The 44,757-nt window shown below is 29.3% G+C and carries 44 protein-coding genes and 1 pseudogene; 28 read left to right on the forward strand and 17 right to left on the reverse strand.

What is annotated here, in order from left to right; translation table 11 throughout:
* Positions 1 to 277 precede the first annotated feature (277 nt).
* Positions 278 to 730: a DUF411 domain-containing protein gene (locus L8U00_RS06170; protein ID WP_263708904.1), complete on the forward strand. Its 453-nt coding sequence runs from the start codon at positions 278 to 280 to the stop codon at positions 728 to 730.
* Positions 731 to 740: 10 nt separating this feature from the next.
* Here L8U00_RS06170 and L8U00_RS06175 read toward each other — a convergent pair whose 3' ends face one another.
* The 3 genes from L8U00_RS06175 to exbB are packed head-to-tail and all read right to left on the reverse strand — an operon-like array spanning position 741 to position 2,204.
* A complete protein-coding gene (locus L8U00_RS06175) occupies positions 741 to 1,394 on the reverse strand; it encodes an energy transducer TonB (RefSeq protein ID WP_263664148.1) in 654 nt (217 codons plus the stop codon).
* Positions 1,391 to 1,780, reverse strand: coding sequence for a TonB system transport protein ExbD (exbD, locus tag L8U00_RS06180; protein WP_263677879.1), 390 nt, complete (start codon positions 1,778 to 1,780; stop codon positions 1,391 to 1,393). Before exbD ends, L8U00_RS06175 begins: the two co-directional genes overlap by 4 nt.
* Positions 1,773 to 2,204, reverse strand: a complete 432-nt coding sequence (gene exbB / locus L8U00_RS06185; RefSeq protein WP_263708905.1) for a TonB-system energizer ExbB — start codon at positions 2,202 to 2,204, stop codon at positions 1,773 to 1,775. Before exbB ends, exbD begins: the two co-directional genes overlap by 8 nt.
* A gap of 154 nt (positions 2,205 to 2,358) precedes the next feature.
* Here exbB and L8U00_RS06190 point away from each other — a divergent pair, with 154 nt between their 5' ends.
* Complete coding sequence (locus L8U00_RS06190) at positions 2,359 to 4,449, forward strand: TonB-dependent receptor domain-containing protein (RefSeq protein ID WP_263708906.1); 2,091 nt, start codon at positions 2,359 to 2,361, stop codon at positions 4,447 to 4,449.
* On the opposite strand, the gene L8U00_RS06195 is transcribed toward L8U00_RS06190, so the two are convergent.
* Positions 4,446 to 5,978, reverse strand: a complete 1,533-nt coding sequence (locus L8U00_RS06195) for a DNA polymerase III subunit gamma/tau (protein WP_263708907.1) — start codon at positions 5,976 to 5,978, stop codon at positions 4,446 to 4,448. The two genes, L8U00_RS06190 and L8U00_RS06195, sit on opposite strands and share 4 nt — an antisense overlap.
* 2 nt (positions 5,979 to 5,980) lie before the next feature.
* Positions 5,981 to 7,285, reverse strand: coding sequence for a transcription termination factor Rho (rho, locus tag L8U00_RS06200; RefSeq protein ID WP_263683209.1), 1,305 nt, complete (start codon positions 7,283 to 7,285; stop codon positions 5,981 to 5,983).
* A 176-nt stretch (positions 7,286 to 7,461) separates the two neighbouring features.
* On the opposite strand from rho, the gene L8U00_RS06205 reads away from it, so the two are divergent.
* Together L8U00_RS06205 and ccoS are read left to right on the forward strand one after the other, a co-directional pair.
* On the forward strand, positions 7,462 to 9,807 hold the full coding sequence (locus L8U00_RS06205; RefSeq protein ID WP_263708908.1) for a heavy metal translocating P-type ATPase: 2,346 nt from the start codon (positions 7,462 to 7,464) through the stop codon (positions 9,805 to 9,807).
* Complete coding sequence (gene ccoS, locus L8U00_RS06210; protein WP_039668142.1) at positions 9,804 to 10,013, forward strand: cbb3-type cytochrome oxidase assembly protein CcoS; 210 nt, start codon at positions 9,804 to 9,806, stop codon at positions 10,011 to 10,013. The genes L8U00_RS06205 and ccoS overlap by 4 nt, the downstream gene beginning before the upstream one ends.
* A gap of 11 nt (positions 10,014 to 10,024) precedes the next feature.
* Here ccoS and L8U00_RS06215 read toward each other — a convergent pair whose 3' ends face one another.
* Positions 10,025 to 10,330 (reverse strand): c-type cytochrome, encoded by a 306-nt coding sequence (locus L8U00_RS06215; protein ID WP_263708909.1) that lies wholly within the window; start codon positions 10,328 to 10,330, stop codon positions 10,025 to 10,027.
* Between the two features lie 130 nt (positions 10,331 to 10,460).
* On the opposite strand from L8U00_RS06215, the gene L8U00_RS06220 reads away from it, so the two are divergent.
* From L8U00_RS06220 to gmhA, 4 genes are read left to right on the forward strand one after another with little or no spacing between them, the layout of a single operon-like run.
* Positions 10,461 to 10,976: a D-glycero-alpha-D-manno-heptose-1,7-bisphosphate 7-phosphatase gene (locus L8U00_RS06220; RefSeq protein WP_263679610.1), complete on the forward strand. Its 516-nt coding sequence runs from the start codon at positions 10,461 to 10,463 to the stop codon at positions 10,974 to 10,976.
* Positions 10,973 to 11,926 (forward strand): ADP-glyceromanno-heptose 6-epimerase, encoded by a 954-nt coding sequence (rfaD, locus tag L8U00_RS06225; RefSeq protein WP_263708910.1) that lies wholly within the window; start codon positions 10,973 to 10,975, stop codon positions 11,924 to 11,926. The genes L8U00_RS06220 and rfaD overlap by 4 nt, the downstream gene beginning before the upstream one ends.
* Positions 11,919 to 13,292, forward strand: a complete 1,374-nt coding sequence (gene rfaE1 / locus L8U00_RS06230) for a D-glycero-beta-D-manno-heptose-7-phosphate kinase (RefSeq protein ID WP_263708911.1) — start codon at positions 11,919 to 11,921, stop codon at positions 13,290 to 13,292. Before rfaD ends, rfaE1 begins: the two co-directional genes overlap by 8 nt.
* A complete protein-coding gene (gmhA, locus tag L8U00_RS06235; protein ID WP_263708912.1) occupies positions 13,282 to 13,842 on the forward strand; it encodes a D-sedoheptulose 7-phosphate isomerase in 561 nt (186 codons plus the stop codon). The genes rfaE1 and gmhA overlap by 11 nt, the downstream gene beginning before the upstream one ends.
* A 7-nt stretch (positions 13,843 to 13,849) precedes the next feature.
* Here gmhA and pyk read toward each other — a convergent pair whose 3' ends face one another.
* The 6 genes from pyk to L8U00_RS06265 all read right to left on the reverse strand — a co-directional run bounded on the left by pyk (position 13,850) and on the right by L8U00_RS06265 (position 19,249).
* Entirely contained in the window at positions 13,850 to 15,301 is a 1,452-nt protein-coding gene (gene pyk, locus L8U00_RS06240) for a pyruvate kinase (RefSeq protein WP_263708914.1), read from the reverse strand.
* A gap of 12 nt (positions 15,302 to 15,313) precedes the next feature.
* Positions 15,314 to 16,660: an FAD-dependent oxidoreductase gene (locus L8U00_RS06245; RefSeq protein WP_263708915.1), complete on the reverse strand. Its 1,347-nt coding sequence runs from the start codon at positions 16,658 to 16,660 to the stop codon at positions 15,314 to 15,316.
* 107 nt (positions 16,661 to 16,767) lie between these two features.
* The gene (locus L8U00_RS06250; protein ID WP_263708916.1) at positions 16,768 to 17,391 is read right to left on the reverse strand and encodes a type III pantothenate kinase; all 624 of its coding nucleotides are present in this window, start codon (positions 17,389 to 17,391) and stop codon (positions 16,768 to 16,770) included.
* Positions 17,378 to 17,710 carry a hypothetical protein gene (locus L8U00_RS06255; protein WP_263708917.1) on the reverse strand — a complete coding sequence of 111 codons (333 nt, stop codon included), beginning with the start codon at positions 17,708 to 17,710 and terminating at the stop codon, positions 17,378 to 17,380. Before L8U00_RS06255 ends, L8U00_RS06250 begins: the two co-directional genes overlap by 14 nt.
* Position 17,711: 1 nt before the next feature.
* On the reverse strand, positions 17,712 to 18,707 hold the full coding sequence (locus tag L8U00_RS06260) for a hypothetical protein (RefSeq protein ID WP_263708918.1): 996 nt from the start codon (positions 18,705 to 18,707) through the stop codon (positions 17,712 to 17,714).
* Positions 18,704 to 19,249 (reverse strand): hypothetical protein, encoded by a 546-nt coding sequence (locus tag L8U00_RS06265; protein WP_263708920.1) that lies wholly within the window; start codon positions 19,247 to 19,249, stop codon positions 18,704 to 18,706. The genes L8U00_RS06260 and L8U00_RS06265 overlap by 4 nt, the downstream gene beginning before the upstream one ends.
* A gap of 149 nt (positions 19,250 to 19,398) precedes the next feature.
* On the opposite strand from L8U00_RS06265, the gene gatC reads away from it, so the two are divergent.
* From gatC to L8U00_RS06305, 8 genes are read left to right on the forward strand one after another with little or no spacing between them, the layout of a single operon-like run.
* Positions 19,399 to 19,686: an Asp-tRNA(Asn)/Glu-tRNA(Gln) amidotransferase subunit GatC gene (gene gatC, locus L8U00_RS06270; protein WP_263683200.1), complete on the forward strand. Its 288-nt coding sequence runs from the start codon at positions 19,399 to 19,401 to the stop codon at positions 19,684 to 19,686.
* A 21-nt stretch (positions 19,687 to 19,707) separates the two neighbouring features.
* On the forward strand, positions 19,708 to 20,277 hold the full coding sequence (locus tag L8U00_RS06275) for a CvpA family protein (RefSeq protein ID WP_263708921.1): 570 nt from the start codon (positions 19,708 to 19,710) through the stop codon (positions 20,275 to 20,277).
* Complete coding sequence (locus L8U00_RS06280) at positions 20,267 to 20,722, forward strand: Fur family transcriptional regulator (RefSeq protein ID WP_039617809.1); 456 nt, start codon at positions 20,267 to 20,269, stop codon at positions 20,720 to 20,722. Before L8U00_RS06275 ends, L8U00_RS06280 begins: the two co-directional genes overlap by 11 nt.
* Positions 20,723 to 20,733: 11 nt before the next feature.
* Positions 20,734 to 22,236 (forward strand): lysine--tRNA ligase, encoded by a 1,503-nt coding sequence (gene lysS, locus L8U00_RS06285; RefSeq protein ID WP_263708922.1) that lies wholly within the window; start codon positions 20,734 to 20,736, stop codon positions 22,234 to 22,236.
* The gene (locus L8U00_RS06290) at positions 22,237 to 23,478 is read left to right on the forward strand and encodes a serine hydroxymethyltransferase (RefSeq protein WP_263679599.1); all 1,242 of its coding nucleotides are present in this window, start codon (positions 22,237 to 22,239) and stop codon (positions 23,476 to 23,478) included.
* Positions 23,475 to 24,020, forward strand: coding sequence for a DUF1882 domain-containing protein (locus L8U00_RS06295; protein ID WP_012661221.1), 546 nt, complete (start codon positions 23,475 to 23,477; stop codon positions 24,018 to 24,020). The genes L8U00_RS06290 and L8U00_RS06295 overlap by 4 nt, the downstream gene beginning before the upstream one ends.
* A 17-nt stretch (positions 24,021 to 24,037) precedes the next feature.
* Positions 24,038 to 24,844, forward strand: a complete 807-nt coding sequence (locus L8U00_RS06300; protein WP_263708923.1) for an SPOR domain-containing protein — start codon at positions 24,038 to 24,040, stop codon at positions 24,842 to 24,844.
* The gene (locus L8U00_RS06305; protein WP_263708924.1) at positions 24,841 to 25,623 is read left to right on the forward strand and encodes a shikimate dehydrogenase; all 783 of its coding nucleotides are present in this window, start codon (positions 24,841 to 24,843) and stop codon (positions 25,621 to 25,623) included. Before L8U00_RS06300 ends, L8U00_RS06305 begins: the two co-directional genes overlap by 4 nt.
* On the opposite strand, the gene dnaJ is transcribed toward L8U00_RS06305, so the two are convergent.
* Positions 25,620 to 26,741 (reverse strand): molecular chaperone DnaJ, encoded by a 1,122-nt coding sequence (gene dnaJ / locus L8U00_RS06310; RefSeq protein WP_263708925.1) that lies wholly within the window; start codon positions 26,739 to 26,741, stop codon positions 25,620 to 25,622. The genes L8U00_RS06305 and dnaJ overlap by 4 nt on opposite strands.
* A gap of 113 nt (positions 26,742 to 26,854) precedes the next feature.
* On the opposite strand from dnaJ, the gene L8U00_RS06315 reads away from it, so the two are divergent.
* From L8U00_RS06315 to recR, 4 genes and pseudogenes are all read left to right on the forward strand, one after another.
* Entirely contained in the window at positions 26,855 to 27,526 is a 672-nt protein-coding gene (locus L8U00_RS06315) for a response regulator transcription factor (protein ID WP_012661225.1), read from the forward strand.
* A complete protein-coding gene (locus L8U00_RS06320) occupies positions 27,523 to 27,870 on the forward strand; it encodes a hypothetical protein (RefSeq protein WP_263708926.1) in 348 nt (115 codons plus the stop codon). Before L8U00_RS06315 ends, L8U00_RS06320 begins: the two co-directional genes overlap by 4 nt.
* Before the next feature lie 38 nt (positions 27,871 to 27,908).
* Positions 27,909 to 28,754: pseudogene (locus L8U00_RS06325) on the forward strand (ArsS family sensor histidine kinase); the annotation flags it as partial.
* Between the two features lies 1 nt (position 28,755).
* A complete protein-coding gene (recR, locus tag L8U00_RS06330) occupies positions 28,756 to 29,328 on the forward strand; it encodes a recombination mediator RecR (protein ID WP_263679595.1) in 573 nt (190 codons plus the stop codon).
* On the opposite strand, the gene L8U00_RS06335 is transcribed toward recR, so the two are convergent.
* From L8U00_RS06335 to L8U00_RS06345, 3 genes are read right to left on the reverse strand one after another with little or no spacing between them, the layout of a single operon-like run.
* Complete coding sequence (locus L8U00_RS06335; RefSeq protein WP_263664179.1) at positions 29,315 to 30,343, reverse strand: hypothetical protein; 1,029 nt, start codon at positions 30,341 to 30,343, stop codon at positions 29,315 to 29,317. The genes recR and L8U00_RS06335 overlap by 14 nt on opposite strands.
* Positions 30,340 to 32,133 carry an excinuclease ABC subunit UvrC gene (gene uvrC / locus L8U00_RS06340; RefSeq protein WP_263683190.1) on the reverse strand — a complete coding sequence of 598 codons (1,794 nt, stop codon included), beginning with the start codon at positions 32,131 to 32,133 and terminating at the stop codon, positions 30,340 to 30,342. Before uvrC ends, L8U00_RS06335 begins: the two co-directional genes overlap by 4 nt.
* Positions 32,126 to 32,578 carry a hypothetical protein gene (locus L8U00_RS06345; RefSeq protein ID WP_263664181.1) on the reverse strand — a complete coding sequence of 151 codons (453 nt, stop codon included), beginning with the start codon at positions 32,576 to 32,578 and terminating at the stop codon, positions 32,126 to 32,128. Before L8U00_RS06345 ends, uvrC begins: the two co-directional genes overlap by 8 nt.
* Positions 32,579 to 32,712: 134 nt before the next feature.
* Here L8U00_RS06345 and nhaD point away from each other — a divergent pair, with 134 nt between their 5' ends.
* The gene (gene nhaD, locus L8U00_RS06350; protein ID WP_263708927.1) at positions 32,713 to 34,071 is read left to right on the forward strand and encodes a sodium:proton antiporter NhaD; all 1,359 of its coding nucleotides are present in this window, start codon (positions 32,713 to 32,715) and stop codon (positions 34,069 to 34,071) included.
* Between the two features lie 9 nt (positions 34,072 to 34,080).
* Positions 34,081 to 35,616, forward strand: a complete 1,536-nt coding sequence (guaA, locus tag L8U00_RS06355; RefSeq protein WP_263708928.1) for a glutamine-hydrolyzing GMP synthase — start codon at positions 34,081 to 34,083, stop codon at positions 35,614 to 35,616.
* On the opposite strand, the gene L8U00_RS06360 is transcribed toward guaA, so the two are convergent.
* Positions 35,617 to 36,168: a class I SAM-dependent methyltransferase gene (locus L8U00_RS06360; RefSeq protein ID WP_263664184.1), complete on the reverse strand. Its 552-nt coding sequence runs from the start codon at positions 36,166 to 36,168 to the stop codon at positions 35,617 to 35,619.
* Positions 36,169 to 36,280: 112 nt separating this feature from the next.
* Here L8U00_RS06360 and L8U00_RS06365 point away from each other — a divergent pair, with 112 nt between their 5' ends.
* The 6 genes from L8U00_RS06365 to L8U00_RS06390 all read left to right on the forward strand — a co-directional run bounded on the left by L8U00_RS06365 (position 36,281) and on the right by L8U00_RS06390 (position 44,609).
* Complete coding sequence (locus L8U00_RS06365) at positions 36,281 to 37,720, forward strand: hypothetical protein (protein WP_263708929.1); 1,440 nt, start codon at positions 36,281 to 36,283, stop codon at positions 37,718 to 37,720.
* Between the two features lie 261 nt (positions 37,721 to 37,981).
* Positions 37,982 to 39,232 (forward strand): phosphoribosylamine--glycine ligase, encoded by a 1,251-nt coding sequence (purD, locus tag L8U00_RS06370; RefSeq protein ID WP_263664186.1) that lies wholly within the window; start codon positions 37,982 to 37,984, stop codon positions 39,230 to 39,232.
* Positions 39,229 to 39,687 carry an RDD family protein gene (locus L8U00_RS06375; RefSeq protein ID WP_012661236.1) on the forward strand — a complete coding sequence of 153 codons (459 nt, stop codon included), beginning with the start codon at positions 39,229 to 39,231 and terminating at the stop codon, positions 39,685 to 39,687. The genes purD and L8U00_RS06375 overlap by 4 nt, the downstream gene beginning before the upstream one ends.
* Entirely contained in the window at positions 39,677 to 41,713 is a 2,037-nt protein-coding gene (locus tag L8U00_RS06380) for an LPS-assembly protein LptD (RefSeq protein WP_263708932.1), read from the forward strand. The genes L8U00_RS06375 and L8U00_RS06380 overlap by 11 nt, the downstream gene beginning before the upstream one ends.
* Positions 41,713 to 42,387, forward strand: a complete 675-nt coding sequence (locus L8U00_RS06385) for a phosphoribosyltransferase (RefSeq protein WP_263708930.1) — start codon at positions 41,713 to 41,715, stop codon at positions 42,385 to 42,387. The genes L8U00_RS06380 and L8U00_RS06385 overlap by 1 nt, the downstream gene beginning before the upstream one ends.
* A 113-nt stretch (positions 42,388 to 42,500) precedes the next feature.
* Positions 42,501 to 44,609 (forward strand): polyribonucleotide nucleotidyltransferase, encoded by a 2,109-nt coding sequence (locus tag L8U00_RS06390; protein ID WP_263708931.1) that lies wholly within the window; start codon positions 42,501 to 42,503, stop codon positions 44,607 to 44,609.
* Positions 44,610 to 44,757 lie beyond the last annotated feature (148 nt).

Here is a 44,757-nt window from a genome sequence, read left to right on the forward strand (position 1 = left end):
GGGGTGGTGATTTGGTTGATTTAAATTTGAAGTGTTTATAACAAATTTTGGGTTTTATATATTTTTTTTATATGAGTTTTAGTTCTCATATTTAGTTTTTAATTGTTTTTGTTTGGTATATAGCTTGGGTTTTAGTTGTAGGTAAAGAATAAGTATTTGCGAATGAAATAAGAGTGTATTTTTGTATTTTTATAGATTTTAAAATAAAAATTATTGGTTTTATAAAAAATATTAATTTTTATAATGTATTTTATCTTTTTGTTTTTTTGGAGGATATATGAAAAAATTATTTTTAACTTTATCACTGGGTTTTGCAACTTTATTGGCTAATGAGAAATTATTAAATATTTATGAAAGTCCTACTTGTGGATGCTGTGATTTTTGGGCTAATTATATGAAAGATAAAGGTTATAAAGTGCAAATACACAAAAGCGATGATTTTTTAAAAATAAAAGAAAAAATGAATATTCAGCCTATGTATCAAAGTTGCCATACTGGCGTAATTGATGGTTATGTTATAGAAGGGCATGTGCCTGAAGATGCAGTTGCTTGGCTTTTGAAAAATAAACCTGAAGATGTTATAGGTATTTCTGCTCCTGGTATGCCTCAGGGAAGTCCTGGAATGGAGCAAGGTTATGAAGAAGAATATCCTGTAGTTTTGATGCTTAAAAATGGAGACTATAAAATTTATGGGATCTATAAAGGACATAATTTAGTCAAGGCAAACTAAGCAATTTTGCTTAGTTTATTTTATATATTAATGGTATTCTTATATGAAAAGTTTTTTCATATTGTGGAAAATTCTTAGACGCTATACGTATAGTTTCTAAGGCACTATCGTTCAATAATTTATATTTTGATGGTTTTAATATTTTTAAGTTTAATAGATTTTTATCTTTAGTCCATGTGAATTCTACTAAAATTTCGCCACTCATTCGCATTTTTTTGGCTTGTCTAGGATAGATTAAAGCTTCATCTATAGCTTGTTTGACTTCTTTTAAAAGTTCATTGTTATTAGCTAAAGATATGCTTTCTTGAGAAGTTATTGGAGTTTTTTTTTCTTGTGTTATAGTTTTTTGAGGTTTTATTTTTTCATTTAATTGATTTATTGCCTTGGTATTGGTTAAAGTATTTGTTTTTTTAGGTTTCATAATAGCTTTTTCTTTTGTTTGTTCTAGCTTTTTTATTTTTTCTTGTTTAGGCTGTTTCGTTTTTACTTTAGGGGAATCTTGTAAAAATTGTTTTATGGCTATATTAAATTTTTCTTCTTTTGAAGTGCTATGTTGTATATGTAAAAAATTCTTAGTATAAATAAAAACAAAAAATAAAGGCAAAAAGAGAAATAAAGTAATAAAAAAGGATTGATTTTTATGATTACTTATGAATGCTTTCATCTTTTTTGCTCTGTTAAAATTTGAAAATTTTCATGATTTTTGTTTTTTAAAATATCAATAATTTTTATAAAACTTTCAAATTTTGCTTCTTTATCACTTTTTAACTCTACTAATGTTTTAGAATCTATAGTGTCAAATTTTGCTTTTATTTCTTCTAAGGAAGCTGTTTTTCCATCGATATAAAATTCATTTTCTTTATTGATTAAAATACTCACTTTGTCTTTATTTTCGTTTATGGAATTTGAATTTTCACTTTGAGGTAGATTGATTTTGATTTCACCATGCGCGATAAAAGTGGATATGCTTAAAACAATAGCTAGTAAAACAAGCATTATGTCTATAAAAGGAATGATGTTTAAACCCTCATTTTTTGGTAATTTAAGCATTTTTATCCTTAAAAATACGATATGCATTACTCAAGGTTGATATTTTTCTAAGTAATCCATTATAAGCCATCAAAGAAGGGATAGCAACTAAAATTCCTAATGCTGTAGCTTTTAAAGCTAGCGATAAACCAATAACAATAGATTTAACATTAATATTCCCGCTTGCACCCATGTCGTAAAATGTAATCATAATCCCCACTACAGTTCCCAAAAGTCCTACATAAGGAGCATTAGTGTAAATGATATAAAGCATGGTGAGATTTTCACTAATTGCATCATCAAATTTTTCTTGACATTGATAATCATTTAGCTTAATTTTTCTAAAAAACAATATACGTTCTATAGTGCACCATATAGCAATAAATGCCATTATTCCTAAAACAATAAATATAATTAAGTCAATGTAAGTTTTTAAAAATTCCATCTTATCCTCGTTTTATTTTTTTGTGATTATATTACTAAAAATTAAATTTTTTATTAATAACAATTATCATAATTGATACAATAAATTTATTTTAAATTAATAATTATTATCATAATATTCCAGTTTTGAAAATATATTTATAAGAAAGGAAATAATGAAAAAACATTGTTTATCGTTTTGTGTTGCTAGTTTTTTGGTCTGCAATGCTTTATCGCAAGAAGTTTTATTAGATAGCTCCATAGTAAGCGCTTCTGGTTTTTCTCAAGATATTAAAGAAGCCCCTGCTACTATAAATGTGATTAGCAAAAAAGATTTAGAAAGTAAGCCTTATAGAGATGTTGCTGAAGCTATTGCTGATATTCCTGGTGTGGATTTATTTGCTAGCAAAGGAAAAACTGGATCTTATAACATTACCATGAGAGGTATTACTGGATATACTTTAATTTTAATTGACGGACGGCGACAAGGGATAGGCGGAGAAGTAGGGCCTAATGGTTTTAATGAAATTTCAAATTCATTTCTGCCTCCAATTTCTAGCATAGAAAGAATAGAAGTGATAAAAGGGCCAATGAGTACTTTATATGGCTCTGAAGCTTTAGGTGGTGTTGTGAATATCATCACAAAAAAAGTAAGCGATAAATGGGAAACATCAGTTAGTTTAGATAGTATTTTTAATGCACATAAAGAATGGGGTAATACTTATGGTACAAGTATATATTCAAGTGGTCCATTGATGAATGATCGTTTGGGGCTTACTTTGCGTTTTAGAGAATTTTATAGGGAGCAATCTAATATAAAATATAGAGATGGTGGTGGAAAAGAAATCGAAGCAAAAAAGGAACAAAGTCCTACAAAAGCAAATAATTTTAATTTAGGAACTCGGTTAAATTATTTGGTAGATGAACATAATACCTTGATATTTGACATTGATTTTTCAAGAAATCATTATGATAATAATAGAGGTCAAATAGGTGATTTAACTGTGCCTGGAAATGACGCAGGTTCGTTAGGGGGTGGCTATAAAGACACCATGCAAGTAGATAAGTTGGTAACTTATTTAAGTCATGAGGGGGTATATGAAGACTTTTCGATTACTTCTACCTTGCAGTATAACCGTGTAAGTAATGATGGTCGTGAGGTAGTTGGTCAAAAAACACAACCATTTTTAGGACAAAATAGAGATATAGTTGCTGAAGATATTATTGTAGATACAAGATCAGTTATTCCTTTAGGCCAAAGTCATATTTTAAGTGTGGGTGGTGAATATAGACTTGAAAAAATGCAAGATAAAATAGCTAATCCTACGAATTTTGATCAGTATTTATTAGCTCTTTTTGCAGAAGATGAGTATAGTGTAAGAGATGATTTAAGATTTACTTTTGGTGCAAGGTATAATCATCATGAAATTTTTGGAAATAATATTTCACCAAGAGCTTATTTGGTTTATAATCCTACTAGCGAACTTACTTTAAAAGGTGGTGTTTCAACGGGCTTTAGAACTCCATATGCTAATAGATTGATAGCAGGAACTTATAATTACAGTGGACAAGGAAAAATTCCTGTTTATGGAAATCCAAATTTAAAAGAAGAAACATCGCTTAATTATGAATTAGCTGCTGTTTATAATAATGACTTATTTTATATTTCAGCAACTGGCTTTCTAACCAATTTCAAAGATAAAATTTCTAGTCAAGAATTTAGCAAAAATAGTATGATTTCGGGTGTTGGAAAATGCGAAGCTGAGTCTTGTTATCAAGCGATTAATCATGGCAAGGTTGAATATAAGGGTATAGAGCTTGGAGCAGGGATTACCCCTATAGAGCATTTAAATTTAGATTTAGCTTATACTTATCTTGATAGTGAAGTAAAAGATGCACAAGATAAAACGATGATAGGAAAACCAGAAATTGATAGTCTAAAACACAATATCATGCTAAAAGCAAGTTATAATATCTTTAATAAATTCACTCCATGGGTAAAAGGCGAATGGCAAATAGATCGATATATGGGTGATACAAATATTAATAGAGAATATTACCAAGATGTCTTTTTAGCTTCTATGGGTGTGCGTTATGATATCAATAAAAATTGGAATATTAATGCAGCAATTTATAATCTTTTTGATAAAAGTTTTACAAATGATTGGGAATCTTATAAAAACAAAGGTGAAGATACTTGGGTAAATACTTATAACCGCATAGAAGAGGGAAGAAGAATTTATATTTCAATCAATGGTAGTTTTTAATTGTGTATAGTTGGGGAACCAAAGAGCTTATTAAGAGCTTCTTTGGTTTCGTCTTTAGGATCGTATTTTTTAGCGTCTTTTTTAAAATTTTCAAAATGCTCATTTAGATTTGGAGTGCTTTTTACTTCTTGTTTTATGGGAGTTTTGAATATATCTTGCAGCTTTTGAGTATCTATGGTTTCTATTTTTTGGATTTTAATTTGTGCTTTTTCTCCAAAAAGCTCATGAAGCAATGTTTTGATTAATTTAAAACCATTGTTTAAAACCATTCTATCATCATCTTTAGCATGCGAGCTAATGCTTAAAATGTCATCTTCAAAAGAAACAAACTGTGTGGTTTTTTTAAAAACTTCAGCTAAGTCATAATCTCTTTTATATATTGCTTTTAAGAGATTTTCATAAGGACTAAGTTTTTCTTCTTTAGGGGCTTGTTGAATAGAGGGAATTTCTTGTTGTTTTGGGCTTGGCATGTTATTTTGTTTTGAACCTTTAATAGCCTCATCAATGCTTTTTAAATAAGTTGCTTCTATAAGCATGAAAGCCATAACACAAAGCACAAAACTATCATCATCACTAGAATTTAACATAGTCTTAGCGCGTGAAAGAATTCTAAAAAATCTTTCATAAATTAACATAGAAAAAAGATTATTTTTGGCAAAAAATGCTTCTTTTAGAAAAAATATCATCTCATCAATGACATTACTTGCTTCATAATCTTCAAATTCTTTTAAAAACTCAAGAACTTTATCCTTATCGTTAGCTAAAATGGCTTGATAAAATTCTTCAATTTTAGCTGGATCTAAAAAGCCTAGCATCGCAGTGATTTTTTGTGTTTGTATATCATTTTGACAATATACTATGGCTTGATCTAGTAAGGTTAGGGTGTCTCTTAAAGAACCATTTCCGCTTCTTGCAATGAGTTTTAAAGCTTCTTTTTCATAACTAATATTTTCTTTTTCCAAAATCCATTCAAGATGATTTAAGATATCATGGGTAGAAATTTGCTTAAATCTAAAATGCTGCGTTCTTGAAAGAACTGTGGCAGGAAGTTTTAAAGGATCGGTTGTTGCTAGTATAAATTTTACATAACTTGGTGGCTCTTCTAAGGTTTTAAGCAAGGCATTTGCTGCTTGTGGGGTGAGCATATGTACTTCATCGATAATAAAAATTTTAAACCTAGCTAAAGATGGAGCGTATTTGACTTGCTCGATAAGCTCTTGTATATCTTCTAAGCTTCTATGGCTTGCAGCATCCATTTCTATAATGTCTATATTAGAGCCAGTGAGTGAAGATAAACATTGAGAGCATTCTCCACAAGGATTAGCACTTGGTCCATTTTCGCATACTAGAGCTCTTGAAAAAATTCTTGCACTTGAAGTCTTTCCGCTTCCGCGTAACCCTGAGAATAAGTAAGCGTGCGCTAAACGGTTATTTTCAAGAGCATATTTTAAGCTTGTAGAAACAGTATTTTGCCCTACAAGCTCATTGAAATTTTTTGGTCTGTATTTAACAGCAAGAGCTTGAAGCATTGCTACTCATTCATGATAGATAATAACTCTTCGTTGCTTTTGGTTTTTAGCATTTTAGAGTATAAAAATTTTAATGCTTCTATATCATCCATTTGTGAAATAGCTGATCTAATTGCCCAAATTTTTTGAAGCTTTTCAACACCTTGGAGTAATTCTTCTTTTCTAGTACCTGATTTTATGATGTTAATTGCAGGGTAAATTCTTCTATCTGAAATATTTCTATCAAGAACGATTTCGCTATTTCCCGTTCCTTTAAATTCTTCAAAAATTACTTCATCCATTCTTGAGCCTGTTTCTATCAAAGCAGTTGCTATAATGGTTAATGAGCCACCATGTTCTATATTTCTAGCTGCACCAAAAAAGCGTTTTGGTTTATGTAAGGCATTTGCATCAACTCCACCGCTTAAAACTTTACCACTACTTGGCGTAGCAGTATTATAAGCTCTTGCTAATCTTGTGATAGAATCAAGCAAGATAATGACATCTTTGCCTGTTTCTACCATTCTTTTTGCTTTTTCTATAACAAGCTCAGCTACTCTAACATGATTATAAGCAGGTAAGTCAAAAGTAGAGCTAAAAACTTCACCTTTTACACATCTTTGCATATCTATAACTTCTTCAGGGCGCTCATCTACTAAAAGTACAATCAAATGAGCCTCTGGGTGATTTTTAGCAATAGCAATAGCTAGTTCTTTCATTAACTCGGTTTTACCAGTTCTTGGAGGTGCTACGATTAAGCTTCTTTGACCTTTTCCTATAGGAGCAAATAAATCAAGCATTCTACCTGTTAGTTTTAAGGGATCGTATTCTAATTTGATTTTTTCAGTTGGAAAAATTGGAGTAAGATTGTCAAATAAAGGTCTTTCTCTAGCTTCTTTTAATGGAAGATAATTAATCGCTTCAATTTTTAACAAAGCATAGTATTTTTCTTGATCTTTTGGTTCCCTAACTTGACCAGTAACTATATCTCCAACACGCAGAGCAAATTTGCGAATTTGTGAGTTTGATACATAAGCATCATTTACACTATCGCTTAAATTTGAATCCATTCCACGCAAAAAGCCATAGCCTTCAGGTGAAATTTCTAAAATCCCTGTAAAGAGTATAAAGCCACCTTTTTTGGTTTGTGCTTTTAGAATTTCAAAAATAAGATCTTGTCTTCTAAATTCTCTTGGGTTTTCTATTTCTGCTTCATTGGCAATTTTAACTAAGCTTTCTAGATCAAGCAACTTTAAATCTTCTATCTTATAACCTTCCACTGGAATGTGTGTTCTTTGATGTTGTTTTTTTTCTTTTGTATTTTCCATATATCCTCTAAAATGTAGAAAATGTAGTATTTAATAATGAATAAGAGATTTTATTCAAAAAAATGCTTCTTTGTCAAATTTTTTAAAATTATAATATAGCTTTGTAAATAATTTTTAAAATAGTGATTTTAAAAAAATGATAAAATATTGTAAAAAATTATTGAAGAAAGTATAAGATGAAATGTAAACACTGCCAATTAAGTTTCAGACAAGATCAAATGATAGAAAAAAATGGAAATTATTTTTGTTGTAAAGGCTGTGAGAGTGTTTATGAGATTTTACAAGAAAATAATTTGGAAGAATTTTATGAAAAACTTGGCAATCAAACCCTAACTCCTGCCATAATAGAACATAATGTTAAAGATTATGAAAAATACATACAACAAACCAAAGAAGGTTTTAGTGAGATTTTTTTACTTATAGAAGAAATTCATTGTGCTGCCTGTGTTTGGCTTAATGAAAAAATTCTCATTAAAAGTGAAGGGGTGATAGAAGTTGATATTAATTCTATTACTCATAAAGCAAGAATTGTTTTTGATGAAAAAAGTATAAATTTAGCAAAAATTATCCAAAGCATAGAAAGTATTGGTTATAAAGCTAGTGTGTATTTGCCTACAAAGAATGAACAAAGAGCAACTCAAACTAAAAGAGATTTTTATGCAAAATTAATAGTTGCCATAGCCTGTGTGATGAATATCATGTGGATATCTGTAGCCAAGTATGCTGGGTTTTTTAGTGGCATGGAAGCTGATACTAAGGATATTTTGCATTTTGCTGAATTTTTACTTTGTACTCCCGTGCTTTTTTATACAGGCTCAATCTTTTATAAAAATGCCTATTATGCTTTGAAATTTAAAAGTGTTAATATGGATACTTTGGTAATTAGCGGGGCGAGTTTAGCTTATATATATTCAATATGGGCAATGTTTTCAAGAGCTTCGCAAGTGTATTTTGATTCTGTAGCGATGATTATTTGTTTTGTTTTTATAGGAAAGTACTTAGAGCTTTTAAGTAAGAAAAAAGCTCTTGATACGCTTGATCATTTACGATCGTTTTTAAGCAGTGAAGTAAGGGTTTTAAAAAATGACAAAATAGAAAATATCGATGTAGAAGAAGTACAAATAGGAGATATTATAGAATTAAAAGAAGGCGATAGAGTTTTAATAGATGGAGTGTGTGTTAGTGGTAATATTAGCTTGGATATGTCTAGTTTAAGTGGAGAGAGTTTACCGCTTGATGTGCAAAAAGATGATATGATTTATTCTGCTTCTTTGGTTTTAAGCGGGAATGCTTTATATAGGGCAAATGCACTTTATAAGGATTCTAAATTAGCTAGGATTATTAATTTACTTGAAAACTCCAGTTCAAAAAAAGCCAAAATAGAAAAAATGGTACAGCAAGTAAGTAAGTATTTTTCACCTATTATTTTAACTTGTGCTTTACTTTGCTTTGCTTTTACTTTTTTTGTGTTAAATTTGGGTTTTGAAGAGGCTATGATACGCATGGTTTCTGTGTTAATTATAGCTTGCCCATGTGCTTTAGCTTTGGCTACTCCGGTGAGTTCTTTAGTAGCAATTAGTGCTGGTTTGAAAGAAAAAATTTTATTTAAAGAAGCAGGTGTTGTGGAGGATTTGAGCAAGTGTAATGTGGTTGTGTTTGATAAAACAGGGGTTTTAACAAAGGCTAGCTTAGAAGTTAAAAAAAGCTTTTTGGATGAGAGTTTGGATAAAAATGAGTTATTAAATTTCTTACACCTAACTAACCACCCAGTGGCTAAAAGCATTTTGAAATTTTTAGATGAAAAAATCGATGGCAGAATAGAATTTGAAAAAGTTCAAAATTTTCAAGCAAGAGGTTATAAAGCCTTTTTGGGCAAAGATGAATTTTTGGGAGGAAATGAGAAATTTTTCAAAGAAAATCATATGCAAGTACAAGAATTTCAAACCACGCATTTTATATTTGCTAAAAATAAAATTATATTAGCAGTTTTTGAGTTAGAAGATAGTATGAGAGAAAGCTCTGAAGAGTTGATTAGATTTATGAAAGAATGTAAAATGCAAATTTATATGTTAAGTGGTGATAATTTATCTGCTGTGAGTAAGGTGGCTGAAAAATTAAAAATAAATAATTTCAAAGCCTTGTGTATGCCAGAAGATAAAATGCAAATAATAGCTAATTTAAATCAAACAGGTAAGGTTTTAATGGTAGGAGATGGAGTAAATGATGCTTTAGCACTTTCTTATGCAGGTGTTGGGGTTTCTTTAAAAGAAGGTTCTGAGCTTGCTATGGAAAATAGTGATATTATATTGTTAAAAAATGACCTAAAAAGCTTACAAAAAGCCATACAAATAGCTAAAAAAACTTATCAAATTATTAAACAAAATTTGGCTTTTTCTTTATTTTATAATGCCTTGAGCATGCCTTTAGCTTTTTTTGGTTTGATTAATCCCTTAATCGCGGCTTTATCAATGTCTTTTAGTAGTATAATAGTGATTTTAAATGCTTTAAGGATTAAAAAATGAACGGTGTTTTAATGATGATGATAGGCGTTTCTTTGGTTGCTTTGTTTTTGGCAATTTGCGCTTTGCTTTGGGGTATAAAGAATAAACAATTTGATGATGATTATAAATTTACTACTTTAAATGATAGCGAAGAAGCTTTAAATGATGCGGTGATTTTAGAAAAAAGAAAAAAAGAAGCTTTAGAAAAGAACAAAAAACAGCCATAAAGGCTGTTAAATTATTTTTTTAAGTTTTCGATATATTCTTCAATTGCTTTGAAATCTGCTTCTGTTAAACCTTTAAGGTTGATTTTCATGATAGCACCTTGACCATAAGCATTTCTTTTACCTGCTGCATAGTCTTTCATGTATTGCAATCTTTCAGCTGCAGTTAAAGAATTTAAAGCAGGAACTTTGTTAAGATAAACTTTATCTGCTTTAGCACCATGACATACTGCACATTTTTTGTAAAGTGTAGCACCATCTGCAGCAAAAGCTGAAACACCAAGACATGCTAAAGCTGATAAAACAAGTAGCTTTTTCATTGTATCACTCCTATATAAATTGAAAATAAAATGTTTTGAATTATAAGCTTTTTTTATTTAAAGTCGCTTAAAAAACTTTTTTACTTGATAAATTATAAAAATCTTAATAAAAATACATTATAATTTTTTTATGAAAACAAGGGCGTTATTTTTAGATAGAGATGGGATTATTAATATAGATAAAAAATACGTTCATAAGATCAGTGATTTTGAATTTTGTGATGGTATTTTTGAACTTTGCGAATTTTTTCAAAAGCAAAATTTTTTAATTTTTGTAGCTACTAATCAATCAGGCATTGCAAGAGCTTATTATAGTGAAAAAGATTTTGAAATTTTAAGTTCATATATGCTGGATGAATTTTTAAAAAGAAACATTAGAATAGAAAAAATTTATCACTGCCCGCATTTAGAAAATTGTGAATGTCGTAAGCCAAAACCCGGCATGCTTTTAAAAGCACAACAAGAATTTGATATAGATTTTTCACAATCTTTTTTTATAGGGGATAATTTAAGCGATATGCAAGCTGGAATTAATGCTGGTGTAAAAAATCTATTTTTGATTAATGAAAATTATAATGATGATAAAAACTATAAGGTCTTTAAAAATTTAAAAGAACTTTTGCATTATTTAAAGGATAGAAAATGAAAATAGTGATAACGGGTGGAGCAGGTTTTATAGGCTCTGCACTTGCTTTAGAACTTCAAGATAAACATGAAGTTTTGATTGTAGATAAAATGCGTTCAAGCACTACTTTTGAAAATGGAAATTTAGAAAGCTTTGGTCATTTTAAAAATATTTTAGATTTTGAAGGTGAGCTTTATGTGGGTGATATTAATGATGAAAGAACTTTAAAAGTTATAAAAGATTTTAAACCCGATGCGATCTTTCATAAGGCTGCAATTTCAGATACAACTGTTTATGATCAAAACAAAGTTTTAAAGACTAATTTAAACACTTTTAAAGATTTTATAGAACTTGCTTTGGAGCTTAATGCAAAATTGATCTATGCGAGTTCAGCTTCAGTTTATGGAGATGCACCAAGCCCACAAACTGTAAATTTAAGTGAAGCTCCTAAAAATCCTTACGCATTTTCAAAGCTAATGATGGATAAATTAGCAAAAAAATACTTTGATAAAATGCATATAGTTGGGCTTAGATATTTTAATGTATATGGCAAGGGAGAATTTTTTAAAAATAGCACTGCTTCTATGATTTTGCAATTTGGACATCAAATTTTAGCGGGTAAAAGTCCGCGTTTATTTGAAGGAAGTGATCAAATTTATCGTGATTTTGTATATATTAAAGATGTTGTGAGCGCAAATTTGCAAGCTTTAGAAGCAAAAAGTGGAATTTATAATGTAGCCACAGGCAAGGCAAGAACTTTTCAAGATATAGTTGATATTTTACAAAAAGAATTAAACACTAATTATCCTTGTGAGTATATTCATAATCCTTATAAAAACGCTTATCAATTTCATACTCAAGCAAAATTAGATGAGAGTTTTTCATATAAAGCTAAATTTAGTCTTGAAGAGGGAATAAAAGATTATTTAGATGAGATTAAAAGGCTTTATGAAAAGGAAGTAAATGCTTGATTTTTTAAGTTCTAAAAAGCCAAAAATTTTAGTTGTTGGGGATTTTATGGTGGATCATTATATATGGTGTGATTGTACTAGAATTTCTCCAGAAGCTCCTGTAATGGTGATGAAGTCACAAAAAGAAGATAAAAGACTAGGTGGAGCTGGTAATGTATATGCAAATTTAAAAAGTCTTGGCACTGAGGTTTTTGCTCTAGGACTTGTGGGTGATGATGAGAGTGGAAGATTTTTAAAAGAGAATTTAAATGCAAAATTATTAGTAGAAAAAGATAGAAAAACCCCTCTTAAAAGCAGAGTTTTATCACATTCTCAGCAAGTTTTAAGGCTTGATGATGAGAATGATTTTGATACTAAATTAGAAGATGAAATTATTCAAGAGTATAAAAAAATCGCAAAAGATTATGATGCGATTATTTTGAGTGATTATGCCAAAGGGATTTTAACTTCAAAAGTAACAAAAGCTTTGATAGAGCATGCAAATACTTTAAATTTACCTATTTTGATTGATCCAAAAGGAAGTGATTTTAGCAAATATCAAAATGCAACCTTGCTAACTCCAAATAAAAAAGAAGCTATTCAAGCTTTGGGCGTAGAAAAAATTGATAATTTAGAAAAAGCTTTGAAAAAATTAAAAGATGATTTAAATTTAGCTTATTCTATTATAACTTTATCTGAAGAAGGAATAGCACTTTTTGATGAAAAATTACATATTATTCCTGCAAAAGCCTTGGAGGTTTATGATGTAACAGGAGCTGGGGATAGTGTTATAGCTATGCTTGCTTATGCTTTGGCTTTAAAAGTTGATATTGTAAAAGCGTGCGAGCTAGCAAATGATGCAGCAGCTGTTGTGGTAGCAAAAGTAGGAAGTGTGAGTGTAAGTTTAGAAGAGATAAAAAACCTCAAAAAAGCTTCTTTTGAAGATAAAATTAAAAGCAAAGAAGAGCTTGTAAAATTGTTACAAGATCAAAAAGTAGTTTTTACCAACGGGTGTTTTGATATTATGCATTATGGTCATATAAAATATCTTGAAAAAGCTAAAAAATTAGGAGATATCTTAGTTGTAGGTTTAAATTCAGATGAAAGCGTAAAAAGACTAAAAGGAAATTCAAGACCTATAAATTTAGAGTTTCAACGTGCATGTATGCTTGCGAGCATGTATTTTGTAGATTATGTAGTGATTTTTGATGAGGATACTCCTTATGAATTGATAGAGTTTTTAAAACCTGATGTGCTAGTTAAGGGAGCTGATTATAAAGACAAAGAGGTAGTGGGTTCAAATTTAGTAAAAAAAGTAGAATTGATCGACTTTGAAGATGGATTTAGCACTACCAATATAATTAATAGGATTGCAAATGATAAATAAAATCGAAAAGGAATTTATTCAACATCAAAAAACTTTAGAACAAAGTTTGAGTTTAAAAGAGCAAATTGCTATGGTTGCTCAAGAGTTAAAAGTGTGCTTGAAAAGTGGTGGGAAAATTTTAATTTGTGGAAATGGTGGAAGCGCTGCAGATAGCCAGCATTTTGCAGCTGAACTTAGCGGAAGATATAAAAAAGAAAGAAAGGCTTTAGCTGCTATTGCCCTAAGCACTGATACCTCTGCTTTAAGCGCTATAGGAAATGACTATGGTTTTGAATTTGTTTTTTCAAGACAAGTTGAAGCTTTAGCTAGTGATAATGATGTGTTGATTGGAATTTCTACTAGTGGAAAAAGTCTAAATGTGATCAAAGCTTTTGAAAAGGCCAAAGAAATTGGTGCTAAATGTATAGGACTCAGTGGAAAGGGTGGTGGAGTGATGAATGAACTATGTGAGCATAATATAGTCATTCCAAGCGATGATACAGCTAGAATTCAAGAAATGCATATTTTAATTATACATTGTTTATGTGATTTGATAGAAGAAGAATATTAAGTTTGGGTTATTTTCCCAAACTTAAATAATATTCAATTTGATCTTTTTGTAAAATTCTAATTAAATTTGTACTTCCTGCAACACCTACTGGAAATCCTGCAGTAAGAGTGTAAACTCCACCTTTTTTCATAAGGCCTTTTTCGACTCCAAGTTTTACGGAATTGCTTAAAAGCTCTGTTAAATTTTCGTGTTTTTCTATTAATATAGCAGGTTGAACTCCCCAAACTATACTTAAAAAATTTAAAGCTTTTTTAGAATGAGTGATAGCTATGATATCCATTTTTGGACGATATCTTGCTGTTTTAACTGCAGAGGCACCACTGCTTGTGATGGTAAAAATTGCATTTGCATTTAAATCAGTTGCTAGTTGTGTGCTTGATTTAGCAATGATATCAGTTTCATTGAAACATTTAAAGGTTTCAAATTTTTCATAAGGATAGTTTTTTTCTGTTTCTATAATGGTTTGAGTCATAATATCAACCGCATTTGCCGGATCAATCCCTACCGCGCTTTCTTCGCTAAGCATAACTGCATCAGTGCCATCAAGCACAGCATTAGCAACATCTGAAATTTCAGCTCTTGTGGCAGTTTTGGATTTTGCAAGTGAAAAAAGCATTTGAGTAGCAGTGATGACAGGTTTATTAGCCTCGTTAGCCTTTTTAATGATGAGTTTTTGTATATTCGGTACTCTATAATAAGGTACTTCAATACCCAAATCCCCTCTTGCTACCATTATACCATCACTGCAATTTATGATTTCATCGATATTTTCAACAGCATCAAATTTTTCTATTTTTGCAAAAATAGCAATTTTGGCATTATTTTCATCAAGTATTTTTTTAACTTCATCAATATCATGAGCATTTTGTACAAAAGAGATGGCTAAAAAGTCAACATCATTTTTAATACCCCAAGCAAGATCATCTTTATCTTTTTGGGTGATAACATCGATATTAATTTTTGTATTAGGAAAATTAATTCCCTTGTTTGAACTAAGTACCCCGCTATTTTCTACTTGGGTTTGGATAAAATCTTTTTCAACTTGCACTACTTTAGTTTTGATGGAGCCATCACAAAGATAGATGTATTCTCCTACCTTTAGCATTGAAAGAATTTCAGGATGATTAATACAGACTTTATAATGTTCATTAGAAAGTTTTTCTCCTTCAAAAGTATCCTTGTAAAAGTCCAGTCTATCTCCATTTTTTAATTCAAAAGCTTCTGGAATTTTTAAGGTTCTAATTTTTGGTCCACTAATATCTTGTAAAATTCCAATTCTTGCATTAAGTTCAGTTGCTACTTTTCTAATAGTAGTTAGATTTTGACTATGATACTCATGGGTTCCATGTGAAAAATTTAAACGAAAAACATTCACCCCATTAATAATCATTTGTCTTATTGTAGCTTCGTTTTCACTTGCTGGTCCAATCGTTGCAACTATTTTTGTTTTTTTTAGCATTTTTTATCCTTTTTATAGTAGTTCACTAGTAAATAAATCCTCATTAAAATTAGCACCCAAGTATTGACAAATAAGTTTTGCATCTCTATAACCATTGCCAAGACAGCTTGTAGCACCTGGACTTGGTGTCATATTGAAAATTATACCTGGAATTTCAGTGATACTTGCTTCACCAAGCATTAATTCCCCCGCCTTTTTATCAAGCACTTGAGGGCGCACTCCGCCAAAGTTTTTAGCATAGTAAATATCATCTGTTTTTAAACTAGGAACTATTTTTTTGGCATCTTTTACAAAAAGTCTTTTGTTAATATAAGGAATTTCAAATAAATAATTATAAAGAATATAATTTCTAATAGTAGAATCTTTAAAAAGATTAAAACAAATTTTAACTACATTCATGTCTAAGTTAAGTGTTTTGAAAAATTCAGGTAGTGATTTAAAACCATGGTATCTTTCTAACATAGGGATAACTAAGGCAGTAGGGCCAAAGCGTGTATTCATATTAGCTAATAAATCAGGATCACCATGTAGCGCAGCAAATGGTAGTTTTGGATTTTGCACCATGTAAACTTTACCATTTAAAATTTTTCTTTTAGACATATAAAAACTTCCTGCAACCGGAAAGCAAGATTTATCTAATCCTATACCCATTTTATGTGCCAAAAATAAAGAATGCGCTCCTGCATTTACTATAATAGATTTCGCACTATATTCTTTAAAATCTTTTGTTTTAATATAAAAAATATCATCTTTTTTTTCTATAAACACAACTTCTTGATTATAGGCAACATGGGTATTTTTTCCTTGTTTGCAAGCTTGCTCTATAAGATTTTGACTCATCAAGCCAAAATCTACTGTAGTATAAACCGTTCCTGCTTCTACACCCATAGCTACTACTTCATCGGTTCTATCATTTATGCCATCTTCGTCTAATACAACATTAGGTTCTATTTGCTTAATTTCATCTTTAGTATAAAATTTAATATAAGGATATAATTCTTTAAATTCTTCATATCTATTTTTCATATACTCGCATTCTTTGTCTCCAACTGCAAGTGCGAGTTTTTGGTGTGAGTGCATAAACTTATTTTGTGCATTTTGCAAAAGACCATATTTTACAATCATATCTGCTGTTGTCTTAACTTTTTTTGCTTTTTCTAAAGTGTAATTTGTCTCTATATCACCACAGTGGATAGTTTGTGAATTGCTTGTGCTATGGCTATTTAAAGTTGCAGCGCTATTGTATTTTTCTAACAAAGCAATATTTTGAATATTTGTGTATCTAGCCAGCTCGTAAAATACTGCAGCACCAGAAATCCCACCGCCAATTACCACGGTATCAAAATGCTTTTGATCCATTGTTATCAATTCCTTTTGTGTGTTTGATTTTGCTAATAATATCAAAATATAGTTGTTTTGAGTAAATAAATTTTATAATTTCAAGTGCTTGGGTATAGAAATAAATTTTAAAGTATAAAATTTTCACAAACAGCTTTTTTCATACCTCTAAAAATTAAAAATTTATCATAAATTGCATAGTCGAAAAAATTTGCAAGAAATTGCCCATCTCCGCCTGTAAAATATAATTTTTTATCATATGCACTATCTTTTATGAGTAAATATATGCTTTTAAATACACCATAACTTAAAGCATCAACAGTTCTTTGGGGAAAAGCATCAAAATTTATTTGAGTGTTTAATTCATATTTTAAACGTGATGAAATATTAGAAAAAGATTTTTTGTAACTTTCAATACCAGGAAGAATAAATCCACCAAGATGAATAGAATTAGAGATAATATCTACAGTGATTGCAGAGCCTGCATCAACTACAACACCATCTTCTATAGTATAGCAAGCTGCTATTCTATCGACCCCTAAATTATCATAAATAGTATCAAAGTTAAAATATGGAGCAAGATTGATAAATAAGGGATTTTGTTTCAATCTTTGCTCTAAATTTGGATTAACATTGATATAAAATACTTTCTGTGTTGGCTCATATTGTAAAAACTGTTCTATACTCATAGAATGAAATTTTTGCTCGTTTAAAAAACTTGCGGTTGTATTGCCAATATCACATAAAAGCATAACTTTTAATTCCTTTGGTAGTTAAATATTCTTTTGCCTTTGAGCAAATCAAAGCATGATGAAAAATAAAATAATTTTTGAAATTTAAATTTAGAGTTTGGTTTATATTTTGAAAAATACTTTCAAATTCTAGACATTCTTTTGTTAAAATTTTACTTTTCGCAAAAGAAAATAAAATTAAGCAGTATTGCTTACTTATATTTTCTCCATAAATACAAGTTATTTTTTTCTTTTTGTTAAAAACATGAATATCTAAAGACTTAGCGTTTTTTAAAATAATTCCATGTTTTATAAGAATATCACTAAGCTCTTGATTCATTTTAGTTTAATTGTAAAAATTTGTTTTGAAAGAAAAATTTACCATTTGCCATAAAACTTTTTTTATCAACAGCTTCACTTAGTTTATATACTGTATAATCTTTTAAATTGGTGTTTAATTTGATTAAATAACCTGTTTTTTCAAAAATATATAAAGAGTTGTTGTATAAGGTGCTTTTGGAAAATAGAGCAAATTGAAATTTTATTTCATTGATTTTTCTAAGATTGTAATCATTTTTAAGAATTCTTCCATCTTTTGTAAGTATGAAAATTTCATTATCATTGATATTTACTTCTTTAATATTTTCATTTAGGTATAAAGTTCTATTTGGAGTAACAACGATGATTTTTTGTGCAGTTGCAGCAACCATTGTATCATTTTTTACATGAAGGTAGATGATATTGTTAAAAAATTCTTCACTACTTACCAAAATTTCTTTACTAACTTTTAATGTGCTTTTATTGAGTATGGCTAATTTTCCATTAAGCATAGGATATATGATAATAGTATTTAAAAAATAAGGATTAGCGTAACGACTATCTTGAGCATAAGCTGTACCAAGATTTTGAAGCATTTTAATACCAAGATTTTTATTTGCATATACTAAGGTATTGCTAGCTAAAACCAAGGCTATATCATCTCCATCTATGCTTGCGCTTACTACGCTTTCATTAAATTTATGAGAAAATAATTCATCTCCTTGTAAATTTAAAATCTTAAAATTTCCATTATCATCGCCAATAAGAACTTCTTCTTGTTGCATATTTAAAATATGATAATTTTTATCTAGTTTAAAATTAATAATATTCCCCGTGGAATCTATAAAGGAATTACTATTTAATTGTGCTATATTGTTATTGAAATTGATAATCTTACCATTAATACTATGTGAGTTATAAGGAAGTTGTTCTGTTTGTGTTGGTTGATAATACTCCCTTTTTGTGCCACAAGCGCTAAAAAATATTAAAGTTATAATAAATAAATAAAAGTGTTTCATTTTATTCCTTGATAATGTTTTAAGCTTGTAATAATCTGCCATAAAGGAGAATTTATAGGTATTTTATTAAATTCTATATCTGCATTTTTAAAATCATTTTGTTTTAGAAATTCAAAACCTGCTAGTAGGGTATTATAATCTTTTAAAAATTCTGACTTTTGATTATTTTGAGCAAGTACTATTTGTTTTAACAAAGGATCTATATTAAGACTTAAAGTTTGATTAAGATCTTGATTGTTTTGTCCCATAATGAATATGGTGTATAAATTTGCATTTTTTTGTTTTAATTCTTCAAATAATTTTTGATCTGAAGGATTTTTTAATAAATTATTAAAAATCATATTACTTTCTTGAGTATTACTTTCTTGTTTTAGATTGTAAAAATAACTTCCGCTAAGATATGCGATTAAAAGTACAATGATTACAATGAAATAGTATTTGTATTTTTTTATAAAGCGCTCAGATTTGATAAAATTTTCCATCATTTGCTCTTGAGAGCTTAATTCTGCTTGAACCGCTTTTAGGTTTTCTTTTAAAGCCATATTTTCCCTTTTTTAGCAAGAATAAACATTATTTATTGTTTTAAGTCTATAATTGTAACATATAAAAATGAAAAAATAAATGATTTTATGTTATAATTTTTAACCTAAAAAGAGTTTTCTTGAGTTAAAAATTAAGATTAAGGTAAATTATGCAAATTGATGATAAATTATTAACCAAACTTGAAAAGCTAAGTGCTTTAAAAATTGCCGATGATAAAAGACAAGAATTAGAAGAACAATTAAGTCAGATTGTTAATTTCGTAGAAAAATTAGATGAGCTAAAACTTGATGATGTTGAAGCTATGACCAGCACTACAAATGCTGCAACTCCATTTAGACTAGATGAAAGTAGAAAATCTGATGTGATAGATATGCTTAGCAAGTATGCTCCAAATTCTCAGGATGGATTTTTCATAGTCCCTAAGATAATTGAATAAAATATTTGGAGTTTAATATAGATGGAAAATTTTTCTTGGTTTGATGTATTTGTTTTAGGTTTAACTGCGATTTTAGGTTTAAAAGGTTTGGTAAGTGGCTTATTTAAGGAAATTTTTGGTTTATTAGGTATAGTTGGTGGGGTTTTACTTGCTTCAAGATATGCTAAAGAAGTAGCAGAAATTATTAATAATAATTTTTATGCAATTGAAAACGAAAATCTTGCGATTTTTGCGGGATTTTTGGTTTTGTTAATTGTAATTTGGGTAGCTTGTATGGCTTTAGGAAATATATTATCAAAGATTTTTAGTATGAGCGGTCTTGGTTTTATAGATCGTATAGGTGGATTTTTATTTGGTAGTGCTAAAATATTTTTGATTTTTGCAATTTTAGTGGCTTGTATTAATAATATAGAATTTTTAAATGCAAACTTAGAAAAATATGCTAAAAATAGCTATATATTAGATCTGCTTAGACAAACAGGTGATTTTATAATGAATACTGATTTTACTCAAAATGGTTTAGATAAAATACAAGAACAAATTATAGATTCTAATTTAAGTCTAAATTCGGAGGTAAATAATGCAAATTGAAAATATTGAATATGATGTTTTGCTTGAGCGTTTTAAAAAAACACTTAAAGATAATGGTCTAAAATATACTAAACAAAGAGAAGTGCTTTTAAAAACTTTATATAATAGCGATATGCATTATACTCCAGAAAGTCTATACGTAGAAATAAAGCAAAAAAATCCCGAATTAAATGTAGGCATTGCAACAGTTTATAGAACTTTAAATTTGTTAGAAGAATCTGGTATGGCTACTTCTATATCTTTTGGTGCTTCAGGGAAGAAATTTGAACTTGCAAATAAACCTCATCATGATCATTTGATTTGTAAAAGTTGTGGCGAGATTGTAGAATTTGAAAATCCTATTATCGAACAGCAACAAATGTTAATCGCAAAAGAATATAATTTTAAATTAACAGGACATTTAATGCAACTTTATGGCCTATGTCCACAATGTAGTAAAAAATAAAGGTATATTTAATGTTTGATAATATTTTAGAGCAACAAAAAATTCAAAAAGCACAAGAGTTAAAAGAACTAGGAATCAACCCTTATCCACACTTTTTAAAAAAAGAAATGAGTATAAGTGAATATAAGGCTAAATTCACCTATATTAAAGATATAGAAAATCAGCGTGATGAAAATGCTCATGGAGTATTAGCAGGAAGATTAAAGCTTCTTAGGATAGCTGGTAAATCAGTATTTGCTAATATAGAAGATGAACAAGATAATTTACAAATTTACTTTAATCAAAACATTTTAGGGGAAGAATACTTTGCCATTTTAAAAAAATATCTTGAAGTAGGGGATATTGTTTTGGTTAAAGGTTTTCCTTTTATGACAAAAACAGGAGAATTCAGTCTTCATGTAGAACAAATTCAAATAGCTACAAAAGCTATAGTTCCTTTACCGGAAAAATATCATGGGTTGACAGATATTGAGCAAAGATATAGAAAAAGATATCTTGATATGATTATGAATAGTGAGGTGAGAAAAGATTTTATTTTGCGTTCTAAAATTGTTTCTTATATTAGATCTTTTTTTGATAACAAAGGATTTTTGGAAGTTGAAACACCAATGATGCATCCTATTGCAGGGGGAGCAAATGCAAAGCCTTTTGTAACTTATCACAATGCTTTAGGTGTGGAAAGATTTTTAAGAATTGCTCCAGAATTATATCTAAAACGTTTGATTGTAGGTGGTTTTGAGGCGGTTTATGAGATTAATAGATGTTTTAGAAATGAAGGGATGGATTTAACGCATAATCCTGAATTTACTACAATCGAGTTTTATTGGGCTTATCATAATTATCATGATTTAATGGATTTAACAGAAGAGCTTTTTGCTATGCTTTTAGATAAATTAAAATTAGATAAAAAACTTGAATTTGATGAAAAAATAATTGATTTTTCTAAGCCATTTGAAAGAATTACTTATAAAGACGCATTAAAAAAATATGGCGGTTTGGATGATGAGCTTATTAATAATAAAGAATTAATTTTGGAAAAGCTAAAAAAAGATGGATTTGAAGCCAATGAAAAATTGGAATTAGGTCATTTACAAGCTGAACTTTTTGATAATTATGTTGAAGATAAATTGATTGATCCTACTTTTGTGATAGATTTTCCTATTTCTATAAGTCCTTTATCTAGAAGAAGTGATAAAGATGCAGATATTGCTGAAAGATTTGAGTTGTTTATCGCAGGTAGAGAAATTGCTAATGGATTTAATGAGCTTAATGATCCTCTAGATCAATATGAGAGGTTTTTAAAGCAAATTGAAGCAAAAAATGCAGGTGATGAAGAAGCATGCGAAATGGATGAAGATTTTGTTAATGCATTAGGTTATGCTATGGCACCAACTGCAGGACAAGGTATAGGAATAGATAGATTGGTTATGCTTTTAATTAATAAAAAATCAATTCGTGATGTAGTGCTTTTCCCAGCCATGAGGCCACTTAAAAATGAGATAAAAGGAGAGTAAATGTTGGAAAAATTTGATAAAGAAATTTTTGATTTAACCCAAAAAGAGTTAGCAAGACAATGTGATGGTCTTGAAATGATAGCAAGTGAAAATTTTACCATACCAGAAGTTATGGAGGTAATGGGAAGTATTTTAACAAATAAATATGCAGAAGGCTATCCTGGTAAAAGATATTATGGTGGATGTGAATTTGTTGATGAGATTGAAACGATTGCTATAGAAAGATGTAAAAAACTTTTTAATTGTAATTTTGCCAATGTGCAACCTAATTCAGGCTCACAAGCAAATCAAGGTGTATATATGGCATTGTTAAATCCAGGTGATAGAATTTTGGGTATGGATTTAAGCCATGGAGGACACCTAACTCATGGTTCTAAAGTAAGTTCTTCTGGAAAGGTTTATGAAAGCTTTTTTTATGGAGTTGAGCTTGATGGAAGAATTAATTATGATAAAGTTAGAGAGATAGCAAAAGAGATTAAACCAAAACTTATTGTTTGTGGTGCTAGTGCTTATCCTAGAGTGATTGATTTTGCCAAATTTAGAGAAATAGCAGATGAAGTTGGCGCGTACTTGTTTGCTGATATTGCACATATTGCAGGCTTGGTTGTAGCGGGTGAGCATCCTAGTCCATTTCCTTATGCTCATGTTGTAAGTTCTACTACACATAAAACTTTAAGGGGTCCAAGGGGTGGGATTATCATGTGTAATGATGAAGAAATTGCTAAAAAGATAAATTCTGCAATTTTTCCAGGCATTCAAGGTGGTCCATTAATGCATGTAATTGCTGCTAAGGCTGTTGGATTTAAATATAATTTAAGTGATGAGTGGAAAATTTATGCTAAGCAAATCATCAAAAATACTGCTACTTTGGCACAAGTTTTAATAGATAGAAAATATGATTTAGTCAGCGGTGGTACTGATAATCATTTGATTTTATTAAGCTTTTTAAATAAAGAATTTAGTGGTAAAGATGCAGATTTAGCGCTAGAAAGAGCAGGTATTACAGCTAATAAAAATACTGTTCCAGGTGAAACTAGAAGTCCTTTTGTAACGAGTGGTTTAAGACTTGGAACAGCAGCTTTAACAGCAAGAGGTTTTAAAGAAGAGCAAATTTCTATTGTTGCAAATTATATAGCTGATATTTTAGATGATATACAAAATACAAAATTACAAGAGGAAATTAAGGTTAAACTGAAGGATTTAGCAAGTAATTTTATTATTTATGAAAGGGCTTTATTTTGATTACAACAATGGATTTAGCTTTAATTAAAATGGTTACAAGCCATTATTATATAAAGCGTGATACTATAGTAAATAAATACGAATACAAGGGTAGAATTTTCTTTGATAAATTTGAAAAAGTTAATGCCCCATTAACCGCTAGTGTTATACAAGAGCATATGGAAAAAAAGATAATTGTGGCGCATTCTTTGATCAATAGTTTTGATAAGGTTGAAAATATTGTATTTGATTATAACGGTTTTAACGCGGAGCGTTTTTGGCATAGAGCGCAGCTTGTTTTAAGAGAAGAAGGTTTTATTAATTTTACTGCGTATAGAACAAGAACTAATAATCATTTACATTTGTATATTCATAAAGGACATACAACCTTTAACGAGGCTTGTTCTTTGGGCTCAAAACTATCTTTACTTTTTTCTCAAAAGATGCCAGTAGAGTGGAAGGTTTTTCCTAGTATGGATATACCTAGAGAATTTAATATATTAACCTTGCCTTATGAAGTTTATCAAAAAGAACGCGGTGCTTCTTGGTCTAAACATATGTAATTTTGAAAGGATGAAAAATGGAAGAAAACAATAAAAACGAATTTGATGATATAATTTTGCAAAAAAGCAATAAAAGCGAAAAACTTAAAAAAATTTTACTTAGATCGATTATTTTAATCATTGTATTTTTAGTTGTTATGATAGTAATGAAGCTAATTAATGACCCAGGTGAAGAAAAAACATTACAAATGCCATCAGAACCACAAGAGCAAGCTGCTTATGAAAATAATTTTAATTCTTTGCCTATTACAGATAGTGCTAAAGAAGAGGATGAATTTGAAGCTTTAGCTAGAAAATTAAAAGAAGAGAGTTCTTTGAATGATACAAATACTACCATAGAAGAAAAGCAAGAAGTTCCAAGTAATAGTGTTTTAGATCAAATTACTACAATAAAGCCAAAAGAAGAGCCAGCTAAGGTGGAAGAAAAACAAGAAGAGATTAAACCTATAGAAAAATCTATAGAAAAACCAACTCAAAAACCTTCTGAAAAACCAAAAAATAATATAGTTGAGCAACAAAAAGCTCCAGAGCAAAGCAATACAAATGAATTATTTGAAAGTATCAAAACACCAAATGTTCAAACACAACTTCCTTCAGGTGCTTATATTCAAGTTTTTTCTTTAAATAGTTTAGATCCTAAATCAAAAGAATTAAATATACTTAAAGAAAATGGATATGATTATAAAATTTATAAAACAACAGTAAATGGCAAAGAGCTAACGAAAGTTTTAGTTGGACCTTATAAAGAGAGTGAATTAAAGACCGAATTAGAAAAAGTACGTTCTAAAATTGCAAAAGGTGCTTTTACATTTAGAGTAAAATGAAAACTTTTGCAGTTATAGGTGATCCTATTATGCATTCTAAATCTCCAAGAATGCATAATAATGCCTTGCAAACACTCAAAGAAGACGCAGTTTATACAAGATATCATCTAAAAGATAAAGCAAAACTAAAAGAGATTATTCAAAAGTTAGATGGTGCTAATATCACCATACCTTTTAAAGAAGCAGCTTGTAAAATAGCTGATTTTAAAGATGAAAGTGTTATACATATAGGCTCTGCTAATACTTTATTAAATAAAGATAATAAAATTTATGCTTATAATACAGATTATCTAGGATTTTTAAAAGCAATTGAGGATTTTTCTTTTATCAAAAATGCTTTGATTTTGGGTGCTGGGGGTACAGCTAAAGCTTTAGCTTATGCTTTAAAATCTATAAAAATTGAAGTTACAATAGCAAATCGCTCTAGTGCTAGATTTGAAAATTTAACCGATTACCCATGTTTTTTATATGCCCAACTTGATTTAAGTAAAAAATTTGATTTGATTATTAATACAACTAGTGCAGGTTTAAATGATGAAAAATTACCTTGTCAAGAAGAGATTTTAAAAGGTTTTTTTCTAAATGCCAAATATGCATTTGATGTGATTTATGGTAAAAATACAGCTTTTTTAAAATTGGCAAGAGAAAATGGCTTAAAAATAAAAGATGGTACACAAATGCTTTTATGGCAAGGTGTTTTTGCTTTCGAGTTATTTTTAGAGTGTCAAAAAATAGAAGAAATTTATAAAGCCATGGAGATGGCTTTAAAACTTCCTTAGTGACTAAACCAAGATTTGATTTTATCAAACAAGCTTTCTTGTTCTATAAAAGCTTCTTCATCTGCTAAGCCAAAGCTTTTTTCAAGTTGTAATAGTAGATTTTTTTGTTCATCAGTAAGTGTTTTTGGAAATTTTATTTCAATTTGTACAATATGTGAGCCTAATTTTCCATTATGAATATTTTTAACACCTTCATTAGCTAATTCAAATTTTTGTTTATCTTTTGCACCTACTGGAAGTTTAAGATCAGCCTCTCCCCTTATGGTAGAAACTTTAATAGTCTTTCCTAGAGCAGCTTGGGTAAAAAATACAGGTACTATGGTATAGATATCATCATCATGTCTGATAAATTTATCATCATCTTCTACGATGATTTTGATATACAAATCACCTCTTTGAGAAGAATTTGGAAGCTCATTAGCTTTGTTTTGTACTCTAAGACTCATGCCACTATCTATACCTTCTGGTATATCAAGCTCTATATGATCTTTTATTTCTTCATAGCCATTACCATGACATGTTTTGCATTTATCTTTTATAATCTGACCGCTACCTTTGCAATGATCACAAGTTTGCACAAAGGTCATAAAACCTTGTCTAACACCAACTTGCCCTTTTCCTCCGCAATGAGGACAAGTATCTAATTTTCCATTTTCTGAACCACTTCCTTTACATGATTTACAAAAACTTTTATAGGTAAAATCGATCTTTTTTTTACAGCCAAAAACAGCTTCTTTAAAGCTAATTTTTGTCGTTATTTTTAAATCTTGAGGATATTTATTTCCTTTTTCTTTTTTACGTGTTGAGCTGCCAAAACCAAATCCATCTCCAAAAAAGCTTGAAAATATATCTCCTAAATCAACATCTCCAAAACCACCAAAACCACCGGCTTGACCTTTAAGCCCTTCTTTTCCGTATCTATCATATATACTTCTTTTTTCATCATTGCTAAGCACCTCATAAGCTTCATTTACAAGCTTAAATTTCTCTTCTGCTTCTTTGTCTCCTTGATTTCTATCAGGATGATATTTTAAAGCCATCTTTCTGTATGCTTTTTTTATGGTTTCTTTATCTGAAGTTCGGGAAATTTCTAGTATTTCATAATAATTAAGTTCCACTTTTTTCCTCTCTTGAAAAATTAATATTGTAATTTTAGCAAAAAAATAAATGAATAGTTAAATTATGTGTTATAATGTTAAGTTCGTAACATATTTTCACTAAAGGGGTAGAGATGATTAATGTTTTAATGATCGAAGATGATCCAGATTTTGCAGAGTTTTTGGCAGAATATTTGGCCCAGTTTAATATAAAAGTTACTAATTATGAAGATCCATATTTGGGAATGAGTGCTGGTATAAAAAACTATGATTGTTTAATTCTTGATTTAACTTTACCTGGGCTTGATGGTCTTGAAGTTTGTCGTGAAATAAGAGAAAAATATAGTATTCCTATTATTATTTCTTCAGCTAGAAGTGATTTGAGTGATAAAATTGTAGGACTTCAAATAGGTGCAGATGACTACCTGCCAAAACCATATGATCCAAAAGAAATGCACGCAAGAATTATGAGTTTGATTCGTCGTTCTAAACGAACCAATGAAACTCCCGAGAAAATAATCAATTCGGCATTTAAAATTGATGAAAAAAGACATGAGATAAGTTACAATGATGAGGTTTTGGTTTTAACTCCTGCTGAGTATGAAATTTTAAGCTATATGATAAGACAACATGGTTTTTCGGTTAGCAGAGAACAACTTGTGTATCACTGTAAAAGCTTAAAAGATAAAGACTCTAAAAGCTTAGATGTTATTATTGGTAGACTTAGAACTAAAATTGGTGATAGCTCAAAAGCGCCAAAACATATTTTTTCAGTTAGAGGAATAGGATATAAATTAATAGGATGAAAGTAACTATTAATCTTAAAATCACCGTTCTTTTTGCAACAGCTTTTTTATTTGTTTGTGCCTTGTTTGTGCTTTTAGGAAAGGTTCAGATTGATTCTTATTTAACTAACGAACAAGGAAGGCAAAAAGAAATTGTAGAAAAAATAATATACAACCTAGAAAGAAAAGAAGATTTTTCAATACATGAGTATCTTCTTTCTAAATCTTTTAAATTAGTTGAAAATGATCGCAGTGCAAAACATATCATTGCAAAAGGTGAAAAGGTATTTAGGATTAATTCTTTATATGGAAGTTTTTCTTCTATTATTTACCATAATCAAATTTTTTTCTATGTAGAAAGTTAAATACAAAACATCTTTATGAATTAAATGCTTCTACGCGTTTAGAATATTTATTTTTACTAAGTTTCTTTTTTAGTTTGATTTTGATTATATTTTTATATTTTTCAGTATTAAGATCTTTAATGCCTTTAAAAATTCTAAAAAAGAAAATTAAAAATATTAGTGCAGGTAAAATTGAACCTTTATCCGAATACTCTCAGATTAATGATGAAATTTCAGAAATATCTTTTGAATTTGACCATGCTATCAATAAAATTCAAGAGCTTGTAAAATCAAGACAGTTTTTTTTAAGAATGATTATGCATGAGCTTAAAACACCTATTGGCAAAGGTAGAATAGTTTGTGAAATGTTAGATAACCAAAAGCAAAAAGATCGTCTAGTAGCGATTTTTGAAAGACTTGAATTGTTGATTGATGAATTTGGAAAAATTGAAAAAGTCTTATCAAGAAATTGTCAACTTAATTTGCAAACCTATCATTTGAGTTTGATTTTAGAGCAAGCTGAAGATTATTTAATGAGGGATGATTTTTATCAAAAAGTAAAAATATCCTATAAAGAAGATACTATGATAATTGCTGATCTAGAACTCTTTTCTTTAATGCTTAAAAATTTAATTGATAATGCTATTAAGTATTCAGATGATAAAGCGTGTGAGATTATATGCTCTGGGGATTATATAATTGTTAGAAATAAAGGGATGCAGCTTAAAAAAACTTTTGATTATTATTTAAAACCTTTTGTGAGAGAACAAAATACCCAAGTAGAGGGAATGGGACTAGGACTTTATATTATTAATAATATTTGCAATCTTCACGGTTATAATTTAACCTATAGCTATGAAGATGGCTATCATACTTTTAAAATTGTTTTTTCAAGGTTAAAATAATTTGAAAGGTTTGGAAAAATTTAACGAGCTAGTATCTGCCTTTTCCGCTTTGCCTACTATAGGGAAAAAGTCTGCTTTGAGGCTTGCATATCATGTTTGCATAAAAGATCCTTTATTAGGTTCTAAGCTTGCTTATCATATTGAAGAATCAATTAGAATGATAAAAAAATGCACACAATGTGGTGCTTTAAGTGAAAATGAATTATGCGAAGTTTGTTCTAATATAGAAAGAAATCATAGCATTATTTGTATAGTTCAAGATTCTAAAGATGTTTTGGTTTTAGAAGATAGTGGAAGTTATGATGGGCTTTATTTTGTACTTGATGATACAAGTGAAGAAAATATTATAAAATTAAGAAGCATGATTGAGCATAATAAAACCACAGAAATATTTTTTGCTTTCACACAAGGCTTAAATTCTGATGCCATTGTTTTTTTTATAGAAGAAAAATTAAAAGATTTAAATTTGAGTTTTTCTCAAATAGCTCAAGGTATTCCAAGTGGTGTTAGTTTGGAAAATGTTGATTTTATATCTTTGCATAAAGCTATAAATCATAGAACTAAACTTGATTGATATATTGTTTTAACAATGCTAGCCATTCACTTTTATTAATATCATTTAAGATTAAATTTGCAAAATTACAATCTTTAACTCTGTTTTTAGAAAAAAGCAAAATTACAATTTGTGGATTTTTTATCTTGTACTCTTGCAAAATTTGACTAATATGCATTAGATCAAATTTTATAACCTCATAGTCTACTAAAATTAATTTAAATCTAAATTGTAATGCCTTTTTAAAGTCACTTAAATTATCTATGGTTTGATTATGTGAACAAAATTGATTAGTTATGTTTAAAATAAGATCATTTTCAAAGTAAGAAGATTTAAAAATTAAAACATTATAACAATCTCTTGTAATGTAACACTCTTGTGTAAAATGAGTATTTAAAAAATCAACAATCTCCTCAATATGAATTTCTTCAAAAGTGAAATTTAAAACATCATCTATTTTTTCCTTTGAAATGATAAAAGAATAATTTTTATCATCTTTTTGGTTATGTTTGTATAAAATTTCACTACTAATACCCATTTTAAGCAAAATAGACTGCAATAGAAAATTTTCATTTTTGTTATTATTGATAATACCTGCATGTATGTTTTTAAAGTGTCTATGTTCTAAGTTAGGTTTATAATCATTGATAAAAGGTTTTAATATATAAGCAGAATTATCTAGATATAGATAGCTCAAGCCGTGGGCAAGATATTGATAATTTTGTTCTAGATGTAGGTTTTCCTTTTTTTGCTCATGCAGTTTTTTACCCATTAAATCAAACGATAATTTTAAATTTTCTTTTAATTCTTCTAAAGAGTTTGATTTTGGTAAGGAAAAATATTTTTCTATCTCTTGAATCAAGGTCTTGTCTTTTTTGATTTTATGATTTTTTGAGATTATATAAATACAGGCAATAATAAAAATCAAAATGCTTATAAAAGTATAAATGAAGAATAATTTTTGATCCATAGGATATAAAAAATAATAATTTAAAAAACATAAAATTAAAGTCAAAACACTAATAAATAATATCATAAATTTTCCTTGATTAATTTAGCTATTTTTGCATTGGAAAGTGATTTTAATTCATCAAAACTAGCTTTGCTAATCTCATCAAAACTACCATAATAATCTAAAAATTTTTTAATATATCCTTGAGAAATTCCAAGTTGTATTAATCTAGAACTTTGCAAATCTTGCTTTCTTTTTGTTTTTTGATGAAAACTAATTGCAAAGCGATGTGCCTCATCACGTAATTTTTGCAAAAATTGTAATTTTTTATCATCAGTAGAAAGTTGAATTTTGCCTTCTTGAGTATAAATTTTATCTTTCGCACTTCCTTTTGCCCTGTAAGCTTTCGCATCTATTTTCTCTTTGGAAATTGCTAAAATATCTACATTTGCCCCAGAGCTTTTTATGATATCATTGGCTAGCTTTAATAAAGCATCTCCTCCATCAATTAACCATAAATCAGGTGGGGGATTTTTGTCAAATGACAAAGCTCTTTTGCTAAGAGTTTGAAGCATTTGATCATAATCATTTTTATAGGATAAATGGTAGTGTCTATAAGAACTTTTGTCAAATTGTCCATCTTTATAAGCCACCAAAGCACCGACATTCGCTTCACCTTGCATATGAGAATTATCAAAAATTTCTATATAATTAGGATAATTTTGTAGGTTAAAAAAATCTTTTAATTCTTTTAAAAATAAATAATTATCGCTTTTTAAGTGCTTTTGTATGTTTATTTTTGCATTTTCTAGTGCAAGTTCACATAAGGCTTTTTTTTCGCCAAGTTTTGGAGTTTTAAGATGAAATTTTTTAGAAAACCTTTCACTAAGTAAATTTTGCAAAAGGTTCATGTCTTCAAATTCTTCATGCGTATAGATTCGGGTTGAATTTACTGGACTATCTTGGGTATAATTTTCTAATATGTATTGTTTATATATTGCATTTAGGTCAAATTCATCTTGATGATTTAGAGTTAGTACTTTATGGTTTGAGCTGATTATCCTGCCATTATTTATAACAAAACGCACCATAGAGAGTATATTTGCTTCATTGTGTATGGCAAAAACATCAAAATCTTCTAATTTTGCAAGGTCTATTTGTATTTTTACACTTAAATCTTCTATTGTTTTGATTTGATCCCTTATAGTAGCTGCTTCTTCATAGTTTTCATTTTTTGCATATTCAAACATTTTATTTTCTAAATTTTTTGTCAAAGATAAGGGATTTAAAAGAGCTTGAGTTGCCTTTTGGATAATTTTTTCATATTCTTGTTTAGAAATTTTTTGCTCACATGGACCTTTGCAACGCTTGATTTGATAAAAAAGGCAAAGCTCCTTACAAGATTTTTTTTGTCTTAGTTCAAATGATAAATACAAAGCATTTAAAAGCTCTTTTGCTCCTTTAAAAAATGGACCAAAATATTTTATTTTGTTTTTTTTGATAATTTTTCTTGTAATTTCAAATCTTGGAAAATCTTCATTTAAATCTATATAAATATAAGGGTAGGTTTTATCATCTCTTAATAATATATTATATTTTGGATGAAGTTGTTTTATGAAAGAATTTTCTAATATTAAAGCATCAGCCTCACTTTTTGTAGTGATAAATTCTAAATGATGTGTTTGGCTAATCATTTTTTGAATTCTTAAGCTATTATTAGGATTTGGGCAAAGATTTGGAGTGAAGTTAAAATAACTTCTAACGCGGTTTTTTAAATTCTTGGCTTTACCTACATATAAAAGCTTACCTTGAATATCAAAGTATTGATATACACCAGGTAAATTTGGTAAGGTTTTGAGTTCATTTTCAAGCATTTTTTATAAGCTTTCGCAGTTCTTCAAATTTGTTATGTAAAATAGGATTTTCAAAATGATTTTTAAAATTTCCATTAGAAAGCTCTAAGTGAGCTTTTTTATGTTCATTAAAAGTTTTGTTTTTAGAAATAAAGTTTTGATCACTGAGTATTTTTATGTTTTCTACCTTTGCAAAATTACTCATTGGCCTAGCTAAAGTATAGTTTTTTATGAGACTTTTAATCATTTTTTTGGTATTATCGTGATTTAATTCCATATATGCAATGTGGTGCTTAACTAAAATAATCAAAGTATTATTTTTTATAAAGAGTTTAGTAATCATTTGTTGGTGATTGTGATTAAATAAATTTAAAAACTCTTTATATTGAAAAAATATTTTTAAAGGTTTATAATGTTTAAAATCAGCAAGCTCGTTGATGATGTAATGACTCGTTTTAATTTTCATTTAATTATTTTAACATTTTTTTTATTAATATTTCTAAATGCATGTGGCTATAAGGATGCTCCATTTTATGAGATAAAAGATAATAATGGCAGTGTAAAGGAAATAAAAAAATTCCAATCTTTGGAGAGTGAAATATGAATAAAATACTTTTTTTACTTTGTTTTGGTGTTAGTTTTTTGTTAGCTAGTCAAACACATGAGCTAAATTTAGCTTTTAGTGCTTTAGGTATAGGTATTTTAATAATTTTTATATTAGGTTATTATTTTATCGCAGCAGAAGAGAAATATCATATCAATAAAACTAAGCCTGCTTTATTTATAGGAACTTTTTCTTTTATTATCATTGGTATATATATGGTAATGAATGATTTAGACACACAAATACTTGAAGAAAGTGTAAATCATCTTATTTTAGAAATTGCGCAAATTGTGTTTTTCTTAATAGCTGCTATGACTTTTATAGAAGCCTTGATAGAAAGATCGGTTTTTGAAACTTTAAAATACAAACTTGTAAGCAAGGGTTATACTTATAGAAAATTATTTTGGCTAACAGGTATTTTAGCTTTTTTTATCTCTCCAATTGCAGATAATCTTACAACTGCTTTGATTTTATCTACTGTGCTTTTAACCATAGATAAAGATAATAAAGAATTTTTAATTCCAGGTGCTATAAATATTGTAGTAGCAGCTAATGCTGGTGGAGCTTGGTCGCCTTTTGGTGATATTACTACTTTGATGGTTTGGACAGCAAAAAAAGCCACGTTTTTTGAATTTTTTGCTCTTTTCCCTGCTTCTTTTATTGGTTGGTTGCTTACTGCTTATTTGTTATCACGTTATGTGCCTAATATTAAGCCGAATTTTCACAAAGATAATTTAGAAAAAGTCGAGATTAAACCAGGTGGTAAAGTTTTTATTGCGCTTGGTTTTTTAACTATAGCTTTGGCGGTATTTATTCATAGTATTTGTGATTTACCTGCAATGTGGGGTATGATTTTTGGCCTTTCATTGCTTAGTTTGTATATGTATTTTTTCAACAGAAAACAAGGTAAAAAAGATTTAAATATTTTTCATTATATGACGCGTATTGAGATGGACACTTTATTATTTTTCTTTGGTATTTTATCTGCTGTGGGCGCCTTGCATTTTGTTGGTTGGCTTGCTTATGCTTCTGATCTTTATGCAAAATTTGGAGCTACTAGTATTAATATAGGAGTAGGATTTTTATCTGCTATTGTAGATAATGTTCCGGTTATGAGTGCGGTATTAAAGGCAAATCCAAGCATGGATGATACTCAATGGCTTTTAGTAACTCTTACAGCAGGAATAGGGGGGTCTTTGATCAGCTTTGGTTCAGCTGCTGGAGTAGGAGTGATGGGCAAAATGAAGGGAATTTATACTTTTAATGCTCATTTAAAATATGCATGGACGATTTTGGTTGGTTATATAATATCTATTATAGTTTGGTATGTACAATTTCAATTGTTAAATTTGTAAAGGAGTTAGATGAAAAAAGCAGATATTTTAGTTTTGGACTTTGGTTCACAATACACACAACTCATTGCTAGAAGATTAAGAGAACAAGGTGTGTATGCAGAAATTTTACCTTTTAATGTAAGTTTAGATGAGATCAAAGCTAAAGAGCCTAAGGGTATTATTTTAAGTGGTGGGCCAGCTAGTGTATATGCAAATGATGCTTATTTTTGTGATAAGGGTATTTTTGATTTAAATATACCAGTTTTAGGAATATGCTATGGTATGCAACTTATGGCACATCATTTTGGAGCAAATGTTGCCCCAGCAGGCCATAAAGAATATGGTAAAGCAACTATAGATATTCAAAATGATAGTGATTTGTTTAAAAATTTACCTAAAAAGCAAACGGTATGGATGAGCCATTCTGATAAGGTTGAGAATTTGCCACAAGGTTTTGAGGTTTTAGCGACTAGCGAAAATAGTCCATTTTGTGTATTTGGAGATGAGAAGCGTAAATTTTTTGCTTTACAATTTCACCCTGAAGTGCAACATAGTGAATTTGGAAAAAGCATCTTGAAAAATTTTGCTAAGTATGCATGTAATTGTGATAGTGTATGGAATATGGGATCTTTTGCAAAAACTCAAGCGCAAAAAATCAAAGAAGAAGTAGGAAATGATAAAGTACTTTGTGCAGTAAGTGGCGGAGTTGATAGTAGCGTGGTGGCTGCATTGTTGGCAAGTGCGATAAAAGATCAAGTAGTAGTTGTTTTTGTTGATAATGGTCTTTTAAGAAGTGGTGAAAGAGAACAAGTTGAGTATATGTTTAGACACACCTTAGGCATTGATTTAATCAGTATTGATGCTAGAGAGATTTTCTTAAGTCGTTTAGCAGGGGTAAGAGATCCTGAACAAAAGAGAAAAATCATAGGAAATACTTTCATAGAAGTTTTTGAAGAAGAAGCTAAAAAACATAAAGATGTAAAATATCTAGCACAAGGGACTTTGTATACTGATATTATTGAAAGTTCGGTTGTAGGAGCTAGTAAGACTATAAAATCTCATCATAATGTGGGTGGTTTACCTGAAAAGATGAATTTAAAACTCATCGAGCCATTAAAGGAAATTTTTAAAGATGAGGTAAGAGCTTTGGGAATGGAGCTTGGCTTAAGTAAAGATGTAGTTTATCGTCACCCTTTCCCAGGGCCAGGCCTTGCTATACGTATAATGGGTGAGGTAAATGAGCCTAGTTTGGAGCTTTTAAGAAAAGCAGATGTTATTTTGATTGAAGAATTAAAAAGCAGTGGCTGGTATGATAAGACATGGCAAGCTTTTTGTGTGCTTTTAAATGTGCAAAGTGTTGGTGTAATGGGTGATAATAGAACTTATGATAATGCAGTTTGCGTGCGTGTTGTTAATGCAAGCGATGGTATGACTGCAACTTTTTCTCATTTACCTTATGAATTATTAGAAAATATTTCACGCCGTATTATTAATGAAGTAGAAGGAATCAATCGCGTAGTGTATGATATTTCTAGCAAGCCACCAGCAACGATTGAATGGGAATGATCATTTAGTGCAAAAATAAACAAAAGCAGGGGGAAGATTTTGCCAAATGATAGGTGAAATTTCTACCTTGCTAAAAGTGGCAAAAAGTTTTTTCTTAAAAGCTCTCCCTTTTGGTGTTGGGAGTATATAAGCAAATGTTGCAAAACAACCATTTTCCTCTAAAGCATCATGAATGGATTTTAGCAATAAATCTTGTTCTTTGGAATTTAATAAAGCCCAAGGAATTCCTGAGATAATTAAATCTACACTATTGATCGCTCTTTTTTCTAACATATTTGGTAAAAATTCTGCTGAGTTGACTTCTATATCTATATTTTTTATCTTTTGCTTTAATTTTTTTGCCATTTGAGGATTGATTTCTACGGCAAAAAAACTTGCATTATGGCTTTTTTGTTTGAGGATATACTTTGTAAAACTTCCTGTACCAGGCCCTATTTCAACGATATTTTTTGCATGTTGGACATGAGAAGTTATGAGTTTACTTAATTTTTTAGAGCTTGCGCAAAACGCACCTGTTTGTTTTGGGTTTTTAAAATATTGATATAAAAACATAAATAAAATACCTAAAGACGTTTATTTTGTGAAATTTTAAAATATAATTGTAAATTTATGAAAACAAAGTTAAAATAAGAATTGAATTTTTCTTTAAATCAAGGATTTGGATATGCACGGAAAAATAATGGTTTATGTGGATGCTACTGGAAGAGGAACAGTAATCAATCTAGCAAAAACATTTTTTGAATTTAATAAACACGCATGGCATGATAAAAGAAGTATGCCAACGGTTGGTATGTTTGTTGAATTTAGATCCGATGGAAAGCATATTACCGATTTACGTCCTTCTAAATTTCAAGAATTTACAGATGGTGATTTTATCAAAGAAAGAGATTTCTGGAAAACAGATAGCGATGATGAATTAGAAGATTTAAGATTGACAAGACGCGATGCTTATGTTCAAGAACTTTATAGAGAAACAGATTATGATAATCTTGATAAAATCACATTAAATTTAACTATCCCACAAGCCATTCAAAGATATTTTTATAATGAAACCTTGTCAATTAATGCAGTAAAAGACATTAACACAGATGAGGTACCATATATTATTGATTTTTTTGCTATGAAGCGTTTTTTATATAAGGCTTTAGATACTTTATTATTTTCGGATAATACTATCAATCAAGCTGATTTTTCTGCAATGAAAAATATCATAGTGCACCTTGAAATGTCATATAAAGATATGAAAGACAAGCAAAAGCATATCAATATGGAACGCTTATATGAAGAGGTTTTTTTATCTCATCAGTGTCATTACCAAGCGCTTTTAGCTTCGATCGATAATAGAAAAAATAGAAAATTAGCACTTGATCGTCAAATGAGCACTTTAATAACAGATATAAAATCAAAGCAAGCAAGATTAGAAGCAGAAGGCGGAAAAAAACACCAAGAATTAGAAGAAATGATACAAGGTAAAAAACAAAAACTAATAGAATTAAAAAATGAAGCTGATTATTTTACTAAAAGTGTAGAAAGACTAGAGTTGATAAAAAAATCTTTTTATGAAAAAAATTTTACTATTTTTAGTAATAGTTTTAATATGGCAAGAGAAAAGCTTTTTGAAAAGATTAAGCAGGATTTAAATATATGTGCAACAAAACTAGACATAGAAATTTGGAAAAAATCTTTAAAATCAACAAGCATTAAAAACTCTTATTTTAAAACAGCAAGTGAAATTTCTTTTTGTACGCTTTCTTTTGCTGAGCTTTATTTAAACAGACTAAACAAACATGCTTTAAACCCAAATGATCAATTGTTATTTTCATATGTAAAGAAAGTAAAAAAAGAATGTGAAAAGAATTTCCTAGTTGTAACTTCTAATCCTGATTTATATGTTAATATGAAGATTCAAATTTTTGCAATGAATCCTTATTATGTAGTTAAGCATGCACCTAAGAAAGTAAATTACCAAGGGTTAATGAAAAATACTGAATTTGATATAGTTTATGTCGATGAAAAGACTATATGGGCGCCTGTTGCTGATGTTATTTTGGAAGGAAAATATTTTTTAAAGAAAGATTCTAAGACAAAATTTAAGATTTTATAAAAACCTTTTAAACGCTATTTTTAAGTTTTGTTAGTTATAATTATACTGCCTAAATGGTTCGATATGGTATTAAAGAGGATCCAACACATTAATTATAAGCTGTGATGTGTGATTTACCGTGTTCTGTGACTTCGTTTGAGTTTTGAAAAAAGCGAGAAGCTGCAGCCTTTAAAAATCACCTAATGGCATACTTTGACTTTTTGAGGGTTAGACACTTATACTCCGGCCATTTGGGTTTTTGTAATATTTTTAAGGAAAATAATGAAAATTTTAATACTAGGAAGCGGTGCTAGGGAGTATTCTATCGCTTTGGCTCTTCAAAAAACAAATGATAATTTAGAATTTTATTTTGCTCCAGGAAATGGTGCTACTGCTAAAATAGGAACAAATCTTAATATGAAAGATCCTAAAGTTATAACAGCTTATGCAAAAGCATCTGAGATTGATCTTTGCATAGTTGGGAGTGAGAATTTTTTAGCAGAGGGTATAGTAGATCTTTTTAAAGAAAACAATATTGCTATTTTTGGGCCTACTAAAGCTGCTGCTATGTTGGAAGCTTCAAAATCTTTTATGAAGAGTTTTTTAAAAAAATATAAAATCAAAACAGCTAAATTTTTAAACACAACCGATTATGAAAAAGCTAAGAAATTTATCACGTCTTTAACACCTCCTATTGTTGTAAAAGCAGATGGCTTATGTGCAGGTAAAGGGGTGATTATTGCGCAAAGCCATGAAGAAGCTTTAGAAGCTACTAAAAATATGCTAAGTGGAGAAAGCTTTGGGGAAGCTGGAAAAATTGTTGTGATTGAAGAATATCTTGATGGTTTTGAATTAAGCGTATTTGCAGTTTGCGATGGAAATGATTTTATATTGTTGCCTGCAGCGCAAGATCATAAAAGATTATTAGATAATGATAAAGGGCCTAATACGGGTGGCATGGGGGCTTATGCTCCAAGTACTTTAGCAAGTGAAAATTTGTTAGAGCAAGTGAAGAAAGATATAGTGGCGCCAACTCTTAAAGGCATGAAAGAAGAAGGTGCTGAATTTGTTGGAGTGTTGTTTATAGGCTTGATGGTTGTAAATAATAAACCTTATGTTTTAGAGTATAATGTGCGTTTTGGTGATCCTGAATGTGAGGTTTTGATGCCTTTAATAGAAAATCCTTTGGATTTATTTTTAGCATGTGTGAATAAAAATCTTGCCAATACTCATATAAAAATTAAAAATGAATTTGCTGTGGGTGTGGTTTGTGCAAGTAAAAATTATCCTTACAAGGACTCACCAAAAGCTTTGATTGAGATAGGCGATATTCCACAAAATTCTCATATTTCTTATGCTGGTGTGAGTTTAGAAGATGATAAATTATATGCCAGCGGTGGTCGCGTGTTGGTTTGTGTGGGAACTGGCAAAAGCATTGAAGAAGCTCAAAAAAACGCTTATATACTTTGTGAAAATGTCCATTTTAAAGGAAAACAATACAGAAAAGATATTGCCTTTCAGGTTCTTAAATGAGCACCAATCAAGAATTATTTGATAAGCTAGAAAAAGAAGAAATAAAAATAGCAAGTTTTAAAAAAAGATTTTTAGCTTATGTTGTCGATAGTTTTGTAATTTTGGGCATCGTAAGTATTATTTTGCTCGATAAAATTAATTCTATGCAAACTTATGAAGAAATTCATAATCTTTTAATGCGTTTTGCTGGTGGGATTTTGATTTTACAGTTTGCATACCATAGTTTATTTACTTATTTATATGGCGCAACTTTAGGAAAAATGCTTTTGAAGATCATGGTGATTGATCAAGAATTGCTAGATAAACCAAATTTTACTCAAAGCGCTCTAAGAGCAGGTGTAAGACAAATTAGTGATATGTTGTATGGTTTAGGATTTGCTTGGGCTTTGAGTAATATTGTTTTGAAAACTTGGCATGATTATGCAGCCAAAACAGTGGTGATAGATCTTGCGTAAAATATTGCTTTCTTTAGCTTGTGTAGGGAGTTTGTATGCTTCTAAGGTAGACATTTATGCTTTAGATGTTGTAAAAATAAATGATATCATAGAAGCAAAAAACAATGTGGTTGTAGTTTCTGATTTATATTTAATAACCGCAAGCGAGGCTAAATTTAATGAAACAACTAAAGATTTAGAATTGTTTGGTGATGTGAATATCTTACGAGGACAAAAAGAAAGAGCCAATTCTACTTATACTAAAATTAATCTTAAAGATAACACAACAGCTTTTAAAAATTTATTTTTTTCAAATAACGATTTAGAGGTTTGGTTGCAATGTCATCAAGCAGATTTAAATGATAAGTTTGTTGTAACTAAAAAGTCGGTTGTTTCTAGTTGTAATGTTGAAAATCCTGATTGGGAAATTCGTTTTGATGAAGGAAAATTAAATAAAGAGAGTAATTTTTTACATCTTTATAATGCAAGATTGTATGTAAAAAATACTCCTGTGATGTATTTGCCGTATTTTGGCTTTAGTGTAGACACTAAAAGGAAAAGTGGTTTGTTAATTCCTCAGGTGGTTTTAAAACAAAGCGAGGGGTTATATTATAACCAACCAATCTATTATGTTATTGATGATAATGCAGATATTCAATTTGAACCTCAAATTAGGACAAAAAGAGGCTATGGATTATACTCAACTTTAAGATTTATTGATAGTCCTTATTCTCAAGGTGAAATTAGTGGTGGTATTTTTGGAGAAAAATCAAGCTATAAAAAAGAAGAAAATTTAAAAAACAAAGAACATTATGGTTTAGAGATTAAATATTCAAGTGAAGCTTTACTCAAGAGCCTTTTGAGCGATGAATTTCAAGAAGGTTTATGGATTGATGCTACTTATTTAAATGATGTAGATTATATGAACTTAAGCTCTAGTGCAAAAACTGAAGCTTCTTTGGTTACCTCAAAAATAAATTATTTCTTATCTGATGATGATAATTATTATGGTGCTTATGCAAAGTATTATATAGACACTTCTAAAATTAGCAACAAAGATACCATGCAAGAATACCCTTCTTTTCAATATCATAGATATTTAAATGGTTTTTTTGATAACTATATACAGTATAGCTTAGATGCTTCTTTTCATAGATATTATAGACATACGGGTATTTATGCTAAAACTTTAGATTTTGATTTACCTTTAATTTATCATACAAGTTTTTTGGATGATTTTTTAAATTTTGCCTTTACAGAAAGAGTTTATGCAAATTTTGTAGATTATTCTAATACAGATATTAAAAATCAAGAGCATTTGTTTAGAAATTCACATAATTTTTCTTTATATACAGATCTTTCTAAACCTTATGAAAATTTTTATCATACCTTGTATTTAGGTGCTAATTATTTTATACCTGGAGCCAAATCAGGTAAAATTACCGAAGATTTTATAGAATTAAAAGATAATCCTGAGCAGTTTAATTTTTCGATGTATCAGTATTTTTATAGTGCTTTAGGCAAAAAAAAGCTATATCATAGTTTAAAGACTAAGTATTTTACCAAAGAAGGTAGTTTTGGTGGTTTTGATAATGTTGTGGAATATTTTTATAATGATTATATAAGTTTAAGAAATGAGGCAGAATATTCAGGGATAGATAATCGCTTTGATAAAGTATTTAGTGAGGCCTTATTTGATTATGGCGAGTGGAAAGTTAGTTTAAATCATGCTTATAGAATATATGAAAAAGAAAAATATAATTTTTTAGGAACTAAAGCTCAGTATGATATAAATACCAACTATCAAATATTTGGTGGTTTGTGGTTTGATTTGAATAAAGATCCTGAAAAATGGGAGATAGGTTATGCTTATCAAAGAAAGTGTTGGAATTATTCTTTGATGTATCGTAAGGATATTTCACCTAAACTTACTAGTGGTGGGATTAGCGCTAAAGATCAAAGTGGTGTGTATTTTATGTTTAATTTTTATCCTTTGGGTGGTGTATCTTATGATTTTTCTCTGGAAGAAAATGAAAGGTCTATATAATGTTTTTTGAAGATGAAAAAGATGCGCTTGAAAGATTATATGATTTACTTCCATTAAATAAATTAAAAGATTATATCATTATTACTCCTTCTTTAAAATCTATAGTTTTTGTTGATGCATTGGCAAAAAAATTAGAAATACCCTATGATTTTTTATTTACAGAGCAAATCAAAGCTCCTAATAATGATGAATGTCAAATAGCTATGATTAGCGAAACAAAAGAATTAGTTTACAATGAAGCCTTAGTTAAAGCTTTTGATATAAGCTTAGATTATATTTATGGTGAGGCAAATAGAACTTATGAAGAAAAAATTTTAAAGAATGTATATCGTTATAGAAAAGGTAATCTTTTAAAAGATTTAAAAGGAAAAAATATTTTAATGTTGCATGAGGGGTGTGAGAGTGGGATTACTGCTTCTTCATGTATAAAAAGTTTGTTAAAAGAAGAGGTTAGTAGTATTATTTATGCCACCGCTTTAATGCCAAGTGATGTATATGATTATATTAGTGTTTTTGCAGATGAGGTTTATTGCGTGCAAAAAATTGATCATTTTGTAGATATTGAGTTTTATTTTAAAAATAAAACGATTTTGCAAGCTCACGAAATTTTAGATATTTTAGAAGAAAGTAGGTATTATTTACCTTTAAAAAATAAATTTATATCTGAGCAATAAGTTGTTTAGATATAAATTTATAGGCAAAATAAAAACAGGCTTTTTAAGTTTTAGTTTTTAAAATTTAAAAAGCTTATTTGGTTTTGCCTATGATAAAAATTTAAAGGAAAATCATGCGACATGAAATAAATATCAATAATCACCTTGAAATATTTGATACCGATAAAGTAGCAAAACAAGCAGCAGGTGCAGTTTTAATGCAAGAAAAAAATGCAGTAGTTTTGGCAACTGTAGCAAGAGAAGAAAAAATGGTAGAAGAGGATTTTTTGCCTCTTACAGTACAATATATAGAAAAAGCTTATGCAGCAGGTAAAATTCCAGGAGGTTATGTAAAAAGAGAAACTAAGCCAGGCGACAATGAAACATTAAGCGCTAGGATTATAGATAGAAGTTTAAGACCTCTTTTTCCAAAAGGATATGCATATCCAACTCAAATTGTTGTAATGGTTCTTTCTGCTGATCCTGAAGTAGATTTACAAGTGATGAGTTTAAACGCTGCAAGCGTTGCTTTGTATTTAAGTGATATCCCTATTAAAGCACCTGTTTGTGGAGTAAGAATAGGTCGTATAAATAATGAATTTGTTTTAAATCCAAGCAATAGTGAGTTAAAAAATAGCACTTTAGATCTTTATGTAGCAGGCGTTAAAGATGAGCTTTTAATGATAGAAATGAGAGCTTTGGCAAACAAGCAAGATGATAAACACCGTATGAATGAACTTAGCGAAGATGATACTTTAAAGGCTTTAGATTTTGCAAGTAGTGCAATCTTGCGTGGTTCCAATGAATATGAAAAAGCATTTGCTGCTTATAGAAAAAATTCTAAACTTGAGTTTAAAATAGAGTCAGATAATATTCAAATTATTGACTATATAAAAAATACTTATATAACAAAACTCAAAATTGCTATTAATCAAATGGCAAAAAGTGAAAGGGCAAGTGAAATTTTACAAATAGCAAAAGAGATTGAAAGTGAATCTATAGCTATTGAAAACGAATGGAAATTTGAAGATATTGAAAAAGCTTTACATGTATGCAAAAGAGAACTTATTAGAAACCAAATTATTAATGAAAATAAAAGAGCAGATGGTAGAGGTTTAAAGGATGTTAGAAAAATAGACATAGAAACAAATATTTTACCAAGTGCACATGGATCTTGTCTTTTTACTAGAGGGCAAACCCAAGCCTTAGTTGTGGCTACCTTGGGAAATGATAATGATGCGCAAATGTCAGATATGCTTACAGAAAAAAACCCAATTTGTGAAAAATTTATGGTTAATTATAATTTTCCAGGTTTTTCGGTGGGCGAAGCTAGCCCTATAAAAGCTCCTGGTAGAAGAGAGTTAGGCCATGGAAATTTAGCAAAAAGAGCTTTGTATCCTAGTGTTGATACAGATTATGTTCATACAATTCGTTTGGTTTCTGAAATTTTAGAAAGCAATGGTTCTAGTTCTATGGCTACTGTTTGTGGTGGTGCATTGGCTTTAAGAGCTGCAGGGGTAAAAAGTGAAAAACTAGTAGCAGGTGTGGCGATGGGGCTAGTTTTTGAAGATGAAAAATATGCTATTTTAACCGATATCATGGGGCTTGAAGATCATGATGGAGATATGGATTTTAAAGTAGCAGGAAGCTATGATGGAATCACTGCTTTGCAGATGGATATAAAACTTGGTGGTATAGAGCAACAGGTTTTAAAAGAGGCTTTATATCAAGCAAAAGAAGCTAGGGAACACATTTTGCAATTAATGGAAGAGACTAATCAAAACATAGTTGTTAATGAAGCTATTTTGCCAAAGATTGAAATTTTTAATGTAGATCCAAATAAAATTCCTGATATTATAGGTCAAGGTGGTAAAACCATTAAAGAAATTATTGAAAAATTTGAAGTTAATATTGACTTAGATAGAGATAAAGGTGAGGTTAAAATAGCAGGAATTAATCATGATTTGATTTCTCAAAGTAAAGAGTATATATTAAATTTACTTCACTCTAAAGGTTCTAACAAAAAGCGCGACAAAAAGGAAATGCCTAAATTTGATATCGGAGAAGAATTTTTAGGACGAGTTCAAAAGGTTGTAGAATTTGGAGTTTTTGTAGAACTTAAAGAAGGCGTGGATGGTTTATTGCATAATTCCAAGATTAAAGAAAAGTTAGAAGTGGGACATGAAATTAAAGTTAAAGTTGCAGAAATCAAAAACGGAAAAGTATCTTTAGACTTAGCCTAAATTTTGAGCATGTTAAAAAATATGCTCAAAATTTTATATTATATCTTGACAAAAGAATATTCTTTTGGCATAATTTCGTTTTTTGATTGTCTCGTTAGCTCAGCCGGTAGAGCATCTCCCTTTTAAGGAGGGGGCCGTTGGTTCGAAT

Source organism: Campylobacter sp. IFREMER_LSEM_CL2256, assembly GCF_025771645.1.
Lineage (GTDB): Bacteria > Campylobacterota > Campylobacteria > Campylobacterales > Campylobacteraceae > Campylobacter_D.

Bases quoted from the DNA above. Each gene is read 5' to 3' on its own strand.
- L8U00_RS06195 (WP_263708907.1), bottom strand. From the start codon at position 5,978: ATGCTTCAAGCTCTTGCTGTTAAATACAGACCAAAAAATTTCAATGAG.
- L8U00_RS06365 (WP_263708929.1), top strand. From the start codon at position 36,281: ATGCACGGAAAAATAATGGTTTATGTGGATGCTACTGGAAGAGGAACA.
- gatC (WP_263683200.1), top strand. From the start codon at position 19,399: ATGCAAATTGATGATAAATTATTAACCAAACTTGAAAAGCTAAGTGCT.
- L8U00_RS06345 (WP_263664181.1), bottom strand. From the start codon at position 32,578: ATGAAAATTAAAACGAGTCATTACATCATCAACGAGCTTGCTGATTTT.
- guaA (WP_263708928.1), top strand. From the start codon at position 34,081: ATGAAAAAAGCAGATATTTTAGTTTTGGACTTTGGTTCACAATACACA.
- L8U00_RS06175 (WP_263664148.1), bottom strand. From the start codon at position 1,394: ATGAAAGCATTCATAAGTAATCATAAAAATCAATCCTTTTTTATTACT.
- L8U00_RS06255 (WP_263708917.1), bottom strand. From the start codon at position 17,710: ATGAATCAAGAGCTTAGTGATATTCTTATAAAACATGGAATTATTTTA.
- L8U00_RS06320 (WP_263708926.1), top strand. From the start codon at position 27,523: ATGAAAGTAACTATTAATCTTAAAATCACCGTTCTTTTTGCAACAGCT.
- rfaE1 (WP_263708911.1), top strand. From the start codon at position 11,919: ATGCTTGATTTTTTAAGTTCTAAAAAGCCAAAAATTTTAGTTGTTGGG.
- uvrC (WP_263683190.1), bottom strand. From the start codon at position 32,133: ATGCTTGAAAATGAACTCAAAACCTTACCAAATTTACCTGGTGTATAT.
- L8U00_RS06250 (WP_263708916.1), bottom strand. From the start codon at position 17,391: ATGCTTTTATGTGATATTGGCAATACAACCGCAAGTTTTTTAAACGAG.
- L8U00_RS06375 (WP_012661236.1), top strand. From the start codon at position 39,229: ATGAGCACCAATCAAGAATTATTTGATAAGCTAGAAAAAGAAGAAATA.
- exbB (WP_263708905.1), bottom strand. From the start codon at position 2,204: ATGGAATTTTTAAAAACTTACATTGACTTAATTATATTTATTGTTTTA.
- exbD (WP_263677879.1), bottom strand. From the start codon at position 1,780: ATGCTTAAATTACCAAAAAATGAGGGTTTAAACATCATTCCTTTTATA.
- L8U00_RS06305 (WP_263708924.1), top strand. From the start codon at position 24,841: ATGAAAACTTTTGCAGTTATAGGTGATCCTATTATGCATTCTAAATCT.
- L8U00_RS06335 (WP_263664179.1), bottom strand. From the start codon at position 30,343: ATGATATTATTTATTAGTGTTTTGACTTTAATTTTATGTTTTTTAAAT.
- ccoS (WP_039668142.1), top strand. From the start codon at position 9,804: ATGAACGGTGTTTTAATGATGATGATAGGCGTTTCTTTGGTTGCTTTG.
- L8U00_RS06170 (WP_263708904.1), top strand. From the start codon at position 278: ATGAAAAAATTATTTTTAACTTTATCACTGGGTTTTGCAACTTTATTG.
- L8U00_RS06290 (WP_263679599.1), top strand. From the start codon at position 22,237: ATGTTGGAAAAATTTGATAAAGAAATTTTTGATTTAACCCAAAAAGAG.
- L8U00_RS06260 (WP_263708918.1), bottom strand. From the start codon at position 18,707: ATGAAACACTTTTATTTATTTATTATAACTTTAATATTTTTTAGCGCT.
- rfaD (WP_263708910.1), top strand. From the start codon at position 10,973: ATGAAAATAGTGATAACGGGTGGAGCAGGTTTTATAGGCTCTGCACTT.
- L8U00_RS06360 (WP_263664184.1), bottom strand. From the start codon at position 36,168: ATGTTTTTATATCAATATTTTAAAAACCCAAAACAAACAGGTGCGTTT.
- pyk (WP_263708914.1), bottom strand. From the start codon at position 15,301: ATGCTAAAAAAAACAAAAATAGTTGCAACGATTGGACCAGCAAGTGAA.
- L8U00_RS06280 (WP_039617809.1), top strand. From the start codon at position 20,267: ATGCAAATTGAAAATATTGAATATGATGTTTTGCTTGAGCGTTTTAAA.
- L8U00_RS06215 (WP_263708909.1), bottom strand. From the start codon at position 10,330: ATGAAAAAGCTACTTGTTTTATCAGCTTTAGCATGTCTTGGTGTTTCA.
- L8U00_RS06390 (WP_263708931.1), top strand. From the start codon at position 42,501: ATGCGACATGAAATAAATATCAATAATCACCTTGAAATATTTGATACC.
- nhaD (WP_263708927.1), top strand. From the start codon at position 32,713: ATGAATAAAATACTTTTTTTACTTTGTTTTGGTGTTAGTTTTTTGTTA.
- L8U00_RS06245 (WP_263708915.1), bottom strand. From the start codon at position 16,660: ATGGATCAAAAGCATTTTGATACCGTGGTAATTGGCGGTGGGATTTCT.
- L8U00_RS06300 (WP_263708923.1), top strand. From the start codon at position 24,038: ATGGAAGAAAACAATAAAAACGAATTTGATGATATAATTTTGCAAAAA.
- gmhA (WP_263708912.1), top strand. From the start codon at position 13,282: ATGATAAATAAAATCGAAAAGGAATTTATTCAACATCAAAAAACTTTA.
- L8U00_RS06190 (WP_263708906.1), top strand. From the start codon at position 2,359: ATGAAAAAACATTGTTTATCGTTTTGTGTTGCTAGTTTTTTGGTCTGC.
- L8U00_RS06265 (WP_263708920.1), bottom strand. From the start codon at position 19,249: ATGGCTTTAAAAGAAAACCTAAAAGCGGTTCAAGCAGAATTAAGCTCT.
- L8U00_RS06385 (WP_263708930.1), top strand. From the start codon at position 41,713: ATGTTTTTTGAAGATGAAAAAGATGCGCTTGAAAGATTATATGATTTA.
- L8U00_RS06220 (WP_263679610.1), top strand. From the start codon at position 10,461: ATGAAAACAAGGGCGTTATTTTTAGATAGAGATGGGATTATTAATATA.
- L8U00_RS06205 (WP_263708908.1), top strand. From the start codon at position 7,462: ATGAAATGTAAACACTGCCAATTAAGTTTCAGACAAGATCAAATGATA.
- purD (WP_263664186.1), top strand. From the start codon at position 37,982: ATGAAAATTTTAATACTAGGAAGCGGTGCTAGGGAGTATTCTATCGCT.
- L8U00_RS06315 (WP_012661225.1), top strand. From the start codon at position 26,855: ATGATTAATGTTTTAATGATCGAAGATGATCCAGATTTTGCAGAGTTT.
- rho (WP_263683209.1), bottom strand. From the start codon at position 7,285: ATGGAAAATACAAAAGAAAAAAAACAACATCAAAGAACACACATTCCA.
- L8U00_RS06275 (WP_263708921.1), top strand. From the start codon at position 19,708: ATGGAAAATTTTTCTTGGTTTGATGTATTTGTTTTAGGTTTAACTGCG.
- lysS (WP_263708922.1), top strand. From the start codon at position 20,734: ATGTTTGATAATATTTTAGAGCAACAAAAAATTCAAAAAGCACAAGAG.